Source organism: Shewanella frigidimarina NCIMB 400 (genome assembly GCF_000014705.1).
Lineage (GTDB): Bacteria > Pseudomonadota > Gammaproteobacteria > Enterobacterales > Shewanellaceae > Shewanella > Shewanella frigidimarina.
Genome location: NC_008345.1, coordinates 2,883,283 through 2,940,953 on the forward strand (window position 1 = coordinate 2,883,283; position 57,671 = coordinate 2,940,953).

The 57,671-nt window shown below is 41.8% G+C and carries 54 protein-coding genes (2 of these 54 only partly in view); 19 read left to right on the forward strand and 35 right to left on the reverse strand.

Annotation, left to right across the window (positions count from 1 at the left end; genetic code table 11):
* The 11 genes from ndk to trmJ form a co-directional block, all read right to left on the reverse strand.
* Positions 1-426: the 5' portion of a nucleoside-diphosphate kinase gene (gene ndk / locus SFRI_RS12410; protein ID WP_041413046.1), read on the reverse strand. The gene continues 6 nt to the left of window position 1, outside the view; the window shows 426 of its 432 coding nt (coding positions 1-426); the start codon lies at positions 424-426; its stop codon lies off the left edge, out of view.
* A 165-nt stretch (positions 427-591) separates the two neighbouring features.
* Complete coding sequence (rimK, locus tag SFRI_RS12415) at positions 592-1,488, reverse strand: 30S ribosomal protein S6--L-glutamate ligase (RefSeq protein ID WP_011637872.1); 897 nt, start codon at positions 1,486-1,488, stop codon at positions 592-594.
* A gap of 172 nt (positions 1,489-1,660) precedes the next feature.
* Positions 1,661-1,996 carry an ISC system 2Fe-2S type ferredoxin gene (fdx, locus tag SFRI_RS12420; protein ID WP_011637873.1) on the reverse strand — a complete coding sequence of 112 codons (336 nt, stop codon included), beginning with the start codon at positions 1,994-1,996 and terminating at the stop codon, positions 1,661-1,663.
* An 8-nt stretch (positions 1,997-2,004) separates the two neighbouring features.
* A complete protein-coding gene (gene hscA / locus SFRI_RS12425) occupies positions 2,005-3,864 on the reverse strand; it encodes a Fe-S protein assembly chaperone HscA (protein ID WP_011637874.1) in 1,860 nt (619 codons plus the stop codon).
* A 72-nt stretch (positions 3,865-3,936) separates the two neighbouring features.
* The gene (hscB, locus tag SFRI_RS12430; RefSeq protein WP_011637875.1) at positions 3,937-4,461 is read right to left on the reverse strand and encodes a co-chaperone HscB; all 525 of its coding nucleotides are present in this window, start codon (positions 4,459-4,461) and stop codon (positions 3,937-3,939) included.
* Between the two features lie 56 nt (positions 4,462-4,517).
* Positions 4,518-4,841: an iron-sulfur cluster assembly protein IscA gene (iscA, locus tag SFRI_RS12435; protein ID WP_011637876.1), complete on the reverse strand. Its 324-nt coding sequence runs from the start codon at positions 4,839-4,841 to the stop codon at positions 4,518-4,520.
* Positions 4,842-4,855: 14 nt separating this feature from the next.
* Positions 4,856-5,239, reverse strand: coding sequence for a Fe-S cluster assembly scaffold IscU (gene iscU, locus SFRI_RS12440; RefSeq protein WP_011637877.1), 384 nt, complete (start codon positions 5,237-5,239; stop codon positions 4,856-4,858).
* 72 nt (positions 5,240-5,311) lie between these two features.
* Complete coding sequence (locus SFRI_RS12445) at positions 5,312-6,526, reverse strand: IscS subfamily cysteine desulfurase (protein WP_011637878.1); 1,215 nt, start codon at positions 6,524-6,526, stop codon at positions 5,312-5,314.
* Between the two features lie 81 nt (positions 6,527-6,607).
* Positions 6,608-7,069 (reverse strand): Fe-S cluster assembly transcriptional regulator IscR, encoded by a 462-nt coding sequence (iscR, locus tag SFRI_RS12450; RefSeq protein ID WP_011637879.1) that lies wholly within the window; start codon positions 7,067-7,069, stop codon positions 6,608-6,610.
* A 232-nt stretch (positions 7,070-7,301) separates the two neighbouring features.
* Complete coding sequence (cysE, locus tag SFRI_RS12455; protein WP_011637880.1) at positions 7,302-8,123, reverse strand: serine O-acetyltransferase; 822 nt, start codon at positions 8,121-8,123, stop codon at positions 7,302-7,304.
* 18 nt (positions 8,124-8,141) lie between these two features.
* The gene (gene trmJ / locus SFRI_RS12460; protein ID WP_011637881.1) at positions 8,142-8,864 is read right to left on the reverse strand and encodes a tRNA (cytosine(32)/uridine(32)-2'-O)-methyltransferase TrmJ; all 723 of its coding nucleotides are present in this window, start codon (positions 8,862-8,864) and stop codon (positions 8,142-8,144) included.
* A gap of 150 nt (positions 8,865-9,014) precedes the next feature.
* Here trmJ and suhB point away from each other — a divergent pair, with 150 nt between their 5' ends.
* The 9 genes from suhB to SFRI_RS12505 all read left to right on the forward strand — a co-directional run bounded on the left by suhB (position 9,015) and on the right by SFRI_RS12505 (position 17,084).
* A complete protein-coding gene (gene suhB / locus SFRI_RS12465) occupies positions 9,015-9,818 on the forward strand; it encodes an inositol-1-monophosphatase (RefSeq protein WP_011637882.1) in 804 nt (267 codons plus the stop codon).
* 270 nt (positions 9,819-10,088) lie between these two features.
* Positions 10,089-10,493, forward strand: a complete 405-nt coding sequence (locus tag SFRI_RS12470; protein WP_041413049.1) for a phosphate-starvation-inducible protein PsiE — start codon at positions 10,089-10,091, stop codon at positions 10,491-10,493.
* Between the two features lie 259 nt (positions 10,494-10,752).
* A complete protein-coding gene (locus SFRI_RS12475; protein ID WP_011637884.1) occupies positions 10,753-11,055 on the forward strand; it encodes a PilZ domain-containing protein in 303 nt (100 codons plus the stop codon).
* 102 nt (positions 11,056-11,157) lie between these two features.
* On the forward strand, positions 11,158-11,826 hold the full coding sequence (locus SFRI_RS12480) for an AAA family ATPase (RefSeq protein ID WP_011637885.1): 669 nt from the start codon (positions 11,158-11,160) through the stop codon (positions 11,824-11,826).
* Positions 11,813-12,163 (forward strand): hypothetical protein, encoded by a 351-nt coding sequence (locus SFRI_RS12485; protein WP_011637886.1) that lies wholly within the window; start codon positions 11,813-11,815, stop codon positions 12,161-12,163. The genes SFRI_RS12480 and SFRI_RS12485 overlap by 14 nt, the downstream gene beginning before the upstream one ends.
* A gap of 400 nt (positions 12,164-12,563) precedes the next feature.
* On the forward strand, positions 12,564-14,240 hold the full coding sequence (locus tag SFRI_RS12490; RefSeq protein WP_011637887.1) for a sensor histidine kinase: 1,677 nt from the start codon (positions 12,564-12,566) through the stop codon (positions 14,238-14,240).
* On the forward strand, positions 14,237-14,947 hold the full coding sequence (gene btsR, locus SFRI_RS12495; protein ID WP_011637888.1) for a two-component system response regulator BtsR: 711 nt from the start codon (positions 14,237-14,239) through the stop codon (positions 14,945-14,947). The genes SFRI_RS12490 and btsR overlap by 4 nt, the downstream gene beginning before the upstream one ends.
* A gap of 174 nt (positions 14,948-15,121) precedes the next feature.
* Positions 15,122-16,582, forward strand: a complete 1,461-nt coding sequence (locus SFRI_RS12500) for a carbon starvation CstA family protein (RefSeq protein WP_011637889.1) — start codon at positions 15,122-15,124, stop codon at positions 16,580-16,582.
* A 109-nt stretch (positions 16,583-16,691) separates the two neighbouring features.
* Positions 16,692-17,084: a VF530 family protein gene (locus SFRI_RS12505; protein ID WP_011637890.1), complete on the forward strand. Its 393-nt coding sequence runs from the start codon at positions 16,692-16,694 to the stop codon at positions 17,082-17,084.
* A gap of 27 nt (positions 17,085-17,111) precedes the next feature.
* Here the strand turns inward: SFRI_RS12505 and SFRI_RS12510 are convergent, their stop codons facing one another.
* The 3 genes from SFRI_RS12510 to SFRI_RS12520 all read right to left on the reverse strand — a co-directional run bounded on the left by SFRI_RS12510 (position 17,112) and on the right by SFRI_RS12520 (position 19,065).
* Positions 17,112-17,996 carry a hypothetical protein gene (locus SFRI_RS12510; protein ID WP_244262825.1) on the reverse strand — a complete coding sequence of 295 codons (885 nt, stop codon included), beginning with the start codon at positions 17,994-17,996 and terminating at the stop codon, positions 17,112-17,114.
* A gap of 66 nt (positions 17,997-18,062) precedes the next feature.
* Positions 18,063-18,671, reverse strand: a complete 609-nt coding sequence (gene ribA / locus SFRI_RS12515; RefSeq protein WP_011637892.1) for a GTP cyclohydrolase II — start codon at positions 18,669-18,671, stop codon at positions 18,063-18,065.
* 37 nt (positions 18,672-18,708) lie between these two features.
* Positions 18,709-19,065, reverse strand: a complete 357-nt coding sequence (locus SFRI_RS12520; protein ID WP_011637893.1) for a YibL family ribosome-associated protein — start codon at positions 19,063-19,065, stop codon at positions 18,709-18,711.
* A gap of 449 nt (positions 19,066-19,514) precedes the next feature.
* On the opposite strand from SFRI_RS12520, the gene SFRI_RS12525 reads away from it, so the two are divergent.
* Both SFRI_RS12525 and SFRI_RS12530 read left to right on the forward strand, forming a co-directional pair.
* Positions 19,515-21,992, forward strand: coding sequence for a TonB-dependent receptor (locus SFRI_RS12525; protein WP_011637894.1), 2,478 nt, complete (start codon positions 19,515-19,517; stop codon positions 21,990-21,992).
* A 206-nt stretch (positions 21,993-22,198) separates the two neighbouring features.
* On the forward strand, positions 22,199-23,437 hold the full coding sequence (locus SFRI_RS12530; protein ID WP_011637895.1) for an NADH:flavin oxidoreductase/NADH oxidase family protein: 1,239 nt from the start codon (positions 22,199-22,201) through the stop codon (positions 23,435-23,437).
* A 104-nt stretch (positions 23,438-23,541) separates the two neighbouring features.
* On the opposite strand, the gene nrdG is transcribed toward SFRI_RS12530, so the two are convergent.
* The 3 genes from nrdG to rssA all read right to left on the reverse strand — a co-directional run bounded on the left by nrdG (position 23,542) and on the right by rssA (position 27,717).
* Entirely contained in the window at positions 23,542-24,009 is a 468-nt protein-coding gene (nrdG, locus tag SFRI_RS12535; protein ID WP_011637896.1) for an anaerobic ribonucleoside-triphosphate reductase-activating protein, read from the reverse strand.
* The gene (gene nrdD / locus SFRI_RS12540; protein WP_011637897.1) at positions 24,009-26,126 is read right to left on the reverse strand and encodes an anaerobic ribonucleoside-triphosphate reductase; all 2,118 of its coding nucleotides are present in this window, start codon (positions 26,124-26,126) and stop codon (positions 24,009-24,011) included. Before nrdD ends, nrdG begins: the two co-directional genes overlap by 1 nt.
* Before the next feature lie 652 nt (positions 26,127-26,778).
* On the reverse strand, positions 26,779-27,717 hold the full coding sequence (rssA, locus tag SFRI_RS12545; RefSeq protein WP_011637898.1) for a patatin-like phospholipase RssA: 939 nt from the start codon (positions 27,715-27,717) through the stop codon (positions 26,779-26,781).
* A 180-nt stretch (positions 27,718-27,897) separates the two neighbouring features.
* On the opposite strand from rssA, the gene SFRI_RS12550 reads away from it, so the two are divergent.
* The 3 genes from SFRI_RS12550 to SFRI_RS12560 all read left to right on the forward strand — a co-directional run bounded on the left by SFRI_RS12550 (position 27,898) and on the right by SFRI_RS12560 (position 30,576).
* Complete coding sequence (locus tag SFRI_RS12550) at positions 27,898-29,253, forward strand: DEAD/DEAH box helicase (protein WP_011637899.1); 1,356 nt, start codon at positions 27,898-27,900, stop codon at positions 29,251-29,253.
* A 159-nt stretch (positions 29,254-29,412) separates the two neighbouring features.
* Positions 29,413-29,850, forward strand: a complete 438-nt coding sequence (locus SFRI_RS12555) for a DUF3010 family protein (RefSeq protein ID WP_011637900.1) — start codon at positions 29,413-29,415, stop codon at positions 29,848-29,850.
* Positions 29,851-29,976: 126 nt separating this feature from the next.
* A complete protein-coding gene (locus tag SFRI_RS12560) occupies positions 29,977-30,576 on the forward strand; it encodes a M48 metallopeptidase family protein (protein WP_011637901.1) in 600 nt (199 codons plus the stop codon).
* A 78-nt stretch (positions 30,577-30,654) separates the two neighbouring features.
* Here the strand turns inward: SFRI_RS12560 and SFRI_RS12565 are convergent, their stop codons facing one another.
* The 7 genes from SFRI_RS12565 to SFRI_RS12590 form a co-directional block, all read right to left on the reverse strand.
* Complete coding sequence (locus SFRI_RS12565; RefSeq protein WP_011637902.1) at positions 30,655-31,029, reverse strand: VOC family protein; 375 nt, start codon at positions 31,027-31,029, stop codon at positions 30,655-30,657.
* A gap of 32 nt (positions 31,030-31,061) precedes the next feature.
* Positions 31,062-31,235 carry an N-acetyltransferase gene (locus SFRI_RS12570; protein ID WP_011637903.1) on the reverse strand — a complete coding sequence of 58 codons (174 nt, stop codon included), beginning with the start codon at positions 31,233-31,235 and terminating at the stop codon, positions 31,062-31,064.
* 57 nt (positions 31,236-31,292) lie between these two features.
* The gene (locus SFRI_RS21680) at positions 31,293-31,436 is read right to left on the reverse strand and encodes an IS3 family transposase (RefSeq protein ID WP_167526096.1); all 144 of its coding nucleotides are present in this window, start codon (positions 31,434-31,436) and stop codon (positions 31,293-31,295) included.
* A 100-nt stretch (positions 31,437-31,536) separates the two neighbouring features.
* Positions 31,537-32,823 (reverse strand): peptidoglycan DD-metalloendopeptidase family protein, encoded by a 1,287-nt coding sequence (locus SFRI_RS12575; RefSeq protein ID WP_011637904.1) that lies wholly within the window; start codon positions 32,821-32,823, stop codon positions 31,537-31,539.
* A 312-nt stretch (positions 32,824-33,135) separates the two neighbouring features.
* Positions 33,136-36,834 (reverse strand): AAA family ATPase, encoded by a 3,699-nt coding sequence (locus SFRI_RS12580; protein WP_011637905.1) that lies wholly within the window; start codon positions 36,832-36,834, stop codon positions 33,136-33,138.
* Positions 36,834-38,162, reverse strand: coding sequence for an exonuclease subunit SbcD (gene sbcD / locus SFRI_RS12585; RefSeq protein ID WP_011637906.1), 1,329 nt, complete (start codon positions 38,160-38,162; stop codon positions 36,834-36,836). Before sbcD ends, SFRI_RS12580 begins: the two co-directional genes overlap by 1 nt.
* A gap of 106 nt (positions 38,163-38,268) precedes the next feature.
* Complete coding sequence (locus SFRI_RS12590) at positions 38,269-39,030, reverse strand: TSUP family transporter (RefSeq protein WP_041413055.1); 762 nt, start codon at positions 39,028-39,030, stop codon at positions 38,269-38,271.
* Positions 39,031-39,327: 297 nt separating this feature from the next.
* Between SFRI_RS12590 and SFRI_RS12595 the strand changes: the two genes are divergently transcribed.
* A complete protein-coding gene (locus SFRI_RS12595) occupies positions 39,328-40,005 on the forward strand; it encodes an SDR family NAD(P)-dependent oxidoreductase (RefSeq protein WP_011637908.1) in 678 nt (225 codons plus the stop codon).
* Between the two features lie 34 nt (positions 40,006-40,039).
* Here the strand turns inward: SFRI_RS12595 and SFRI_RS12600 are convergent, their stop codons facing one another.
* Complete coding sequence (locus SFRI_RS12600; RefSeq protein ID WP_041413057.1) at positions 40,040-40,243, reverse strand: hypothetical protein; 204 nt, start codon at positions 40,241-40,243, stop codon at positions 40,040-40,042.
* Between the two features lie 173 nt (positions 40,244-40,416).
* On the opposite strand from SFRI_RS12600, the gene SFRI_RS12605 reads away from it, so the two are divergent.
* The gene (locus SFRI_RS12605; protein ID WP_041413059.1) at positions 40,417-40,620 is read left to right on the forward strand and encodes a hypothetical protein; all 204 of its coding nucleotides are present in this window, start codon (positions 40,417-40,419) and stop codon (positions 40,618-40,620) included.
* Between the two features lie 93 nt (positions 40,621-40,713).
* Here SFRI_RS12605 and SFRI_RS12610 read toward each other — a convergent pair whose 3' ends face one another.
* The 8 genes from SFRI_RS12610 to SFRI_RS12645 all read right to left on the reverse strand — a co-directional run bounded on the left by SFRI_RS12610 (position 40,714) and on the right by SFRI_RS12645 (position 50,790).
* Entirely contained in the window at positions 40,714-41,100 is a 387-nt protein-coding gene (locus SFRI_RS12610) for a ribonuclease E inhibitor RraB (RefSeq protein WP_011637910.1), read from the reverse strand.
* A 10-nt stretch (positions 41,101-41,110) separates the two neighbouring features.
* Positions 41,111-41,344 (reverse strand): RNA-binding S4 domain-containing protein, encoded by a 234-nt coding sequence (locus SFRI_RS12615; RefSeq protein WP_011637911.1) that lies wholly within the window; start codon positions 41,342-41,344, stop codon positions 41,111-41,113.
* Between the two features lie 50 nt (positions 41,345-41,394).
* Positions 41,395-42,201 carry an SDR family oxidoreductase gene (locus SFRI_RS12620; RefSeq protein ID WP_011637912.1) on the reverse strand — a complete coding sequence of 269 codons (807 nt, stop codon included), beginning with the start codon at positions 42,199-42,201 and terminating at the stop codon, positions 41,395-41,397.
* A 27-nt stretch (positions 42,202-42,228) separates the two neighbouring features.
* Positions 42,229-43,431 (reverse strand): cyclic di-GMP phosphodiesterase, encoded by a 1,203-nt coding sequence (locus SFRI_RS12625; RefSeq protein ID WP_011637913.1) that lies wholly within the window; start codon positions 43,429-43,431, stop codon positions 42,229-42,231.
* A gap of 154 nt (positions 43,432-43,585) precedes the next feature.
* Positions 43,586-44,107, reverse strand: a complete 522-nt coding sequence (locus SFRI_RS12630; protein ID WP_011637914.1) for a DUF2919 domain-containing protein — start codon at positions 44,105-44,107, stop codon at positions 43,586-43,588.
* A gap of 54 nt (positions 44,108-44,161) precedes the next feature.
* Positions 44,162-46,174, reverse strand: a complete 2,013-nt coding sequence (gene ligA, locus SFRI_RS12635; RefSeq protein ID WP_011637915.1) for an NAD-dependent DNA ligase LigA — start codon at positions 46,172-46,174, stop codon at positions 44,162-44,164.
* Positions 46,175-46,275: 101 nt separating this feature from the next.
* Positions 46,276-47,334 carry a cell division protein ZipA gene (gene zipA / locus SFRI_RS12640; protein WP_011637916.1) on the reverse strand — a complete coding sequence of 353 codons (1,059 nt, stop codon included), beginning with the start codon at positions 47,332-47,334 and terminating at the stop codon, positions 46,276-46,278.
* 21 nt (positions 47,335-47,355) lie between these two features.
* Complete coding sequence (locus SFRI_RS12645; protein WP_011637917.1) at positions 47,356-50,790, reverse strand: chromosome segregation protein SMC; 3,435 nt, start codon at positions 50,788-50,790, stop codon at positions 47,356-47,358.
* Between the two features lie 160 nt (positions 50,791-50,950).
* Here SFRI_RS12645 and cysZ point away from each other — a divergent pair, with 160 nt between their 5' ends.
* Both cysZ and SFRI_RS12655 read left to right on the forward strand, forming a co-directional pair.
* Positions 50,951-51,724: a sulfate transporter CysZ gene (gene cysZ / locus SFRI_RS12650; RefSeq protein ID WP_011637918.1), complete on the forward strand. Its 774-nt coding sequence runs from the start codon at positions 50,951-50,953 to the stop codon at positions 51,722-51,724.
* 257 nt (positions 51,725-51,981) lie between these two features.
* Entirely contained in the window at positions 51,982-54,393 is a 2,412-nt protein-coding gene (locus SFRI_RS12655; RefSeq protein ID WP_011637919.1) for a carbohydrate binding family 9 domain-containing protein, read from the forward strand.
* A gap of 113 nt (positions 54,394-54,506) precedes the next feature.
* Here SFRI_RS12655 and SFRI_RS12660 read toward each other — a convergent pair whose 3' ends face one another.
* Together SFRI_RS12660 and SFRI_RS12665 are read right to left on the reverse strand one after the other, a co-directional pair.
* Complete coding sequence (locus tag SFRI_RS12660) at positions 54,507-55,733, reverse strand: diguanylate cyclase (RefSeq protein WP_041413062.1); 1,227 nt, start codon at positions 55,731-55,733, stop codon at positions 54,507-54,509.
* Between the two features lie 36 nt (positions 55,734-55,769).
* Positions 55,770-56,891, reverse strand: a complete 1,122-nt coding sequence (locus tag SFRI_RS12665; protein WP_011637921.1) for a beta-ketoacyl-ACP synthase III — start codon at positions 56,889-56,891, stop codon at positions 55,770-55,772.
* A gap of 386 nt (positions 56,892-57,277) precedes the next feature.
* On the opposite strand from SFRI_RS12665, the gene cysK reads away from it, so the two are divergent.
* Positions 57,278-57,671 carry the 5' portion of a cysteine synthase A gene (gene cysK / locus SFRI_RS12670; RefSeq protein WP_011637922.1) on the forward strand. 572 nt of this gene lie beyond the right edge of the window, so the window shows 394 of its 966 coding nt (coding positions 1-394); the start codon lies at positions 57,278-57,280; the stop codon falls past the right edge of the window.

The window sequence follows — 57,671 nt, forward strand, 5'->3', positions numbered from 1 at the left end:
AGTGCGTGGGCACACTTCGTCAGCGCTGAAGAAGTAAGCAATTTCACGTGCTGCTGATTCAACTGCATCAGAACCGTGAACTGCATTTTCGTCGATGCTTGCAGCATAGTCAGCACGTAATGTGCCACGAGCAGCTTCAGCTGGGTTAGTTGCACCCATGATTTCACGGTTAGCTAGAACAGCGTTTTCGCCTTCTAACACTTGAACCATTACTGGACCAGAAGTCATGAAAGAAACTAAAGCACCAAAGAAAGGACGTGCGCTATGTTCAGCGTAGAAACCTTCAGCTTGTTCTTTAGATAGTTGTACCATTTTAGAAGCAATGATCTTAAGACCAGCTGATTCAAAACGGTTGTAAATAGCGCCAATGTGGTTTTTAGCAACTGCATCTGGCTTGATAATAGAAAATGTGCGTTCGATCGCCATAACTAGCTTCCTTAATGTGAGCAAGTTTAAAAAATTCGCGCGGATTATACGTAATTTAGCCATATATTCCTAGCCTTATCCGCTTGTACGGTGATATTTCATCACTAAATTGAGTCATTTTTATTAACATGACCCAATTTATGCTCTATTGCTAATCGCTAAATCTTATTGTGCTGACTTGATGGACTTGTTGGCATTTTTTTCCATAAAACAAATAATGGCATCAGCAACGTCTTTTTGGGTCGCTTTTTCAATACCTTCTAAACCAGGAGAGGAATTAACTTCCATCACAACCGGACCATGGTTAGAACGTAATAAATCAACCCCAGCAATATTTAACCCCATTGTTTTTGCAGCGCGAAGCGCGACTGATCGCTCCTCAGGAGTTAATTTAACCAAAGTAGCACTGCCGCCACGATGTAAGTTAGAGCGAAACTCACCTGGCTTTGCTTGGCGCTTCATTGCAGCAATCACTTTATCGCCCAGCACAAAACAGCGAATATCAGCGCCTTGTGCTTCAGCAATATATTCTTGCACCATAATATTGGCTTTGAGTCCCATAAAGGCCTCAAGCACGCTCTCTGCAGCTTTGCGGGTTTCAGCTAATACCACGCCAATGCCCTGAGTACCTTCTAACAATTTAACCACTAAAGGTGCACCACCAACCATATCAATCAAATCAGGTATATCACTGGGTTTATTGGCAAAACCAGTGATAGGTAGCCCAATTCCTTGACGAGATAACAGCTGCATTGAACGCAATTTGTCTCGTGAACGCGCAATTCCAATTGAACCATTAACCGCATATACGCCCATCATTTCAAATTGACGTAATACTGCAGAACCATAAAAGGTCACTGAAGCACCAATACGAGGGATAACAGCATCAAAATGACCCAGATCCTTACCCGCCATATGAATGCTAGGTTTAGTCATATTGATATTCATATAGCACTTTAATGGATTAATAACTTTGACTTCATGTCCTCTAGCTAATGCAGCTTCAACTAAGCGTTTAGTAGAATATAATTGCGGGCCTTGAGACAGTATTGCGATGCGCACAGAGTGCTCCAAAATTGGAATTTTCGCGCATCATACGCTGAGTTTATTTAAAATCAATGACTGGAATGACCACAGATGAAAAAAGAGCCAATCTTGATAGATTGGCTCTTTTTTTTGTGATCAATTACCCGCTATAAATGGGATGATTGATGCGCTATTCGCTCAGCAAAAACTAACCTTCGCTGACCATATTAACGGTGTATTTAGGGATATCGATAATCATATCGCAATCTACAACTTTAGCTTGGCAAGATAAACGACTTTCAGGCTCTAAGCCCCATGCTTTATCTAGCATGTCGTCTTCTAACTCATCGCTTTCTTCAAGCTGTTCAAAACCTTCACGCACAATGACATGGCATGTAGTACAAGCACATGACTTTTCGCACGCATGTTCAATATGAATACCGTTACGCAGTGCAACGTTTAAAATGGTCTCACCCACTTCTGCTTCAAGTACTGCGCCGTCTGGACAAAGTTCTTGATGGGGTAAAAATACTAACTGTGGCATCATTTCACCTATATGTTGTCGACCGACTGCCCTTTTAGCGCCGCTCTAATAGAATTATCCATACGTCTTGATGCAAAATCTTGGGTTTTATCATCAAGATTTGCAATTGCTTTTTCAATGGCATCAATATTATCTTGTTGTGCTACGGCATCAAGTTGGGCAATAGCCACAACTAACTCTTCGCGTTCTTGCTCATCCAGAAGCGCAGCATCTTTAGCCAAAGCTGCATTAAGTGATTCTATCACCCGCGCCGCTTCAACTTTTTGTTCAGCCAGCATACGACGAGTAATGTCATCTTTCGCATACTTCATCGAATCTTTTAACATGGTGGCAATTTCAGTATCCGATAAACCAAATGACGGTTTAACCTGAATTGATGTATTAACCCCAGTGGATTTTTCCATCGCAGTAACACTAAGCAAACCATCAGCATCCACTTGGAATGTCACTCGAATATGCGCTGCACCTGCCGCTAGAGGTGGAATACCGTGTAAGGTAAAACGAGCCAACGAGCGACAATCTTCAACAAGCTCTCGTTCGCCCTGCACCACATGGAATGCCATGGCCGTTTGACCATCTTTAAACGTGGTAAACTCTTGTGCGCGTGCAACAGGAATAGTGGTATTACGCGTAACCACTTTTTCAACCAAGCCACCCATGGTTTCAACGCCAAGCGATAATGGAATCACATCTAACAGTAACAAATCGGATTCAGGTTTATTACCAACAAGAATGTCAGCTTGAATCGCTGCACCAATGGCGACAACACGATCAGGATCGATTGATGTCAATGGTGTCTTTTTGAAAAAAGTTTCAACTTGTTCACGCACCAATGGTACGCGGGTTGAACCACCGACCATCACAGTTTCAATAACGTCATCCACACTCACGCCGGCATCACGTAAAGTACGACGACAACAGCCGATGGTTTTTTTCACCAATGCGCCAATTAACTCGTTAAATAAGCTTTTATCAACAGTGCAAGTTAATGTTTTATCAGCCATGACGACAGAAGCTTCAACGCTGTCATTGTCAGTCAACGCTTCTTTAACTCGGCGAGCTTCAATGAGTAATTGACGTGCTAATTGACTGCCTGGTTCTGTTATCTGCCATGCCTGTTGTAAATGGCTCACGAGTAAGTGATCAAAATCATCACCACCCAATGCAGAATCACCACCAGTGGCTAACACTTCAAATACGCCACGGTTTAATCGTAAAACCGAGATATCGAAAGTACCGCCGCCTAAGTCGTAAATGGCAATGACACCTTCTTGCTTTGAATCTAATCCATAAGCAATGGCTGCTGCAGTGGGTTCATTCAATAAACGTAATACTTTAACACCCAATAACTCAGCAGCATCTTTGGTACCTTGACGTTGTGCATCATCAAAATACGCAGGCACAGTAATCACCACGCCCGCTAATTCGCCACCTAGTGTGGTTTCAGCTCGCGCAATTAAAGGTTTTAAAATTTCGGCTGACACTTGAATAGGATTCACTTGTCCCATAGGCGTAGTGAACACCGGTAAGCCGTTTTCACTTGCGTGTAATTCATAGGGTAAACGATGAACACCAGACTGGATATCAGTGAGGCTACGTCCCATAAAACGCTTGACTGAAACGATGGTATTTTGTGGATCTAAAGCAGATTTGTCTTGAGCTTCATAGCCCACTAACACATTGGTTTCACCATAATGCACTACAGACGGCAACGAATGACGACCTTGTTCATCAGGTAAAGTTAATGCTTGAGCACTTCTTACCGCAGCAACAAGTGAGTTGGTGGTACCAAGATCAATCCCAACCGCAAGACGATGCTGGTGCGGTGCGGCGCTTTGGCCAGGTTCTGCAATTTGCAACAGTGCCATAGTGTTCCAACTTGTTGTGTTATCGATTAGCCAAGCTAATCATAAATAATAAGGTTTAGAATTTAGGGCTATTTAATCGAGCAAGCCATCTTCAATACGGGCTAACTCATCATGTAATTTTGCCATAAACTTTAACTTACGAATTTGATCTGCCGCTAATAAAGCATCTGCACTTTCATCACTAATCAATAGCGTCGCCAGTTTAGTCAGTAATGTTGACTCAAACTCACCAAACGACTCATACAGTTCATCAATTGATGACTGTGGATCACTATTGTGTTGGATATCTTCAAGTGCTTCACGCCACTCCATTTGCTGCATCAAAAATGCACCATCTTTCAATGTTGTGGTTTCGTGACTTAATTCAATTCCACGCAAGCTCAACATGTGTTCAGCACGGCGTAGGGGATTTTTTAATGTTTGATAACCATCATTAACTTGTGCAGTTCGCTGAACTGATAGCAGCTTTTGTTGCTCGGTATCATTAGCGAATTTATCGGGATGAACCGCCCGTTGCAGTTCGCGGTAGCGCTCTGCAAGTAAGGCGGTGTCGATATCAAAGGCAGGTACTACATTAAACAGATCGAAATAATTCATGGGCAGATATCATGCTTACTGTTTGATATAAAACGGCTTAATTAGGTGAACAATGATTAAACGGTGAAACTTTCACCACAACCACATTCACCCTTTGCGTTAGGATTATTGAACTGAAAACCTTCGTTTAGGCCTTCTTTGACAAAATCAAGTTCAATACCTTGCAAATAAATGAAGCTTTTGGCATCGATGATGATATTTACACCTTCGATATTATAAAGTTCATCATCGTCATTGAGATCGTCAACGAACTCAATGACGTATGCCATTCCTGAACAACCTGATGTTCTCAACCCAAGGCGCAAGCCGAGGCCTTTCCCGCGATTAGCAAGAAACGATCTCACTCGATCAGCCGCAGCGGGGGTCATTGAAATTGCCATCTTAACTCCAGGTATTACTTAGCTTGTCTGCTTTTATACTCTTCAATTGCTGCTTTAATGGCATCTTCAGCCAAAATTGAGCAATGAATTTTAACCGGCGGCAATGCTAACTCTTCGGCGATGTCTGCATTTTTAATCGTTGCAGCTTCATCGACACTTTTGCCTTTTACCCATTCTGTTACTAATGAGCTAGATGCAATTGCGCTACCACAACCATAGGTTTTGAATTTTGCATCTTCAATAATACCGTCGGCATTAATTTTAAGTTGCAACTTCATTACATCACCACAAGCTGGTGCACCAACCATACCAGTGACTACTGATGGGTCGTTCTTATCAAATGAACCTACGTTACGTGGGTTTTCATAATGATCGATTACTTTTTCGCTATAAGCCATGATACTGCTCCAAAATCTGTGTCGTTATCAGTTTACGATTTAATGGTATTACACTCATTTAACAAGATTAAATTAGTGATGTGCCCATTGAACTTGCTCTAAATCGATACCATCTTTGAACATCTCCCATAATGGAGACATTTCACGTAACTTATCGATAGATTCAGTTATCGTTTTGATAGCGTGGTCAATTTCTTCATCGGTCGTAAAGCGACCAATAGAGAAACGAATCGAGCTATGTGCCATTTCATCATTTAAACCCAAGGCACGTAATACGTAGCTTGGCTCTAAACTTGCTGAAGTACAGGCTGAACCTGAAGAAACCGCTAAGTCTTTCAAGGCCATCATTAACGACTCGCCTTCAACAAAGTTGAAGCTAACGTTAAAAATACCACTGTAGCGTTGTTCCATATCACCGTTGATATAAGTTTCTTCGATGTGTTTAATACCGTTCCACAACTTATCGCGTAGATGAGTAATGCGCGCGCTATCAGCAGCCATGTCTTGTTTAGCAACAGCAGCTGCCTCACCTAAACCGACGATTTGATGTGTTGCTAACGTGCCACTGCGCATACCGCGTTCGTGTCCACCACCGTGCATTTGCGATTCAAGACGAATACGTGGCTTACGGCGAACATATAATGCACCGATACCTTTTGGTCCATACATTTTATGGCCAGAAATCGAAATCAAATCAACTTTGGTGGTTTGAACGTCAATTGGTATTTTGCCAGCACTTTGTGCCGCATCCATGTGGAAAAAGATGCCTTTTGAACGACATAATTCACCAATTGCGTTGATATCATGGATGACACCAATTTCATTGTTTACGTGCATAATGCTGACTAAAATAGTGTCATCGCGCATCGCCGCTTCTAAACGTTCCATTGGGATAATGCCATTAGCATCAGGAACAAGGTAAGTAACTTCATAACCTTCACGCTCTAACTGGCGGCAAGTGTCTAACGTTGCCTTATGCTCAGTTTTACTGGTGATAATATGCTTACCCTTTTTATGATAAAAATGGGCAATACCTTTAATCGCAAGGTTACTTGATTCTGTTGCACCTGAAGTGAAGACTATTTCACGGTGATCAGCATTAATTAAATCGGCAACTTGATTACGGGCGACATCAACCGCCTCTTCTGCTTGCCAACCATAACGATGTGAACGCGATGCTGGGTTACCAAACACGCCGTCCATTGTCATGTGTTGCATCATTTTTTCTGCGACACGCGGATCTACAGGGGTTGTTGCGGCATAATCTAAATAGATAGGAAGCTTCATAACACACTCCGTACTTAGCAGTCTCAGATGAGGCTACATACAACGTACAAATAATAATTATATTCAATCAACATAGCCGAGTTACAAACTCACTCTATGTTCCTTTTGTATTTCATCTTGTTTTAACGAGATAAATCTTACGTCTCGCTTTTGCATCAAACCTGCAAGAGAAATACCATCTAAAAAATCTGAAATTTGTTTACTTAAGTCACCCCATAAAGAATGGGTTAGGCAACGAGTACCGCTTTGGCAGTTACCTTTTCCTTGACAACGAGTGGCGTCTACAGATTCATCAACAGCATGCACGACCATGCCAACTGAGATATCGACGGCTTCTAAACCTAAACGATAACCACCACCGGGTCCGCGGACACTCGACACTAAACCATGTTTACGTAACTTAGCGAAGAGCTGTTCAAGATAAGACAAAGAGATACCTTGTCTTTCAGAAATATCGGCTAAAGGTACAGGACCAGTAGCAGAGTGAATCGCAACATCCAGCATAGCTGTCACTGCATAGCGACCTTTTGATGTAAGTTTCATAACTTGTACTGCTCCCAAAAAGTATGCAGTAATTTCAACATACCCTAGTAATTTAGTCAAGTATTAATCCTACCAAAACACTCGGGTATTATGGCATTGCTTATAACAAAAAGGTCCATGTTTTCGCAGGGCGTATTTAACCTTTTTATCTTGTAAGATTCAATGCCGACAAGGAAATTAATCGCATTATCGGTCATTTCTTTGACTTGAATCTACAATGACTTACAGATTGTTAAATACTCGGGTCGAACTTATCAATGTCATGTTTACGATTAGTGGCTGCTTCTCGAGAAGCCTCATCGAATGCATCAACGGTTAACTCTGGTAATTTTTTAGTACAGACTTCTCCACCCATTTGTTGGATGGCATTACACAATTCTTGTACTTTAGAATCCATCAAATGCATGTGGTCAAGCATTTGCCCAATCGCATTAGCAACAGGGTCTGGATTGTCTGGTGACACCGCGTACGCATCAAAGCCGTACTTTTTGGCCATTTCGGTGCGACGTTCAGTTTTTTCTTTTGATTGGTTGGTCGGCGAAGCCACTACACGTCCAGGAATCCCCACGACAGTATGATCGCTTGCGACATCTTTAACGACCACAGAATTAGAACCAACACGAGCACCATCATGCATAGTGATCGGCCCAAGTACTTTGGCCCCGGCGCCAATAACCACATTATTACCTAAGGTAGGATGACGTTTGCCTGGCTGCCAGGTGGTCCCGCCCAAAGTAACGCTATGATAAAGAGTGCAATCATCACCGATTTCGGCGGTTTCACCAATAACGACACCCATACCATGGTCAATAAAGAAACGTCGACCAATCGTCGCGCCAGGATGAATTTCAACACCGGTTAACCAACGTGAAAATGTTGATAAACAACGCGCTGTAAATCGCCAGTTAGCGAGCCACAGTTTATGACTAATACGGTGGATCCAAATCGCGTGCATACCGGGATAATTAAATATTATCTCTAAGGTACTGTTTGCGGCAGGATCTCGATGATAAATCGATTCAATGTCTTCTTTTAGCCTATCGATGACGCCCATGGTATGTTCCTTTACTGCTTAATCTTGTTTATCCATTTTCTTATCAATGGAAGTCAAAATACCACGAAGAATATTCATCTCTGGTGCTTCAATACGTGCACGAGTGTATAAACGACGAAGTTTAGTCATCACTTGTCCAGGATGATTCTTAATCACAAACCCTGTTTTAGACAACGTCGACTCTAAATGGACGAAGAAACGTTCTAGCTCAGAGGTTAATGGATATTCATCCGTTACAGCGGGTGTTTCTGTTTGCGCTAGATGCGCGACTCGCGTTTCATAACAAATAATTTGTACTGCTTGAGCCAAGTTTAGCGAGCTATATTCTGGGTTTGCCGGAATAGCCACATGGTAAGTACACTTTTGTAACTCTTCATTACTTAAACCATGATTTTCACGACCAAAAACAATAGCAACAGGGCCATTTAAGCTTTCTTGAGTAAGTTTTAAACCCGCTTCGCGAGGATCAAGCATCGGCCAATCAAGAGTACGACTGCGTGCACTAGTGGCAATGACCAGACTACAATCGGCTATGGCTTCTTCTAACGAATCAACTCGCGTCAGGTTTTTCAGAATATCTGACGCACCTGCAGCAAGTGCTATCGATTGCCCATCAGGCTCAGCTCTTGGCTCTGCGAGATATAAATTTGATAAGCCCATGGTTTTCATTGCTCTAGCAGTAGAGCCAATATTACCAGGGTGTGAGGTACCAACTAAAACAACACGAATATTACTGAGCATGTAGCACTTTCTTTTAGCTAAAAATATTATCCATATATTAACACAATCGTTAAAAATTACGTTATATGAAAATCTGCATTTGATATAACTGTCAAATTAAGTATAATGCGGGCGCTATTTTACTCGTTCTTTAACATCCAGGGGATTGCAATGCATCCGATGCTGACTATTGCCACGCGCGCTGCACGCGCCGCGGGCCAAACTATTATGCGCGCCTATACTGAACTTGACCGTGTTGAGGTAAGCAGTAAAGGTATTAATGATTTTGTGACTAGTGTAGACAAGGAAGTAGAAGCAACTATTACATATCAAATTCGTAAATCTTATCCAGACCACACCATTATTGGTGAAGAAAACGGTGAAAACCGTGGTACTGATAAAGACTACATTTGGATTGTTGATCCTTTGGATGGCACTAACAACTTCGTTCGTGGTATTCCTCACTTTGCCGTATCTATCGCATTACAATATAAAGGCAAAATTGAAGTTGCCGTTATTTACGATCCTGTCCGTGAAGAATTATTTTCAGCGATTCGCGGCAAAGGCGCTAAGCTCAATGATTTCCGTTTACGTGTAACCAACGTAAATGATTTGAGCAGCACAATGATTGGTACCGGTTTCCCATTCAAAGCACGTCAACACACTGAAAGCTATATGGCTATTTTGGGTGAAGTATTCCCATTATGTGCTGATATCCGTCGTGGTGGTTCTGCTGCATTAGATTTAGCTTACGTCGCTGCAGGCCGTTTAGATGGTTTCTTTGAAATTGGTCTTAAGCCATGGGACATTGCTGCGGGCGACTTAATTTGTCGTGAAGCTGGCGGTACTGTTACTGACTTTATGGGCGGACACAACTATATGGTTTCAGGAAACATTGTGGCTGGTAGTCCAAAAGTGACCACGCAATTAGTTAAAACTATGCGTCCCCTACTAAATGAAGGTTTAAAACGTTAATCGTTTACCTTTATTTAGACAAACCGCTAGAGCATCGCTTTAGCGGTTTTTTTATGTCTATTCAATAGCATTACTCTCAGCCTAGTAAAGATAAAACGCTAGCCAACGACTCATAACGGCGTAAATCTTACTATATCGACATTGAGTGGAGAGTATATTAACCACTTATTCTGCAAACCACAGTTTATCTCAAAAAATCGACCCAGATCACTGGGAAATTCACTTGAAGTCGTCAATAATAGTGTTTTGATTTTATTAATGAAGATGACTATGCCATTACTGCGAAAAGTAGGACTAAAATCCTTAAAAAATATCGAACATTTAGTGTTATTAATTATCGCACTGGCAACGGTATTTGCTATTGGTGAAGAAATTCTCCACATGATTGCCATTCGAACCGTCGAACTGGCAGATTTACTGTTGCTGTTCATTTATCTTGAAGTTTTAGCGATGGTCGTTAATTATATTGAATCAGGTAAACTGCCTATTCGTATGCCACTCTATATTGCGATTGTGGCTTTGGCTCGATACTTGATTTTAGACATGAAAGGCATGGAAGATTGGCGTATTTTAGCCATTTCACTGTCGACGATTTTACTGGCTGGCACGGTAATTGTGATCCGTTGGGGTCAGTTGAAAATGCCTTACCCTAAAAATCAAGACTACGATAATTAATCATCTTAACTGCCACTCAACATACCGAGTGTCGAAGACTCAGCATTATAATCGTAATTTTGTCTTGCTTAACAAAGCAGTTATGCTAAAAATTACTAGAGAGCAGAACGTTAAATAATAGTAAATACGGCAATAATGAGCTAAACAATAGAATTGTTGTAAGGCTAACGGTCATTCGGCATCTGTAGTCATTATGATGAACGATCGCCAAACAACAGATCAAGATGCCGTTAGATGGATCATTTCAAGGAGAAACAGGATGGGCCAAGAGCCAACAGGATTCGAAGAAAAACGCGGTTCGTTGCGTGTAGATATGGAAGCAGAGCGGATCCGCCTAGATTGGATTAATACTCATGGTGAATCATGTGTCGACTATGGTATTTGCATCGACCTTGCTCGCAAAGGGGTGCTATTTGACTTTAAAACCTCTTTTAAAGTGGGTGATTTGATAGCCTTAACCTTCAATGAAAACACCGACAAACAAAATACCATAAAAGGCCAAGTTTGCCGTTGCACCGAATGCTCACCTTATAGTTTCCATATTGCTTTACAGTTAATTTAATTGATTATTTTCATGCAGCCCCCTATGACTGCTCTATACTCAAGATAAAATACTAAACAATATTTTTGGTGCTACAAAGCGCCTAGCATCAAGGATCACAACATGATATTGCTGGTTGGTGGAGAAAAAGGTGGCAGTGGCAAAAGCTGTTTAGCACAAAATATTGCCGTACATATTAGCCAGAAACATGATGCGAATGTACTTATGGTTGACTGCGATCCGCAACGAACCACATCCGACTGGATCCAAGCTCGTAATAATGACCCCAGCCTAAAAGCCATCAATTGTATTCAGCTTTATGGAAAAATCCGTAATGATCTACTGAGTCTTAATGATCGGTTTGACTATGTTATTGTTGATTGTGGTGGCCAGGATAACCTAGCAATGCGAGCCGCCATGTCTGTTGCTACCTATGTTGTCATCCCACTTCGTCCTAAGCGACGTGACCTTAAAACTTTACCTCATATGGAAGACATGCTCAGTACTTGTAAAATGGTCAATCCTAAAATGATTGCCGCCATTGTGATAACACAATGTCCTGCACTGCCGTCTCAAGGTAAACGGATTTTAGAAGCCAAGGAAGTGGTTGAGTCATTTGGTTTGCGTGCACTCAATTCAGTGACGTTTAGTCGCAACATCTATGATGACAGCGAAGAAAGCGGCTCTTCAGTGCTTGAAATCGATCCTAGCGGTAAAGCGGCAGATGAAATTAGAGCCATTGCCGATGAGCTATTTGCCATCCCACCAGAAAATAGTTATGAGTTTAACTGATCTTAAGCGCAAGAAACCCAAAGATACCCGAGTAAAGGTATCTGTAGACGACTTTATCGAAGATGCTAATAATTATGCGTTAGGTCTTGGGGCATCACATGGTCAACCCGATATCACTTCAACAACTCAAGAGTTTTTAAAAGGGCTCGATAAAAAAAGCACTAAAATTTATCGCCATGCCACTTTCACACTGACTGAAAAAAGCATTTCACAATTAGATGAGATAGCCAAAATCAGCAAAGTTGCTAAATCTAAAATCCTCAGAATACTCATTGATGAGTTTTATCAGCAAAGCAGCGCGAAACAATCTGATTTATTGCGTAAAACATCACGTTAGCAATAACTCTTTTCGGTTAATATCCTCAGAATATGTCGGCATAGATGTCTATCTGTGATTAGCCGAATAACCAAGTGATAACGTATTACCGATTATGAGCAATGATATGCTTAAATAGCTTAGGTAAGCATTATGGTCGACTCATTAGACGTGATAATCCAGCTGTGCAGCACAAATACTTATATCCCTGTTTCCTATTAACCTTTAGTTGATAATCTATTGCTACTATTAATGGCTTTTTAATAACATACTGAAATTGAAATAGTATGGTTTTATATTACACAGACGCTCTGAAACCCAGATGCTGATAACTAGACTAACTAACCAGTCAATACGTTCCTATAAGAGTCAGTCATATCCACCACAATTTGACTGCGCTTAATCAATCCAAAGAGAATATATGTCGTTAATATTACTGCTAACACAACAAATGTGTGTTTACTTAGTTATCGTTTACTTAGTCAGTAAAACGCCATTATTTAAACTATTTGCAGAGACTTCAAAACGATTACCTCATAAGATTTTTATTTACTTAGTGTTCTCCAGCTTTTGCATAATGGCAACTTACTTTGGTGAACAAACCTCAGGAGCCATTGCTAATACTCGTGCTATGGGCGCTGTATTAGGCGGATTACTAGGTGGACCTGTAACTGGTTTACTGGTTGGGTTAACGGGTGGATTACACCGTTATTCTATGGGTGGATTCACCGATATTGCTTGCGCCATATCCACCAGCTTAGAAGGCTTATCCGCAGGTATGATCAGTTATTACTTCAAAAAAGCCGGTAAATCAGAAATGGTTTATCAGCCAATTGTGGTATTGGGGGTCACGTTTATGGCTGAAATAATGCAGATGTCGATAATTGTATTAGTCGCAAAACCCTTTGATCAGGCTTGGGAATTGGTCAAACTGATCGCCCCGCCCATGTTACTGATTAATTCACTCGGCGCTGCGATGTTTATGAGTATTGTTCGCGACCAAAAAGCCATGTTTGATAAACTTTCTTCCAGTTTTTCGACTAAAGCACTTAAAATAGCTGAGCGCAGTGTCGGCTTACTGTCTAAAGGATTTGATTTGGAGTCGAGTAAAAAAGTCGCCCAAATCATAATAGAAGAAACTCAAGTTGGCGCAGTCGCCATTACCGACACCACTAAATTACTGGCATTTATTGGCCTTGGGGCAGATCACCATATTCCTAATACGCCTATTTCCTCAAAAATCACCCTCGATGCCATCGCACAAAATAGTGTGATGTTTGCTGATGGGGTCGATACCACTTATTCCTGCTCTATATCGCCCAATTGCAGTTTAGGCTCAAGCCTAGTCATTCCGCTGCGCAGCAACGACGAAGTCATTGGCACAATTAAATTATACGAACCTAAAAACAAATTGTTTTTAAACATAAATCGCACATTAGGCGAAGGTATTGCGAGGTTAATGTCTAACCAAATTCTTTATGGCCGCTTTGAGCAACAGCAAAGCTTATTGATGCAAGCAGAGATAAAGTTGTTACAGGCTCAGGTTAATCCGCACTTTTTATTTAATGCACTCAATACCATCAGTGCAATTATTAAGCGTGACCCACAAATGTCTAAGCAATTATTACAGCAGTTATCGCAATTTTTGCGCATCAACTTGACCAGAACTACAGGGCTGGTGACAATGGCTGATGAACTTGAGCACATCGACGCTTATCTCGCTATCGAACGCGCTCGGTTTATCGACAAACTGCAAGTCAACATAGATATTGCTATGATTTATCATCACCAAAAAATGCCCGCATTTACCTTACAGCCGTTAATTGAAAATGCAGTAAAACACGGTACATCGCGGATGCTTGATGCCGGTGTGATTGATGTTAAAGCCACATTGGATGGCGATGATTTATTACTCAACGTGACCGATAATGCAGGTTTATATCAACCCTCTAACAACACTGATGGTTTAGGAATGAACTTAGTCCATAAACGAATTCAGAATTTATTTGGCAGCCAATACGGCATTGAAGTTGAGTGTGAACCAGATGTATTCACTCGTGTTAGTGTGCGTTTACCGTTAAAGGAAATGGACCAATGATCTCGTGCTTAATCATTGATGATGAACCCTTCGCCCGCCAAGAAGTGGCAGATTTGCTCGACAAACATCCTGACATCAAAGTGTTAGGTCAATGTAGTAATGCCATAGAAGCCTTACAACAAATTAACCTGTTAAAGCCTGATTTGATTTTTGTTGATATTCAAATGCCGAGGATAAATGGCATGGAATTAATTGCCATGCTTAATCCTGAGCAAATGCCACGAGCAGTATTTATTACCGCATTTGACGAATATGCGATCAAAGCATTTGATAACAATGCATTTGATTACTTACTTAAACCCATCGATGAAAAGCGCTTTAACCAAACCTTAGACAAAGTACGCACCAACATGACACCGCAACCAATGACGCAGATATTGCCAACTCAATTAGCGCACTTACCCTGCTACAGTGGCAATAAACTTAAAGTTGTCGCTACCGCTGATGTAGAGTTTATTGTCAGTGATGTTGGCGGTATTCATGTGTGTTCAAATAAAGGTTTCAGTCACACTCAATTAACGCTAAAAGTATTAGAGCAAAAAACCGCGTTATTTCGTTGCCATAAACAATACCTACTGGCCCCGAGTGCTATTTCAGAAATTGAAATCACCGACACGGGCGCAGAAGTTACCACCCATAGCGGATCAAAAGTGCCGGTGTCACGTCGTTATCTTAGAGAGTTAAAGCAGTTGCTTGGATTTCAGTAACATTGTTTACGCCACATTAAGCGTGATATGCACCACACTTACCTAACAACGAAAACCGCTCAGGATGACAATTTACCGCTTACTCTGCCTTTTTAACCTGTTACTCAGTTAGCCTCCAACCGCCTATTTTGATGTTTTAAAATAGTGTCACTATAAAAATGGGGAGATAACAAAATGACGTGGTTTTTACTCTGTGTAGGCCTGCTAATTGGTGGCTATTTTATTTATGGCGCTTTTGTCGAAAAAGTGTTCGGCATTAACACTCAAAGACAAACGCCCGCTTTCACTCAAACAGACGGTGTCGACTTCGTACCGATGTCTAAAGGGAAAGTCTATTTAATTCAATTGTTAAACATTGCTGGTGTCGGTCCAATTTTTGGCCCAATTCTAGGTGCCCTTTATGGCCCAGCGGCGATGCTATGGATTGTATTTGGTTGTATTTTTGCCGGTGCAGTGCACGATTACTTTTCGGGGATGTTATCGGTACGCAATAATGGTCAATCAGTTCCTAACTTGGCCGGTAAATACTTAGGTAACAACGCCAAGCACTTTATGAACTTGTTTGCCATTATCTTATTGTTACTAGTTGGCGTAGTGTTTATCTCTGCTCCTGCAGGATTACTAAGCAAACTTACCGGACTGGATGTCACTCTCTTTGTTGGTATCATTTTTGTTTATTATTTAATTGCTACCATCGTACCTATCGACAAGATTATTGGTCGCTTATACCCATTCTTTGGCGCATTACTGGTCTTTATGTCACTCGGACTGATTATAGCGTTAGCATTATCAACCGAACATACCATGTTACCTGGTTTTGAAATGGGTGACTTCTTTACCAACTTAAACCCTAATGACATGCCATTATGGCCAGCCTTATTCATCACGATTGCATGTGGTGCAGTATCGGGTTTCCATGCAACTCAATCACCTTTAATGGCGCGTTGTGTTGAAAATGAATCAAACGGTCGCTTTGTGTTTTTTGGTGCCATGATTGGTGAAGGTGTTATTGCATTAATTTGGTGTGCAATTGCATTATCATTCTTTGGTGGTGTAGAAGGATTGAATGCCGGAATGGCAGGCAACCCAGCAAACGTTGTGTACGAAGCATCTAATGGGCTATTAGGAACATTTGGTGGCTTCTTGGCTATCTTAGGTGTCATTGTATTGCCTATCACCTCTGGCGATACAGCATTTCGCTCAGCGCGATTAATATTGGCAGAGTTCTTTAACATCAAGCAAATCGAGTTACCGAAGCGTTTAATGCTCGCGTTACCATTATTTGTCGTCGGTGCCGTGTTAACCCAAGTAGACTTTGGCATTATCTGGCGCTACTTTGGTGTTGCAAACCAAACCACAGCGGTATTGATGTTATGGACCGCTTCAGCTTACTTACTACGACACAATAAATTCCATTGGATTTGTACTGTACCGGCTATGTTCATGACCTGTGTTGTGATTAGCTTTATGTTGAACTCATCAACATTGGGTGCTGGTTTACCAATGACAGTGTCAACTATTGCAGGTTTAGTCACTACCGCAATCATTGCGACAATGATTATTATTAAGACCAAAGGCAAAGGCGATATTGATACTGACGAAGAAGACAAAGTTGAACTAGCCAACGAGTTATAGAGGTTACTATCATCAATAAACGGCAGCTTAGGCTGCCTTTTTTGTGTTGATATCACTTTGACGACAATGTGGGTATAATATTGTCAAACTTAATTAGCTCGCACGGCCCATGACACAAGCAAACAATCCGCTTCACGGCATTAAACTAGAAACTATCGTTACTCAACTTGTAGAAAAATACGGCTGGGAAGAATTAGGATCTAGGATAAACATTCAGTGTTTTAAAGATAATCCGAGTGTAAAATCAACCTTGAAGTTTTTACGTAAAACGCCCTGGGCTCGCGACAAAGTTGAATACTTGTATCTTAAAGCAAACAAGTTACCATTGCCGCCGCCAAAAGAAGACAGCCGTGGCTCTTTTTCAGCTAAATCTCGGCCAGCCAAAGCCAAAGTGACCGCAGCTAAGCCTGCTGCAAATAAAGTCGTTTCAGCTAAAGCTAGCTCAGAGATTGCATCGACAGAACCTGTGAATGCCAATATTTGGGGATCGAGCTCAAATTAGTTTATCAATGCCAAAAATTAGCAGGGTTTATAAGGGAAATTCGAAAATTAAGCGCCACACTTTAAGCCCACCACCGACTTGATAACTTAATCCAAAATGTTCAATTTCGACACTGTCTAAGCCTATCGCACTGAAGTTGATGGGCTTTGAGAATGCCAGCGTTGTGCCAACTTCATAGGTGTATGAGGTTAAAACATCGTTCCCAACTGGGGTAACAAATTTCAGTTTGTCGAAATACCAGTGGCCAGCAATAAAAAATCTCGGCTCAACCCGGACATCTTTCCACTGCCAATCGTAATTGACGCCAAAATCTACACCGGTTTTAAATACCGAATAGCCTTCTGTGCTGTCGTTTTGATTGCTTTGATAACCCGCATAATAAATCCTATTTACCCAAACCGGGGTAAATAATGGCGCATCAAGTTTATAGAGTGCAGAAACGCCAGTGGAAAAAACACCCACATGACTATAGGTTGAAAAATTGTGTCCATAGCCTAAATCAACATAACTTTCTAGCGTTAGCTTATCGTCCACCAGCCAGTGATATTCAAGCCCTGGGGTGAGAGTTATTGTGCCCACACTGTTAGGAATGCTGCCTTGAGGTAGGTCATTAAAGGAATAATCAAAAAAGCCGAATGATGCAGTAAAGCGTAACTTCAACAAATAATCATCTGTTGAGTCAAGCACAAAACCCATAGGAATATTGGCGACAGCAGCGCTTTGGCCAGAAGTTCGATACACACCGCTGCCTAGGTAATTGGCAAATGCATAATGAGACGCATCAGGTTCAGTGATAAGCTCAGGTGGTGTAGTCGGTGTTAACTCAGCATAAGTAATACTGCTATAAACAATCAGCAATATCATCAAGGTAAAACGGCAGGTTACAGACATAAAACGCAGATAATCAAACAATGATGATCCAATAAGCGGTATGTTCTGCCCTTGTTTCATCATCATTTAGACTATTATTGTGCCAGACTATTCATCGTGGAAATGGTATTCCGACATCATATGACCCAACTCTGTTGATTTGGTCTTTAAATATGATTCGTTATAGCGATTTTTACCCACTTGTAACGGAATACGTTCTGCGACTTCGATACCCATATTTTGCATCGCCATCACTTTACGCGGGTTATTGGTCATCAACTTTACTTTGGTCACGCCAATTTGCGTTAACATCGGCAAAATCATGTCGTATTTACGCATATCAGCTTCAAAGCCTAAACGCTCATTAGCTTCAACCGTATTGGCACCAGCATCTTGCAGCTCGTAAGCTCTTATTTTATTAAGTAACCCAATACCACGGCCTTCCTGGCGCAAGTACAGAAGAAACCCCTGCCCTTGTTCAGCAATACTCTGCATGGCCGCTTGTAATTGAAAACCACAATCACAACGTAAACTAAATAATGCATCACCGGTCAAACATTCTGAATGAATACGACCTAACATGGGCTCCGTGGGATCCAGTTGACCAAATGTCAATGCAACGTGTTCTTTACCTGTGGCGGTTTCTTCAAAACCGTGCATAGCAAAAACACCCCAAGGAGTGGGTAACTTAGATGTTGCGATATACTTTACCGACATGAATTAACCTTACGACAACTAACTGTAAAAGAAAATATTAGAACTTAGCAGGCGCAAAACCCGTCACATCTTTTATGCCCATTTCACGGCCTAATGCCGTTAAAGGATGCACAACGACTAAACCTTTTACCGACTTATTTAACTTACCCATATCGGCTTGTTCGGCTTTAGTCAGCACACGCTTAAAACCTAACGCTTTCAACGCCACGCCTTCTTGGCTGAACTGGCGAGTTTGCTGGCCTTTAATGCTGGCGATTCGCTTAGTCACAGTCGCCACTTCTTTCTTAAACTGCAGGACAATCGTGGCATCGCCACGTGCTTCAGCCGCAGCTAACTTGCGACGAAACTTGTCTAATTTATCATTCAATGTCTGCAGTTCTAGCTTTAAATTCATTTGATTACCTTAAGTGCTTTGGTGTGTTAGTGAATCGTTTACGCTTATACGTTTGTCACAACACCGTTTCGGAGGCAGATTATATACCCAAAAGCACCCAAGATGCGAATAGCAAACGTTTCATATATGGATGTACAGGCAAAGTTTTTTACCTAGAACAAACAATCTGGATATTATCACATTATCAACCTCCATTAGCGCGACCACATAGCACACTCATCGGGTAACTCACGCTAATGTACGTTTATAGCGCTGAAGCGCTAAGTTTATGGATGACGGATCCCTTTAATGGTCAATTAATCATGCTAATCGTTTATTGGAATTGTTTGATTTATCAGCAACCAAATCTCCAAAACCCGTTTTTTGCCACATATAACAAAACCCGCTATTGCAATACTTATGATAATCATTATCATTCGCGCCATTGTTAATAAAGAGCCTAACCTGTTATGACGCCATTACGTTTATCTCTACTTGCCCTTGCTTGTCAAAGTGTATTGTTTCCCGTTTATGCTCACGCACAAACACCAGTTGCCCAATCTGAGGTTGCTGCACAATCTTCAAATGATACGGCCAATGAATCACCCTCAGCCAGCTATGAACGAATAACGGTTTATGGCCGACAAAACCAAGTAGTGATGAACTCAGGTTTAGCAACCAAATCTGATATGTCGCTGATGGAAACGCCTGCGGCGGTAGTGATTGTTGATGAAGCATTAATTGATGCGCAAGGCATCACCAACATGCAAGATTTAGTTCGTAATATCAGCGGCGTAACCCAAGCGGGTAATAATTATGGTATTGGCGACAATTTAGTTGTTCGCGGATTAGGCGCCAACTACACCTACGATGGTATGTATGGCGGTGCAGGATTAGGTAACACCTTTAATCCAACTCGTTCGCTAACCAACGTGAGTTCTGTTGAAGTACTCAAAGGCCCTGCCACTGGTCTATATGGTATGGGCAGCGCGGGTGGCGTGATTAACCTTATTGAGAAAAAACCTCAATTTGACAGTAAACAGTTGTTTGAAGCTGAAGTGGGTCAATGGGATAGTTATTCTCTCATGGCTGATTCTACGGGCGGAATAACTGACGATTTAGCCTATCGCCTCGTGGCAAAAACGGCTCGTAGTACAGGTTATCGAGATCTTGGTACCGACCGCGATGAAATATACGGCTCGCTTAAATATGTATTGAATGAAAACCAAAATATTATGCTATCAACAGCATATATTAGCGATGCGATCCCCGTTGATTCAATCGGCCATCCTATCCGCATTTATAACGCAGCTTCAGTCGATGGGAAAACCGCTGGTGAAGTCAGCTGGCAAGACTTAGTCAACGACCCTACCAGTAAGGGTTTACAACTAACAGACGATCAGCGCCAACAATTAACCGACTCGTTAAGCGCAAATGATGGCCTAACACCGTATGAGTTTGGTCATAACGGTCTTATTTCTCCAATGGCGAAAGACAATGAAGGCGAAGAGTTGCGCTTTAAACTAAGCCATAATGTGTACTTAACCGATGACTTATTTTTAAACCAACAACTGCAATACCGTAATTACGAAACCAGTTTTGCTCGTCAAACAGGGGCTTACAACTATGTTTACTGGCAACGTAGTGGCGTAATTAACGCCGACCCACGCGCACCTTTGGTTGAAGATGGCACCCTATATCCATATGCAGCTCGTCGTCAGGAATACCGCAAAGTCTCGGCAGAAGAAAAGTCATGGCAGTATTTTGCCGACTTACGTTATGACTTCGACATTGGCAATATCAGTAACGAATTATTAGTTAATGCTAACTTTGAAGATCGCGATATTCGCTTTAAACAGTATTCAATTTACGACGCAGATTACACCTTGAAAGATTCCGATGGTAATTTGTCATATCAAGGTTCGCTACCGTATATTTATGATATCCGTAACCCAAATTGGGGCGAAGGTGAATTTGAAGACTACGATCCATTATTAACCAGTAACTACAATAAATCTGTCACAGCTTGGGGCTTGGGCTTACAACATGTGGGTTATTTAGGTGGCGGATTTACTAGCCGTATTGGTGTCGCATTCAATGAAATTAAACAAAGTTATGAACACTTGGGTGTCGATGCTCGTTACAGTAGTAGCTTAGCAGACCCTCAACCAGAAGCGGATACCACAGATAACGGTGTAACCTACAATTTAGGCCTAACTTATATGCCTACTGACGATATCTCTATTTTCGTGAATCATTCTAAAGGCCGTACAGCATACAGTGTGTTAGGCGATGTAACAGGCAATGAAGCAGACCGTGAAGATTCTCAGTCGATCAGTAATGATTTAGGTATTCGTGCCAAAGCATTTGATGATCAATTGCTCGCATCTTTGGTCTTTTTCAAAACATCACGTACTAATGTGGCTTATACCAATCCAGAATACGAAAGCAGCGAAGCAACACCTGATATCTTCCCGTATTTTTACGACGGCAGCGAAGATACTAAAGGGGTGGAGCTAGATCTGAATGCATATTTAAGTGACCAATGGAAAGTCAACGTTAACGCGGTTTACCAAGATGCTAGAGACAATCAAAATCCAAATAGCAGTGATTATGGCCAACGCCAAAAAGGTGTACCTTACGTCACAGCGGGCGCTTGGGTAACTTATGCCGCAGAATTTGGCTTACCAGCACCGGTATCAATCAGTCTTGGGGCTAAATATGTCGATGAACGCAGCACACACTCTAGCTCATTTGGTATTCCAGATGGTTATGTGCCAAGTTATACGGTAATCGATTCAGCGATTAGTTATGACGTTGAAAGTTATAAAATCCAATTGAACATTAATAACTTATTTAATGAAACATATTACGATAAGGCGATGTTCTTAGGCGGATTACCCGGCGAAGAGCGTAATGCGAAGTTAACCCTAACTTATCGTATTTAAAAACATATCAATCTGGATTTTGCTTGCTCGAAATCTAGATCTCAATTTAGCGCTAAATCTAACGCTAAATAGAGTAACGAGATGATGAAAGCACTGCCTGTGGCAGTGCTTTTTTTATCACTATCCAATGAGGATAATTGACTATCTAGGCTACTTGTAGGATAAACAACACATTAATTCAGCAGGTTACCTTAGGACATTATTTCATGGCTAATACCATTTTCACACCATACACCTTGAGCAATGGTGCAGTCATTTCCAATCTATTGGTCAAAGCCGCAATGGAAGAAAACCTCGCCAATACCTTGCAACAACCAGACGATGCATTGTTCAACTTGTATGAAGCATGGGCAAAAGGCGGTGTCGGATTAATGATCACCGGTAATGTGATGATTGATCCCTTAGCCATGACAGGTCCTGGCGGAGTAGTATTAGATCCCAACAGCGCACTTGAGCCGTTCACCCAATGGGCCAAAAAAGCTAAGCAAAATAACGCCAGAATATGGATGCAAATCAATCATCCAGGCCGTCAGGTGTTTAAAGCGATGGGCGGTAAAAATCTAGCCCCTTCTGCCATCGCACTCGATTTAGGCAAACACTCATCCATGTTCTCTCAACCAAAAGCGATGACAACAGCAGACATTGAAGAGGTTATCCAACGGTTTGCTACCACAGCACAATTGGCTCAACAAGCTGGGTTTGATGGAGTACAAATTCATGCCGCACACGGATACTTGCTGGCTCAATTTTTATCGCCGCTAACCAATATACGTAATGACCAATGGGGCGGAAAGCTTGAAAATCGTGCCAAGTTATTACTCGAAGTGGTTAAGCAAGTAAGACTTAAATGTGGTGCCGATTTCGACATAGCAGTAAAACTCAACTCTGCCGATTTCCAACGCGGTGGCTTTGATGTCGACGACGCCGAAAAGGTCATTAATATGTTGGCACAATTTCAAGTTGAAATGGTCGAATTATCTGGTGGCAGCTACGAGGCACCAGCCATGCAAGGTCGCAGTGCTGATGAACGAACGTTAGCTCGAGAGGCTTATTTTTTAAGTTTAACAGCGCAGTTGGTCCAGCGTAGCCCTATTCCATTAATGCTAACGGGAGGTATTCATCGCCTACCTGTGGCTCAACAAGTTATTGATGCTGGTTTTGCATTGTGTGGTATCGCTAGCGCCCTCGCCTTCTATCCCGACTTAGCCAATAGATGGCAAATTCAGCCAGAGTTTGTCCCGTCAATTCCAACAGTCAATTGGCAGAGTAAACCTTTGGCTGGACTGGCGACGATGGCCGTTATTAAACGTCAGCTTCGCCGCATAAGCCAAGGTAAGCAGCCACACACTAATGATTCACCATTGTGGAGTTTATTAATCGATCAATATAAAACTAAACAGCGCACTAAACGTTATCGCCATATTGTAGGTCTTTTTAATCATTAACGAGTTAACGATTGGCAGGTTAAACATTTATTTGCTAACGATTAGCGCTGACAGTTAACGTGCTGAACATTAAACAACGAGTCCTAACGCCTTCATATAAAACGCTAGCGCGTAAAACGATGGATTTGTTGGTTGCTGCTACCGCGCCATAAAAGCTCGGGATCGGCTTTCTCTTGCTCATATTTGCCGTCAATCACCACATCCACAAAGTTCACCACAGCTTGTTGCTGCGGTGTGAGATCGGCCAGTTGATAACCGGTCCACAACCAAATATCTTTATCAGGGCATTCCTGCTTTACCCGCGTAACCAATTTTAATACGCCTTCAAGATTGGCTGAATGCAGCGGATCGCCACCACTTAACGACAATCCTCGACGGTAAATACGAGTATCGGTTAAATCATCAATAATCTGATCTTCTAGTGCTTGGCTAAAAACATGGCCAGCATCTACACGCCAAGTACTTTGGTTATAGCAACCTTTACACCCATGCTCGCAACCGCTGACAAATAACGTACAGCGGGTGCCTTCACCGTTGATCACATCAACACTATGGTATGCACTGTAATGCATTATAAATGCTTCACTCTGCGCTTAACTTCTTCTTGCTTACCGAAGTTAAATGGTCGCGCATCTGGGCTACCTAAATAACCGCAAACGCGACGAGTAACAGACACTCGGCTTGGCTCATGATTACCACATTTAGGGCACACAAACCCCTTACTGGTACAATTAAACTCACCAATAAAACCGCAATCGTAACACTCATCAATGGGGGTATTGGTGCCGTAATATGGCACTCGGCTATAACTGTAATCCCAAACGTTTTCGAGCGCTTCAATATTGTGCTGCATGTTGGGATATTCGCCGTAACAAATAAACCCGCCATTGGCGATGGCTGGATAAGGTTGTTCAAAATCAATCTTATCAAAAGGATTTACTTTCTTTTCAACATCTAAGTGAAAACTATTGGTGTAATACCCTTTGTCGGTCACACCTGCCACAATGCCAAACTGGGTGGTATCAAGCTGGCAAAAACGGCTGCATAAGTTTTCACTTGGGGTACTGTATAAACTAAAGCCATAACCTGTTTCTTGTTTCCAAGACTCAGTGGCTTGCTTTAAATGACTAATAATGGCGACAGCTTTATCGCGCAATTGAGCATTATCAAACACGTGTTCAGCATTGCTATATAAAGCATTAATGGTTTCGTGAAGACCAATAAACCCTAACGAAATTGATGCTCGGCCATTTTTAAAGATTTCGCTCACATCATCATCAGCATTTAGGCGTACACCACAGGCGCCTTCCATATAAAGGATTGGTGCTACTCGTGCTTTAACGCCAGCTAAACGAGCAATACGCGTTTCTAATGCTTTGCGGGCAATCAATAACCGCTCATCGAGTAATTGATAAAAGCGCTGTTCATCTTTGCCTGCTTCCAACGCTATGCGCGGTAAATTAAGGCTGACGACACCTATATTGTTGCGCCCTTCATGGACCAGTTGGCCATTTTCTTCATATGCCCCCAAAAATGAGCGACACCCCATTGGGGTTTTAAACGAACCGGTGACTTTCACTACCTGATCATAATTAAGAATATCAGGGTACATGCGCATGCTTGAACACGTTAAGGCCATCTTTTTAATATCATAATTAGCATCAGTCGCTTTATGATTCACACCATCTTTAATGGCAAACACCAATTTTGGAAAGACTGCTGTTTTGCGATTTTTACCTAAACCCGCCATACGTACTGTTAACATCGATTGCTGAATTAAACGCGACTCCCACGACACGCCTAAACCAAAACCAAAGGTAACAAACGGTGTTTGGCCATTAGCGGTATGCAAAGTATTCACTTCATATTCAAGTGACTGGAATGCGTCATGACACTCTTTTTCGGTTTGCGTCATCGCATAACCTTCTACGTCTGCCACTTGCCACTTTTTAGCGACACTAAGGTGCTTTTGGTAACTGATTTGCACAAACTCAGCTAACACTTCGTCGATACGGTTAATCGTGGTACCACCATAAATATGGCTCGCTACCTGAGCAATAATTTGCGCCGTAACAGCAGTGGCAGTTGATATAGACTTAGGCGGTTCTATTTCAGCATTACCCATTTTAAAACCATGAGTTAGCATGCCGGCCAAATCAATTAGCATGCAATTAAACATCGGGAAAAAAGGTGCATAATCTAAGTCGTGATAGTGAATTTCGCCTTTTTCATGGGCGGCTACCACATCTTTTGGCAGTAAATGGGTTTTAGCATAATGCTTGGCCACAATGCCCGCTAATAAATCACGCTGGGTCGGAATGACTTTGGCATCTTTATTGGCATTTTCATTTAAAATCGCACTATCCGATTGCTCAACTAAACCGCGAATAGCACAATTTAATTTACTCTGGGTTTCACGGTGTTTATCTCTATCGTGACGGTACTCAATGTAATGACGCGCCACCGACTTAAACGGGCCCGACATCAATAAGTTTTCAACTGCATCTTGTAGTTCGTGAATATCAACTTCGGTCTTCACAGTCATTTGCTGCTCTACCGTCTGCGCTAACTGCTGTGCATATTGATGGTCGGCTATACCTGCAGACTCCATTGCTGCTACAACAGCCTCTTTGATTCGACATCCATCAAACGCAGTTCGGCATCCATCCCTTTTCACTACTACAAGCATACAACCATCCTTTACAAGCACTATATATAGCGCTTTAATACACACACAACACAAGATAGAGTGTATTAGACACATTAACGCTGAGCATTACCTTGATCCAGATCATAATTGTCGGCAGTACTTAATATTGAAAAAACACTTGCTATAAGCGATAGATATTGTAGGAATAACAACTGATTTTGACAGGCTAATACAATGGCAGAAAATCGACATAATTTAACGATTTGGGTGCTTTGCTGAATGGATAACCAGATGTGCAAACACCATAAGTGATGTATTTTGCTGGCTTGAAATGGTGCAAAATGACGATATTAAGTCATTGTTCGAACCTTAAATGGCTAGATCAACAACATAACTAACGTGCTCATTGTATCTAATGACTCGGTCGTTATCGTTAGATAGTTGCGGGTAGATCATTGCGGATAGATAATGACTGAATCACCATGAGATAACTATGAAAGAACCATGAAATAAAATAAGAGAGTGAATAATCTTATCAACCACATCAGACTGCGCAGGTTAGACAATACCCTTGCGGGGTAACAACCCAGAATTAATGGAAAACATCTATTAACTAGCAAATATTCACCTAGCGGCGGTTAACGGGCGTATTTATGATAAACACACCACAATATTCGATACCGCTTCAAGGTTACTTTAAGGTTGCTTCGATTAAATGCTTAATATCATTTACGGCTTGCTCACCGGCTTTAATCGCTTCTTTAGCGCGATGAAACTCCATGGTACCAATGTCACCCACATCAGGCACGATACAAATATCAGGTGGCTCGCCCATTAAACGTGAACGTTTATGGCGTTGTTCTAAAATATCCATCGATTGCGACATCACCGCCAGCATACCCGGATGCGACTTTGAACTCCCCAAAGAAAATTTATCGGTTAAGCCATTCATGTAATCTTTGCCTTTACCCCATAAATCCATAAAGCCAGATTCAAGTTCGCGCTTTTCATCAATAGGTTCAGACTTAGAGGCTTTGCGGCTTTTTACTTGCTCTGGGATTAAGTGCATTTGGCCACGACGATGACCATTTAAATCCACCGCAATAACCACATCAACGCCCATAGATCGAGCCAGTGATACAGGTACAGGGTTCACTACCGCACCGTCAACAACCCAGCGATGCCCTTGCTGTACTGGGGGTAAAAAACCTGGCATTGAACATGAAGCCCTAACAGCATGGCGTAAATCACCTTCTTTAAACCAAATCTCTTGCCCAGAATATAAATCGGTAGCCACTGCAGCAAAGGGACGGTTTAACTGTTCAATATCAATATCGCCAATGCGATTGGCTAACACATCAAATACTTTCTCGCCGCTAATTAAGCCACCTTTACGCCAACCTAAATCCATTAACCCAAGTACATCCCAACTCGAAAATCCACTCACCCAGGTTTCAAGTTCACCCAAATGATTATTGGCATAGGCAGCACCCACTAATGCCCCTACCGAACAACCTGCCACTTTGTCAGGATAAATATCTAACTTGGCTAAACCATTCAATACCCCAATATGTGCCCAACCTTTAGCGGCTCCACTGCCTAGCGCTAATCCCACGGTGAGCTTTGTCATCTTTCGTTCCTTCCATGCTCGGTATTCATTTTTAATACGCCTGCCTGAATCTTCCATAGTGACGTCTAACTCAGGCAATAATATAAAGCTAAAAAATAGCATAACTAAAGCGACTCTTGTTGGCTATAGCAAGGTGAAACAGCTATAATCGTCGGCTATCATTTTTTAGGGGATTTACCTTTGCAATTTACCGATTTTTCGTTGGACAAGCGCCTGCTTGACAGTCTAAAGCACCTTGGCATTTCTACGCCTACCGATGTTCAAGCGCAAGCACTTCCCATTGCCTTATCAGGTAAAGATTTAATGGCATCGTCTAAAACCGGCTCAGGTAAAACCTTAGCGTTTTTATTGCCAGCAATGCAACGCGTGATATCCACCAGAGCATTGTCGAAAAAAGATCCTCGGGTACTTATCTTGTTACCGACTCGTGAATTAGCCCAGCAAGTTTATGGCCAATTACGTTTATTAGTCGCCAATACCCAATATAAAGCCATTAGCGTGCTCGGCGGTGAGAACTTTAACGACCAAGCCAAAGCATTGGCCAGAGATCCACACTTCATTGTTGCCACACCGGGACGTATTGCGGATCACTTACAGCAACGCCACTTATATTTAAATGGTTTAGAATTACTGGTTCTTGACGAAGCTGACCGTATGCTCGATTTAGGTTTTGCTCCACAGCTCAAAGCCATTAACGATGCAGCTGATCATAAACGTCGTCAAACCTTAATGTTTTCAGCAACATTAGATCACAACAGTATTGGTGATATTGCGACAACATTACTAAAATCACCGAGCCATGTGTCTATTGGTGAATCTTACACTGAGCATAAAGATATTGAGCAACGTATTATTTTGGTTGATCACTTAGACCATAAACAAGCGGTGTTGCAACATATCTTAAGCCAAGAAACACATAAGCAAGTGATTGTATTTACTGCAACTCGATCAGATACAGACCGTTTAGCCACGTTATTGGCTGCTCAAGGCTTTGCCACCTCCGCACTCAGTGGTGATTTAAAGCAATCTGCTCGTAACCAGATAATGGATCAATTTGCTCGCGGCCAATCGCAGATATTAGTCACTACCGATGTTGCATCGCGCGGGCTTGATTTAATCAACGTATCATTAGTGATTAACTTTGATATGCCAAAGTTTGCTGAAGAGTACGTCCATCGAATCGGCCGTACAGGCCGTGCAGGCGCTAAAGGTGATGCAGTTTCATTTGTAGGCCCTAAAGATTGGGACAGCTTTAAAAAGGTACAACTGTTTTTACGTAAAAACTTTGAGCCGACTGTAATTGAAGGCCTAAAAGCCAAATTTAGCGGCCTCAGAGATAAACCTCAAGCAGGTAAAGCTGGCACGAGTGCAAAAGCAGATGTCGTCAGTAAACGAGTTAGCGCGCCTAAAAAAGCTAAAGCGGCACCAAAGAGTGATAAACGCTTTATTACTGGCGTCGATGTCGGTGATGCACCAGTGCGCCGTAAAGTTAAGCCTATTGTCATAATCGAAGACGACGGCACAACAGAAGACTAAATGGCCCATAAATCGCAGATAATCTCCAGCTAGATTATCAGTATACTGCGATAACAGATTAATGAATGTAGGGTACTGGTAAAATACTGCCCTGCAACAAATGAACGATAACGAGCATGCCAACGGCATTCTCGTATGAATAAACCAGTAAGGATTAACATGAAAATTTGTGGTGTGGAATTAAAAGGCGGCGAAGCCATTATCTGTTTACTGACCTATGAAGGCGAAACCTATAACGTGCCAGCATGTCGTAAAGTTTCATTCAGTATTTCACAATCAGCTAGCACGGACTCAATTCGTGAGTTCGATTTTGCGTTTAAAAAACTAATGAGCGACTATAAAGTCGATGAAATAGCCATTATTGAACGTGAACAAAAAGGTAAGTTTGCCGGCAGTGCCACCAGCTTCAAACTTGAAGCGGTACTCCAAGTAATGGACATGCCTGTTTCGCTTATTTCTCCATTGACTATTAAAGAGCAATTAAAGCGTAACCCGCCACAAGTTGACTTTGAATCATTGGATCTAAAACGCGTCCAGCTTAATGCATTTGACGTTGCTTATGTTCAGCATAACCGCCTCATCTTCGGTAAAGTGTAACCCACAGCTTTCACCGTTCTATATTGGCGTTATCGATACCGACTCAGATAGCGGTAACGCCAAAAAATCAGTTGAACTACAGCCATGTCAGATACCAAAACTAAAACACCTAAAGCCCCACCTAAAATGCCGGTCAAGTCGGCAAGCCAATCATTAAAGCCAAAAACAGATCTCAGCCTGTTAGTCACCAGTGCCGACATTAAAAAGCAGCAAAGTGAACAAAGTGCATTACGTTATTTAAATGGTTATCGTCCTGACGTGGTCGAGAAAATCCGCCAACTCGTTGATGCTAACGCCTTAGCTGCCCACTTTTTAACACGCTACCCCAAAATACACGACGTTCGTACAGACAAAGCCTTATACGATATGGCGATAACGTTAAAAAATACCTATATGCGTCAATCGGACCCATTAGCAAAAGTTATTTTTGACGAAAAAATCAGCGTAAGCCACCATGCCCTAGGTTTGCATTCTTATGTCAATCGCCGCCAAGGTAATAAAGTTAAAGCCAAAAATGAAATTCGAATTGCAGCACACTTAAAACACGTTCCGTTTGAGCTATTACAAATGGTAGTAGTGCACGAACTGGCCCACCTGCGTGAAAAAGAACACAACAAAGCTTTTTATCAGTTATGCAGCTTTATGCTAGCAGATTACCACCAGCTAGAATTTGATATGCGAGTATGGTTAGTAGCTGAAGAAGTCGGACAATCGCCCTACGCTTAAACTTCAGTTGGAGCACGACAACTTAATTCTCCATGTAAACTGAACCATAAAACGAAACTGAGTTGTTGAAAAATTAACTCAAGACTTTACTCGCCAAGGTGGATTCAAGCGATTATCTCCCGCCCAGTAGAGTTTGAGCTTATTGCCACTGGGGTCAAATAATACTGCCTCGCGCCATAAATACGCTTCATCTGTCGGTAACTGAACAAACTCAATACCTTTTGCCTGCAACTCACTTACCCAGCTATCTAACTCTGCATGCTCAAAATAAATCACCGCACCATTGGCTGTAGAGTCAGGCTCTAATGACAGCGAAAAAGAGCTCTCACCCATTGGGCATTCAAAACGGGCGTAATGCGGTGTATCCACAATTAAGGTAAAGCCAAGAATTTGATAAAAGCTAACGGCCTGATTCATATTCGACACAGGTAATGTCACTTGATTGAGATTCATATAACCCTCTGGTATTAGACCAATATTTTCGGTCAAATATACTGTTTCATCATAAAATATCTTGCTGGGCTACCGGTAAACTTTGGAACCGTACCAATGATATTAAACCCTAGATCTTGGTAAAAACGTGGTGCTTGAAAATCTAACGTATCAAGTTGCGCAATCATACAACCACGTTTAATCGCCTCGGCTTCAGCAATGTTCATTAATTCTTGACCTAAACTGACCTGGTTAACTGAATTCAGTCACCCTAGTTAAGTTCGTTAAGCCACTTCTTTTAACGGCTTACCCATACGCTCAAATTCATTAGGACTTTGATAATTGAGGTATGAATGCATCCGTTGGCTGTTGTACCACATCGTGATGTCATTCAAACTAAAATCACAGCATTGATAAACACCGGCCATAAAAAATGCAGCCTATTGGCTGCATTTAATCGTTCTATCACATCTAAATTCTACGTAATAAGCCTCAGTTCATTAACCTAAGTCCATTAGAATAAGTCTATTAGCCTAAGTCCATCATCATGCTGCGGCTACGTACCAAAGCTTGAAACGCTTGTAATTGCTTTTTAGGTAAGACTTTAGCTTCTGCAATATTGGCTTTCATTGCGTCAATTGGGCGACCATTAACAATGAACTCATAATGCAAATGTGGGCCTGTGGAAGCACCAGTATTGCCCGATAAGCCAATCACTTGACCACGAGTGACACGCTGACCTCTTTTAACTAAAAACCTCGATAAATGCAGGTAACGAGTACGCACTTTATTATCGTGATCAATCACAATGTAATTACCCGCAAAAGCATGTTTAGTCACTAACGTCACCACGCCATCACCAGGAGCCACGACTTGAGTCCCAATAGGCGTAGCAAAGTCGGTACCATTGTGAGGACGAACGCGACCTGTAATGGGGTGTTTGCGATAAGGGTTAAATCGAGAACTCAAGCGGACTTTTCTATTTAGCGGAATACGTTGGAAGGCTGGAGTTAAACTTTGACCTTGAATGTCGTAATAGTTGCCATCAATATTTTGGAAAGCTGTAACGTCGCGACGGCCGGTGTTAATGCGAATACCTTCTATCGATGTGATACCTGTTGGTTCGCCTTCAACAAATTGATCGTTAACTAACACCGAAAAAGTATCACCAGCATGTAGCTCACGAGAAAAGTTTAATTTGGATTTTAACAGTGATTCGACTTTTTGAATTTCGGCTGCACTTAAACCAGCATTTTTAGCCGACACATAGAAAGAGCCATTAATTTCACCGCCAACGATGCGATTTTGCCAAATGCCATCGATGTTAATGTCATTAACACCGTAAGTTCCGTCTTTAAAACGGGTGAATACCACTTGGTGAGCAGGGTTAAAGTACAGCTCTAGCTTATCAAGTTCACCATTGGCATTGTCCCAAAATTGGATGCGGTTACCCGGCAGCAGTGTATCTAATGCTAATACTTCTAAATCAGCTTCAAGTACTTTATACATGGTTCGTTGGTCGATACCAGCTAACTCAAATAAATGACTTAAGGTATCACCACTTTCGATCACGCGATCTAAAATCGGTGAGATAGGCTTTACAAGCTTCAACGTAGTTTCTTGTTGAGCTATGTGTGGCAATAACGAATCGATATCGATTGCCACTGGAATACGTTGTGATGAAAACTCTTGTTGTGTTGGCCATAATAAAGCAGCACCAACAACAAACACACTTGCTAGCAAGATTTTCTTGTGCAAGTTTGGCAAGTTCACTTGACTTACCGCTGGCCTTTGGAAGCCCATAATTTTACTCATTAGCAATGTCTAATCCACCCTAAAAGATGACGCTTTATATTTTTTATTTTTCTTTTACTGCAAATCGTTATTGCGATATTGAGCATAAAGTCGGTTAACTCTATGCCTTCATGTCGTTTTTTATGGTGAATATGACCCAATATTTGATACTACGGCATCCTGTATAAACAGCTAAAAATACGGACTTTTGCACTCAAACTGCATATCAACGCTCTTTTATATCAAAAAATAATCATTTTACAAATATAAAATGATATTTAATTAATATTTAATTTGAACTCGATTACAGTAATCATGGGAGTTTGAAGCAGATCAAGACCCACTTACAGCAAACTCACCCTGCAATTTACTAATACCAAGGCCATTCATTTTAGTCACTTTTATCTGTACGTCGATCCGCTCTTTCATGGCTTCAATATGGCTAATTACACCAATCATTTTGCCCGACGCATTTAAATTATCTAATGCGTCTAAAGCGGTATCTAACGTTTGACTGTCCAACGTACCAAAGCCTTCATCTAAAAACAGTGAGTCAATGCTCGTTTTATGACTAACAAGGTCAGATAATGCGAGCGCAAGGGCTAAACTCACTAAAAAGCTTTCACCGCCCGACAAGGTTCGGGTGTCTCGCACAGCATCACCTTGCCAGGTATCGAGCACTTGTAGCTCTAACGCATCGGACTCTTTGCGTTCAAGTAAGTACCGGCCTTGCAAACGTTCCAGCTGCCTGTTCGCTAATGCCACTAAATGGTCTAAAGTAAGCCCTTGAGCAAACTTACGGAACTTATCGCCTTTTTGTGAGCCAATTAACGAATGCAGGTACGCAAGATCGTCGTAATCTTGTTGTATTTGGGCTTGTTCCGCTAACAGTTGCTGTTGCCCTGCCCGCTTATTGGTATCTTGCTCTAACTCATGACTTAAGCGCCACAGTGTTTGCTTGTCTTGTTGGTGCTTAGCTTCCATCGTTTGATGTTGCAGCATTATATTGCCGTGTTGAGCAATATCGTATCCGTGTTGCTCTGCCTGCTGCGCTAACTCCGTTTGTTTTATTTTGGCTTGTTCAACTAACGTATTGGCTTTAACAATATCGTTATCCAGCTGCTGTTTTAGTTGCTGTAAGGTGTGACGCTCTTTTGGCGTCAATAAGGCTTGCTCAAATGACTGTTGATCTGTAAATGGACTTGATTGTAATGCCATTTGCCATTTGGCCTGCAACTGCTGTAACTCTTGATTAGCCTTAGTTACTTGTTGTGTTGTCGATTGCAGCTGCGCTTGTAAGCCAGCAAAATGTTTATCCGCCGTTTGCAATTGTTGTTGAATTGAGACAAATACCTGTTGAGCTTGATCTACTGCGTGTTGGCTAAACAGCTTTTCATCTTCAACTATTTTGTCTCCAAACACGGCTTTACGCTGTGCGAGTACCGCATCGAGTTGTTCGTTAAGCGTAACCACTTGCTCGGTCACTTCTGCTAGCTTGGTTGCCATTTCAGTGGAGTGCAGATTGTTTGCGGTGAGTTTTTCAGCGGTGACACTGAGCTGCTGCTGGTTATCAATAGCCTGCTGCTGCGCTGCAACCCAACGTTCAAGTTGTTGTTGTAAATGATGAAGCCAAGTGTCGGCATTCTCTAGCGTCGGCGGTGTTAACCCTGTAGCAATAATGTGTGCATCCAGTGCGCTGTTAAGTTGCTGCAGTTGCTTGTTAATAGATTCAATTTGCTGCTGCTGACTCACTAAACCTTGGGATAAATTATCAAGTTGCTGTTGCAATAACCCTTGCTGATTAACCAACACTGCCAACGCTTGTTCTGCTTGGGTAGCATTGTGCTGATGTTGATGTAAGGTTTTTTGGCATTGGTTAAGCTGACTTATCGTTTGGGCAAGTTGCTGCTGTTTGGCTTCTGACTGGGCAATATAATCAGTTAACTTATGTTGTTGCTGCTCATGTAATTCAAACGTTACCGCAAGCGCCTGAGTGTGTTGTTGCCACTGTTGCTCAGTTGTTTGTAATTCAGTTTGCGCTTGGCTCAATTGCATGAGCGAGTTGTCGTAGTTAACTTGCAACGCCGTTTGTTGATTTTTAAGCTGCTCACCTTGCTGTTTAATCGCATCAAGTTCAATTTGTAGTTGCTGCATTCTTTGTTCGGTAACAGACACATTCAATGCTTCATAACGCTCAACTAACGGGTGATCTGTCGAACCGCACAATGCACAAGGTTCACCGGCTTTAAGCTTGGCGCGCTCTAAGGTTAAATTGGCAATTTGCTGTTCTTGCTGCAGTATGGTTTGCAGATCTTTTACTTGCTGATTTTTTTCACTCCACTGGGTTCTTACCAGCGAAAGTGACTGCGCTAGGGCCTGTAAATCAGTGTTAAATTGCACCGATTGACTGCTTAATTGTTGGCATTGTTGCTGCTGACGCACAAAGTGACTAAATAGCTGAGTTAACTGATAACGCCCAGCTTGTTGCTCGACCAGTTGTTGGTAATCATGATTAATCTGATTTTCGTCTTGGCCAGCCAATAATGTCGTTATTGCTTGCTGGCTGTCGGCTTGTTGAGCTAACGCTTGGGTGACCGTCGTTTTGGCAAGCTTAATTTGTGGCGAAAGTTCAGTTAACGTTGTTTGAGTTTGCTCGATATTGTGTTGTTGCTGAACTCGTTGAGTGTCAAGTTGGCTCAACTGCTGGTTTAATTGCAATACTTGGCTGTATTGTGTCTGCCAAGCCGCAAACTTTTTCGCCACTTCTTGGCCTTGCGGCAAATTATCAAGTTGTTGCTGTATATCCTGCTTTGCAGACGAGAGTTGTTGTTGCAATGCCATCAACTGTTGCTGTTGCTCAATCGTTTTGTGTTGTTGCTCAGCCGTTTGCTGATGGCTTAATATGACCTGAGACAATTGATAGTTCAATTGGCTAATGTGTTGGTCTAACGGCAACACCTGTTTGTCGATAAGATTAAGTAAATCTTTGTGTGCTTGGTTGGTTTTATCAACGCTTTGCTTAGCTTGCGTTTGCTTGTGGGTGTGCTGTCGCAGTGTTTGTTCAGCTACACTAACTTGTTCCGTTAACTGTTCAATCTGTTCCGATAATACTCGGGTGCTTAACTGGGCTTTTTGTTGCTGTTCAAATAGAGGCTGGATTTGCTGTGCTGGCTCACTATGTTCAAGTCGAGTTAGTTCATCGCTATGTTGCTGTACGCTAGACAGTGCTTGTTGCTGTTGAGCCTGAATGTTAACTAATGTCTGCTGCGATTGCTCAGTATTGTCTGCCCAGGTTATAAATTGGCTTAATTGAGCTAATTGCTGTTGATCGATCACGAGCGCCTGATTGAGTTGTTCAATCTGTAGTTGCTGCGCCACAACTTGTTGTTCATCAAATAACTCAACACTGCCAAGCTTAGCTTCAAGTACCTTCAAGTTCGTTTTGGCATCAGAAAAATGCTGATGTACTCGCGCTGAAATTAAGCTGTAAATTTCAGTACCGGTTAGCTCTTCCAATAGCTCTGCACGCTCATTGGCTTCGGCATTTAAAAAAGCGGCAAACTGGCCTTGTGACAACATCATTGATTTAGTGAAACGAGCAAAGTCGAGCCCGGTGATTTCTTCAATTAACTCGGTTTTGCGTTTTATCTGGCTGGCAAGAATTTTACCGTCACTCAATTTTGCCAACTCGACTTGAGCATCTTGTAAATTGCCATCGGCTTTATCGCGCGAACGGCGCTGGCTCCAAAAAGCGCGATAAGCGACACCTTTAACTTCAAATTCAACTTCAGCCAAACATTCTGCGGTGCCACGAGTCATTAACTCGTTGGTGGTTTTAGAAATATTACTTAACCGCGGAGTACGATGGTAAAGCGCTAAACAAATCGCATCGAGAATGGTTGTTTTACCTGAGCCAGTAGGACCTGTGATAGCAAATAAACCGTTTTCAGCAAATGGCGATTGGGTGAAGTCGATTTTCCACTCATTTTTAAGTGAGTTAATATTTTTAAAGCGAAGGCTTAGAATTTTCATTATTGCTCACCCTCTGTTGCACTTTTTGTAGCAACGGCTTCTATCGAGGTTTCTTGTAACACATGGCTCGCGGCCGTTTCTTGACTGTTTCGCTCAGACTCCACCTCGGCATACACTTGGCTAAAGCGTTGCTTTATTCGCCCTAACTGTGCCTGTTGCGATTCACTCTCAAACTCTTCTTGCGACAAACGTCGCCCAAATACTTCGTCGACACTGAGCTCAGATAAAGTTTCATTATCTAGCTGCTTAATGTGTTGCTGTCGTTGACTGCGGGCACGCTTTAACTGCAATACTTCAACCGCTTTGTCTTGAGTCATGTCGGCAATGCGCGATTGCAAATCAGACAAATAATCTTGTTGTGACACTTCAATGCTCAACCAAGTCGTTTTTGCGGATTCTGCTTGCAATGCAAATGTGCTTATCTGCTGCTCAATGCTATCTAAGTCGCCTTTTAACACCTGCATCGGCTGGAAAACAGGCACCATTAATGGTGTGATTTGAGATAATTTGGCATCACTAAATTCGACCAAGAATACCGATTTATTAGTGGTATTATCTGCCGCGAGTTCATCAAAACTTAACGCTATTGGTGAACCGCTGTAACGAATATGTTCAGATTTTGCCACCACTTGAGGCCGATGAATATGACCTAATGCAATGTAGTCTGCGGCAGGAAACAGCGCCGCATTAAAAGCATCTAAACTGCCTATATAAATATCACGCACGGATTCTGAGGTGCTTGCACCCACTGTGGTTAAATGACCTGTCGCAATAATGGGTACTGGCGTGGTAAAGGTATTATTGAGTTGTTCAGCTTGCTCAAAACAGCGCTGATATAACTCACTAATGGCATCACCTAATTTGCGTTGTTTATCAATTGATGACTCACCTGATTCACTTAGCACCACATCACGCGGGCGTAAAAAGGGTAAACCACATAAAATAGCACCCGCTTCACCTTGGCGATTTTTGAGGGTAAATACATGCTCTTCAAAATGCTCTAGCGCACCAGGGATAACCACAGTATTTAGGCAGGCAAGGAGATGTTTAGATTCATTCAACGTCGACACAGAATCGTGATTACCACCCAATAAAATTAGCTGGCAACCTGTTTGCTGAATTTGGACAATAAATTGATTATATAGCGTACGGGCATAACTTGGCGGTGTGCCAGTATCGAAAATATCGCCAGCGACAATAAGCGCATCAACCTGGTGAATGTTTATTTGTTCAAGTAACCACTGCATAAAAGCCTGATGCTCAGCTGCGCGACTTTTACCATAAAAATATTGGCCAAGGTGCCAATCTGATGTGTGAATAATGCGCATAACATCCCTTCAATAAAAACAAACACGTACACCACATAATGATGGCGTTAATAAACCCAAATTATCGATACTATGATCACATGTACCGCGATCACATGCGCAGCTATCACATATATTGCGACCACAATAATTTGCCGCTCATGCCCAATGACATCACTACCACCAAAGGTTTAATGATTTTAACGCCTTTGGTCACCACTAAACGTGAACCTAACGTAGCACCAATGGCTTGGCCTACCAGCATAATCAATCCCAATACCACTGCGACTTGACCACCGATTAAAAAGAAAATTAACGACGCAATGTTAGTGGCAAAATTGAGTAGCTTTGCATGTGCGGTTGCCTTAGCCAAGCCAAAGCCGGCCAATGACACAAATGCTAAAGCAAAGAAGCTGCCGGTACCGGGGCCAAAGAAACCATCATATAAGCCAACGCCCAATGCGGCAGTAAAAGCAAACACACTTGGAGTGAGGACTTGTTGGCGATCTTGTTCACTTATTTTTTTAGAGAATAAAAAATAACAACCAATGGCCAAAATCAAAAATGGCAGCACCACTTCTAATAATTTAGCGTCGATCATTTGTACTAATATTGTGCCAATTGATGCACCAATAAAAGCGCATATCAACGACAGTTTGATACTGCGTAAATCAACCATCCCTTTACGTACAAAATATAAACTCGCAAAAAAACTCCCACCGCATGCTTGCAGTTTATTGGTACCCAATGCCGCTGCTGGAGGTAATCCTGCCCACATTAATGCGGGAATGGTCAGTAAGCCACCGCCACCAGCAATCGAGTCGATAAACCCCGCAACCAGAGCAACAAAAAATAAAATAACCGCGAGTTGGAGCGTGAGTTCAAGCATGGAGAGTCTCGTTATTAGGAATAGCGTGAAGTCGGCAGACATAATATAAGGCGTTATTAGACAATCTTTATCGTCAAAATACAAAGCGTTCTGTGTAATTTATTCAGCTTTACCCAACTAATTTCAGCTTGGGCTAATAAACACTGACCAAATAACGTATTACCTATTAATAAGCTTATATTGACTCAAACAACAGATTTGAAAATCGATTTGAGAAATGGACGACAACTACTTTGCGCTTCACTTAGGCATTGTTATAGTAGCCAACCTAGTAAATATTGAGCTGAAGGTTTTATTATGATTGTTATTACCGGCGCGAGTAGTGGCTTAGGTGCTGCACTAACACAACTGTATGCGGCAGAAAATCAGCCGTTATTGGTGACAGGTCGCAGTGAGCAAAAATTAGCAGATGTAATAGCTGGCCTAACTCAGCCAGAGCAAAAAAACGTGAAAACTTACGCTGCTGACTTATGTGTGGCCGAAGATGTCAGTGCATTATTTTCGCGATTACCAGCGCCGCCAAGCAAGGTTATTCATTGTGCTGGCAGTGGTTATTTTGGCCCTATCGAACAACAAGCACCAGAAGCGATTAATCAGTTAATTCATAACAATCTCACTTCAAGCATTCTAGTGTTGCGTGAGCTTGTTAGTCGCTATCGTGATCACAACGTTACTGTCGTTGTGGTAATGTCGACCGCAGCGCAAGCAGGCAAAGCAAATGAGTCGACTTACTGTGCCGTAAAATGGGCCGTAAAGGGATTAGTTGAATCGTTACGATTAGAATTGAAAGGCAGCCCAATGAAATTGATTGCGGTGTATCCTGGAGGGATGGCAACGGACTTTTGGCAAACAAGTGGCAAAGACATTAATACATCAAGCTTTATGACGGCAACAGAAGCCGCCACAATGCTCAAGCAAGCCTTAATACCGACAAAACATGGTTATGTCTCTGACATCACCATTAACCGCGGTTAGCGATTATCGCCAGTGAGTGTTAACTGGCGACATATCAACGTGTTAATGGCGCTTTGGTTGACCAATACCAACAATATATCCACCCTGCAGGGGCAAACACCAGATTTAATAACAGTGCCAACATTCCCACCTGCAGTAAGTGAGTCGTTTTACCTTTAGCAAACTTGACTGTTAAGCCAACAATCACGATGGTTAACAACAATATCGTTAGGCTAATCAGAGTCGCGTTTATATTCAATTGTGCTCCCCTTACCAAGATTAAATATCTGTCACATCATAATACCTGAATGCTCATAGATTAACCAAGCACACTCATTTAATCACCAGTAAAATATAAACCGTTTGTTTTCTTTATTCGTATTACAATGAATCAACAATATGACGTTAACGCGGCAAACAAAGAGTAAAATAATGAACAAACACTTTATGACTATCTTCATCAGTATTGCTCTAATGAGCCAGCTTTCCGCCTGTGCTGAATTAAAACAGACTGGCAAAGAAATCGGTCACACCACAAAAAAAGTGACCACCGCTATCGGTCACGGGACGCGCGATACCGTTAAAGCTATTGGACATGAGACCAAAGAAGTCATTAACGAGATAAAAGAAGACTAAACTACGTCGCTTTATATAATCAAAAAACCGTTAATGCAGGGCATTAACGGTTTTTTGATTACTTGAATCATTCAATCTTTAGTGATGACTATATTAGTGCTTACAATGCTCAGTGTGAACATGGTCATCATCTGCAAACTCATTATCGCTGGCTTGGTTTTGCATCACGCCCCAACCATCAGAAATACCGTCAAACTCTTTGGCAAAGTTATTCAACTCAGTTTCTTTAGCCACAAGCGTTGCGTATTCAGGTACCATTTGCAGGCAAACAATCACTTCCCACTTGGTGCTTTCTTCATCAAAGTTAAGCTCAAGCTCACCTTGCATGTCTTTTTGGCTTAATGCTTCTAAGGCTGACTCGGCATCACGTTGATCGTCAAACACCAAGAAGAAATCGACTTCTATTGATTGAGTAAGGTCAATACCGGCATCTGCCATTGCTGCCAACATTTGGCCATTATCATCTTCTGGGAATTGCATTTATCAATCCTTACTGTGCAGGAACAATTTCAATTGTCGCGCCATTGAACGAAACGATATCGCCAACAACACACTTTTTACGTTTACGAGTATCAACTTCACCGTTGACGGTCACTTGACCTTCGGTAATGACATGCTTTGCTTCGCCACCACCGTTCACTAGACCGAGTACTTTGAGTACTTTGTACAGTTCTACGAATTCATCACCTTGAAGTAATGCAAACGCTTGAGTTTGAGTCGTCACAATAATCGCCTTTTAATCAAAATATTCCGGCTATTATAGCCTATGCTAGTTTAGCAAGCATCAAGCATTTTGAATGGATTATTAAACGCATATGTAAACCCTAAATGATGACAAATTAACTGACCGTCGATAGTTTTATTGGGTTGTTGTTGCTGATTAAACTCTGGCGCAGTTAATCCAAGATGCTCTGCAGCAGCAACATAAAACTCCCCACGAGTAGGGTGAGCGTTTGCAGCAAGATTATAAATCGGTAAAGTATCGTTGCGAGAAAGAATTAAGCTAACAGCAGCAATACAGTCATCTAAATGCACCAGATTAACCGCAACATTGGCGCCACTGACATCGGTTTTTCCGGCAAAAAAACGTCCGGGATGCCGTTTAGGCCCTACCAAGCCTGAGAATCTTACAATGCAGCTATTTTTCATAGCGGAAAACATTGCCTCTGCTTGTAATAATGTGCGACTGGTATCATTAAAAGCTGCAGCATCTTGTTCGGTTACTGTTTGATCTAGCGAAGGATAAACCCCAGTCGTACTGATAAAAATAATTTTTTGATATTGGTGTTCACCCATCAAGGTTATTAACTGAGTTAAATAGCCTAGATAATCAGTTTCGCCTCGCCTAAGTCCCGGTGGTAAGTTAATCACGATGGCGTCTGCATCGAATAAAGACGAGTTTTTTGCCTGGCTATTCACATTGGCTAAATTTAATTGATAAGCATCAACACCGGCTTGCTGTAATTGGACTAAGTCTTCAGGGTGACGTTTTGAAGCCTTTACCTTAATACCTTGCTTAACTAATTGTGTGGCGAGCGGCAAACCGAACCAACCACATCCGATAATAGTAACTGTGTTCATGTATTCTCGATATTACGCTGTTAAATTTTAATGATCGAAGTTATTGAAGTAAAAACTAATTGGGTTGTTCGCTTGTAGTGTTTTGACCGCACCATCAGTTAACTCATCTAATTTCATCACTTCTTGAACTTGCACATCTTCGTTAATTAAAAAACGAAAACTGGGTTCTCCACCACTGAGATTACAAGACCACACATGCGGCTGCTTGACGTCAGCGGTGGTCATCATCACCTTGGCAATACTATCGTCAGTCAAGCGCACAATGGTTCCTGGAGGATAAATGCCTAAAATTTTAACTAATACAGCAATTAGATTATCAGCATGTTTGCCACTATGGGTTTTAAATAAAATCCCCAAAGCTATTTGTGGAGTGCGATGTAAGTTTAACAAGGTTTCATAATCGTTAGCTAAAGATACCACTTGTGTAGTGAGTAATATTTTAGCTTCGGTTAACTGATTGGGGAATCCGCTGCCATCAATAAACTCGTGATGATGGAGTACGATATCCAACATAGCTTCAGGGAATAATCCGGTGCGGTTAAGCATGTCGTAACCAAAATTGGGGTGCATTTTTAAAAAATTAATTTCATGATCGCTTAAATCACCACGTTTTTTACGACGTATAGCATCTGGCACTTTGAGTTTGCCAATATCGTGAAATAAGCTACCTAATGCAATGTCACGAACATCTTTTTTCGACAGTACTAACGAGTGGGCAATCATCATAGAAAGTACTGCAACTGAAATACCATGTTGAGTCACACTGACATCAATTTCACCACTGCCTACGATCGTGAGTTGAGGGGTTTCACTTTCATACAAATGATCGACTAAATCTTCGACTAAGGTGGCAGCTTCTCGGTACGCCCCCTCAGGGTCGCTAACAATTTTGCCAAAAACAGTCCTACTATCGTTAACCGATTTTACAAAGCGTTGCTGGCTAATTCGCATGCTTTTTTTAGCCAATGGTCGATAATCAATTTCTTGTTCAACAACCTCTTCTGGTTGTTCAATTTCAACAGGTTCAGAAACGTGGGGCAATAAATCATGGCCTTCAATCACATAGACAAATGACACATCGAGGCCTTTGATCATCTCGATTTGCACTTGTTGCTCAAGCTTAACTTTACTGCGAAAAAAAGGATGGTTTGTCCAAGACAAAGGCAGCTTAACGGTTAACCCGATAACCATTTGCGAAACAGGTATTTGTGTTAATTCTGCTTTAGCCAAAGTATTGATCCTTTTCACATTCGCCACGTTATGGCTGAGATGACAATGTCATTTTATGCTAACATTTTAAGAATAGAGTTATCTGTTTCAAGGTCTTACATTTTAAATTTTTTGGAAACCAATAAATAATAGTGTATTTATACCAAGTCGTACATTATTTCGTATCTGGCTTAATCTCATCATCAGCTAAGGTTTCAGCTTGCATAGTGCTGTCATCCGGTGTCCAGTCGGCAAAGTAGTAATATAGTCGCTTTGATTTGAAGACATAAATAACCGACCAAAAGAGAAAAAGTGCATCAATCGAATAGCCAATTTTAAACAAATAGTCATCGTGCATCATTCGCTGGAACAAAAATAGTCCATCAATAATGAGTAATCCCCACAAAAACCAACCACTATGTCTAAACAAAGGTATTAATATCGGCCAGCTGCGTTTACGTTCAGCAATAATAAGTCCATAAATCAGTACCGCCCCTACACCAGCAATTAGCGCCGATACAAAATCGCTTTTTTCAGGATAAAATAACCGCACTAAACCCGCGCGGTCATTAAACTGGGTTAAGGATGCTATAAAAATACACCAGCCACGCGCTAAAAAAACCAAAATCAAATACAAAAATAATGGCGGTTTTATATGACCACGATCATCTAACCAAGTAATATTACTAAAATTCACAATAAACTCTTATCGGCATGCACCAGCATAAATAAAGCGCTACCAGCTTTCATGTTAGTTAGCCGCATTCAATAGATCCATCAGAGCTTGTTCATCTATCACTTTAACGCCCAACTCTTCCGCTTTTGCTAACTTAGAGCCTGCAGCCTCGCCAGCGACAAGGCAATCAGTATTTTTCGAGACACTGCCAGCCACTTTGGCGCCTAAAGCCTGTAATTGGGCTTTGGCATCGTTACGATTAAGCTGGGTTAACGTACCGGTTAACACCCACGTTTGCCCTTTAAGACTAAGCTGCGACTCGTCAGCTTGTTCAATAACAGGCCAAGTAATACCGGCTTCAAGCAATTGATCTATTACTTCAATGTTATGTGGCTGAGAAAAAAATTGTCGAATGTGCTTGGCAACGATGTCACCAACATCAGCAACTTCTAACAGTTGTTCAACGCTAGCGGTTCGAATACGCTCAAATTCAGTAAAGTGTTGTGCTAAATTAGCAGCGGTAGCTTCCCCTACTTCACGGATCCCAAGACTATATAAAAAACGCGCCAACGTGGTGGTTTTAGCTTGTTTAATCGCCGCGACAATATTTGTTGCTGACTTCATCGCCATGCGATCTAGCATCGTGACGCTTGAAGCGGTAAGTGAAAACAAGTCTGCTGGCGTTTTGACTAATTCTTTGTCAATTAACTGTTCAACGATTTTATCGCCCATGCCATCAATATTTAATGCTTTACGGGATGCAAAATGCTTAATAGCCTCTTTACGTTGCGCTTCACAAAAGAGTCCACCACTACAACGCGCTACAGCTTCGCCTTCTAAACGCTCAACAATGCTTTGGCACACAGGGCAATGCTGTGGAAAGATAATATCTTGTGCATCATCGGGGCGCTTTTCTGGCACGATAGCAACAATTTGCGGGATAACGTCACCTGCGCGGCGAATAATCACTGTATCGCCTATTTTCACCCCAAGACGGGCAATTTCATCAGCATTGTGCAAGGTCGCGTTCGACACCGTCACGCCACCGACAAATATTGGTTTGAGGCGAGCGACAGGGGTAACAGCACCCGTTCGGCCAACCTGAAAGTCAACAGACTCTAACAAGGTCATTTCTTCCTGGGCTGGAAATTTATAGGCTATGGCCCATCGAGGAGCTTTAGCCACAAAACCAAGTGTTTGTTGCTTGGCAATGTCATTAACCTTTATGACGACACCGTCGATTTCATATTCAAGCGCACTTCGTCTGGCCATAATATCGGCGTAATATGCATAGACTTTTTCTAATGAATCAGTCACTTTCACTTCGCTACTGACGGGGACACCCCATTGTTGCAGCTGCGTTAGTTGGCCATAGTGGCTTGTTTGCATCGGTTGTGACTCGCCTTCGACTACACCTAATGCATAAGCATAAAACCCAAGAGCCCTTGAAGCGGTAATTTTACTGTCTAATTGGCGCAAACTGCCGGCGGCTGCGTTGCGAGGATTAACAAAGACTTTGTCACCTTTGCTTATTTGACGCTGGTTTAATACCTCAAATGCCGCTTTAGGCATAAACACTTCGCCTCGTACTTCAACTAAATCTGGAAATCCTTCACCGCGTAACTTGAGCGGAATAGAACGAATAGTACGCACATTAGCGGTAATATCTTCGCCGACACTGCCATCACCTCGCGTTGCGGCGCGTTCAAGAACGCCAAAACGATAAGTAATACTCACGGCCAATCCGTCTAGTTTTGGTTCGCAAACATAATCAACGTTATCGACTTTATCAGTTATACGCTTATTAAATGCTGCAAAATCGGCTTGTTCAAACGCATTGTCGAGACTTAACATCGGTTTAAGGTGGGTAATTTGAGCAAATTTTTGTAATGCTATACCACCGACGCGCTGTGTCGGTGAATCTACCGATTTAAATTGCGGATAGTCACCTTCTAATTCAGTTAAGCGCTTAATTAATCTATCGTATTCAGCATCGGGTATTGACGGAGCATCATCAACGTAATAACGAATATTATGTTGATTAATGGTGTGAGTAAGTTGATCCATTTCAGTTTGAATAGCGTGCATTGTGGCATCCGTCATACAAGTTGTAACCGTGGTTTGCTTGATAAAGTGTAAAGGTATAAAACAATTAAGGCCGCTGCTGCGGCCTTAATTAACACATCAACCTACGCGGCATTGAGTCGTCGTAAATAATCTTTTTTGGTGGCATCGGACCATGGTTGACGTTGTCCATCCAATAATTCAGCACCGAGATCCTCGGCAATTTGATAAGCTGAGTTCAGCATAATGGTGAAGTTCATTAATGGATCGCCATAACCCGGTAAGGTCATAAACAGCACCACACCTTGGGTGACAAATTGCTCCATATTATCTGGATCAAATATCCCTGGTTTTAGCATGTTAGCGAGTGAAAACAGCACTTTCCCAGTACCTGCATTGTCAATGTGGCGATGAAAAATATCCATATCCCCAAATTTAAAATTGAGCGACAACAAGCTTGGCAATAATTCTGCACCTTGAATTTGCTCGCCCGCTTTAGCAAAAATATGCAGTACTAACACATCGGTCGGCTCTACAGGTTCATTTACAGGAGCATCCGCTTTCAGGGTTGATTTAACCTCTACTTCAGCTTTAACCTCTTCAACTTCAGCTTTAACGTCGACTTTTGGCGCTGCTGGTTGTATTGGTGGCTTAATCGGCTCTGGTCTGGCGGCAACAGGCTTACCTGTGTAGCTTTCTAACTTGGCGGTACTGGTTGAAGGATTGAATATCTTTTTAGGAGTATTCATTGACGTACTTGCCGTTGGAGCAGGTTTTACGTCATCTCCAACAAATAAGCTTTGTTGTGCAGGCTGTACCACTTTAGGTTCAACATGTTCTGGCTCAGTTTTGTGCGGACCAGGCTGACGCAATGAATCTTGTAAAGGAGTATCGGTTAGCTTAGTTGTACCCGAGTGCGGCTTTTGACTTAAATTAGTCTTTAATACAGGCTTAATGACAGTTTCTTCAACCTCACCAGGTTTACGTACACGCACTTGGCCAATACCATCTGCGTCAAAACCTTCAGAGTCTCGACGTTTAGCTTGGTCTTTATAAAATCCAGCCATCGGACTTTGCTTCATTGATTTAGGTTGTTGTTTGCGAATCGACCAAAAACCGTGCACTAACACCGCAATTATTGCGATAGCGCCTAATACGAATAACACCAGTTGTAGATCTTTCATTAGATTCCCTGTCTTGCTAATTTATACCGCGTCTGCCATGGCGACGGCGGCTTCAATGTCCACTGCGACTATTCTTGAAACGCCTGGTTCATGCATAGTAACGCCAATAAGTTGATCGGCCATTTCCATTGTTATTTTATTATGACTGATATAAATAAATTGCACACTCTGTGACATTTCTTTCAGTAACCGACAAAAACGTTCGACGTTGGCGTCATCCAAAGGTGCATCTACTTCATCTAGCATACAAAAAGGTGCTGGATTCAGTCTAAAAATGGCAAAGACTAATGATAAAGCGGTTAACGCTTTTTCTCCACCACTAAGTAAATGTATGGTGCTATTCTTCTTACCTGGCGGTTGCGCCATAATAGTAACACCCGTTTCAAGCAGGTCATCACCGGTTAATGCCAAATAAGCCCTTCCTCCACCAAAAACTTTAGGAAATAGCAGCCCTAAATCATGGTTTACCGTTTCGAATGTGGCTTTAAAACGGCTTCGGGTTTCTTTATCTATCTTACGGATAGCGTCTTCTAAAATCGCTAAGCCTTTATTTAGGTCGTCATCTTGACTGTCTAAATAAGCTTTTCGCTCTCGTTGCGATTCAAATTCTTCAATGGCTGCAAGGTTGATAGCACCTAAACGTATAATGTTCTGTTTTACTTTTTCAAGCTGTTGCGACCAAACATCAACAGATGCATGTTCCGGTATGTCGGCAATGACCTGTTGTAGCTGAATTTGCTGTTCTTGCAGCAATTGCAGCTGCCCATTAGCCTGCCCTTTTAAGCCCTCACGACGTAACTTTAACGTGCTTATCTTTTGAGTCAAGTCTTGTAACACTACAAGCTGTTGTTTTTGCATCAATACTAAACGGTCTAAACTGGTTTGAAGCTCTGCTTGTTGAGACCGATTTTGCTGTAATTGCTGCTGTAATGCTTGTTGCTGCTCGAGTGCTTGCGCCAGCTGTGTTGATAATTGACTTAAATCATGTTGACCTTGTTGTTGCTGATTGTCGAGCAACATTTGTTGTAACTGAGTCAATTGACTGACTAATTCTGTCTGTTTTTCATGTTGTTGCTTTAATTTTTGTTCACTCAATGCTTGCTGGGTAGCATGTTGCTGCACTTGTGCTTGCAGCTGCTTAACGCTATTTGCAGCATCGGTGCGAACAACTTTGGTTTCACGCAGCTTGGCTTGGCTTGTTTGCCAAGCTTGTTGAGCAACATCGTGTTGGTTCATCGCTTGCAATAATGCATCTTCTTGCGTCAACACTTGTTCTTCAAGGGCATCGACATGCATTTTTTTATCACCAATTTGCTGTTCAAGCTTGGCGATTGATTGGCTGCATTGCTGTTGTTTATCGCGTTTCTCAACGGCTTGTTGAGTTAAACTTGTCACCAAAGAGTGCAGTTTTGTCTGCTCTATTTGCAACTGATGACAAGCCTGTTGGCATTGATTCAGCTCTACCTGAGTGGTCGCAGCCCGTTGAGTTAACGAAGTCAGAGATTGCTGAGACAATAGCAGTTGTTGCTCAAGTTCTATTAATTGCTGACTTAAGCTTGTTCGTTCTTGGCTCAGTACAATAGCGGATTGCCCTGCCTGAGTATGATTGAGCACAAAACCATTGCCTATCAAGTAACCTTCTTGAGTGGCAATATATTGCTCAGGAAGCAATGTTGGTAATAACTCCTTTGCTTCACTGAGACTGGACGCCCACACAACATGTTGTAACCATGGCGTTAAATTAACTGGGGTTGTTAAAGCAGGATACGTCACTTGATGCTGTGGCTCAAAACCCACTGTAGGCGGAGAAACGCTCAATGAAGATGTTTGACCCAACCCTAGAACAGGTAATTGACTTAAGCCTTGTAACACTTTATCGACCGCTTTCTCCCAACCAGGCACAACCTCAATAACTTGCCACAATTGTTGGCCATCATCTTGAGTGTGATCAGCCAGCAACTCATCAATAAATTGCAATCGAGAGTGATGGCGAGTGACAGTTTGCTTTAGGGTTTGATAAGCATCACTCGCTTCAGTGACGGCTTGTTGCTGCTCAAGTAAGGAAAGCTCAAGTTGACTATGCTGCAGCTGTTTATCATTTAGTTGTTGTTCAACATTAGCTAATTCTGCCGTGCTGTTGTGCAACTGCTGTTGGTTGTCTTGCTGAGCTAAAGCAGCTAACTCTGTTTGTAATTGAGCTAAGTACTGTTCGTTTTGAACCAAACTTTGCTGTTGATGGCTGAGCGTCGATTGGCTCAGTGCCAACTGCATTTTATGAGTCGCTAAGATTTCAGCATATTGGGTTACTTGTTGCTGCTGATCATCACACGCTTCTTCGATAGCAAAAACTTGCTCATCGATTTGCTCAAGCACAATATTCGCCTGTTCATAAGCGGGTTGATGAGTATCTGATTGCGCAACCAATCGTTGATGAACATCGGTCATGCTGACAATATTATCGTCAGCTTGTTTGATTTGCTGTTGTAATACTTGAATTTGTTGCTGCAGCTGAGAGTCTTGCTGTTGCTGATGAGCAAGCTGTTGCTCAAGCTTGGTCATGGTATTACCGGCTTGGTAATATTGCTCTACCAGTTTATGTTCAGCATCACTGAGCTCAGCCAATTGCTGTTTAAGTTGAATAACACTGGTGTCGCCCTGCTGTGCGGTTTTGGCTAACGCTTCAGATTTAAGCTCACCTTCGGCCGTTTCAGCATCAAGTCTGTCTGTTTGCTGCAACAATTGCTGATAGCGCATCACTAATAGCTGGCTATGCAACTCTCGTTCACTATTTTTTAATTCTCGGTACTGCAGAGCGGCTTTAGCTTGTTGCGATAGCTTGTCTAATTGGGCACCGAGTTCAACTCGAATATCATTTAAACGTTCGAGGTTTTCACGGGTATGACGAATACGATTTTCGGTTTCTCGGCGGCGTTCTTTATAACGCGAAATACCTGCTGCTTCCTCAATAAACACTCTTAACTCTTGAGGTTTAGATTCGATTAAGCGTGAAATAGTACCTTGCTCGATAATGGCATAACTACGCGGCCCAAGACCCGTCCCCATAAATAAGTCGGTAATGTCTTTTCGACGACATTTTTGACCATTGAGGAAATAGCTTGATTCACTGTCGCGGTTAACTTGTCGCTTAACCGAGATCTCTTGATAACTGGCATATTGACCAGTGAGCCTTCCCTGAATGTTCTCGAATACCAGTTCGACACCCGCAACAGAAATGGGTTTGCGTGCCGATGAACCGTTAAAAATAACGTCGGTCATCGAATCGCCACGTAAATGCTTTGCCGAACTTTCACCCAGCACCCAGCGTACGGCATCAATCACATTGGATTTTCCGCAGCCGTTAGGGCCAATAATCGCTGATAAGGCGTTATCAAATGGGATTTTAGTTGGGTCTACAAACGACTTAAATCCAGCAAGTTTTATTTGTTTTAATCTCATGTTGCCAGTTCAGGTACGCATTAAAAGGAAAAAGCAGCTCACTTTAGCAATTGAGCAGCTTTTTGTAACGATTTTTATCCTTTTGACACAGTTTATCACTTGTTTTATTGTGCTTGGCTCGTCAAAATCAACAATATAAGTCACAAAATAGGCAGTCTCAATGGTTACCAATTCAATAATCGCCAAAAAAAGTGGTGTGAATTATTTTATCCAAGGGTTTCAATTAATTAAACAGCCGGGTTTACGTTCATTTGTATTTATCCCGCTGATGATCAATTTAGTCTTATTCGCCTCAGCGATGTATTTTGCACTAGGACAATTAACTGAGCTATTTACCTGGATGGACGGGCAACTTCCAGAATATTTAAGCTGGTTGAATTTTTTATTGTGGCCATTAGCCGTCTTGACAATGTTAGTGGTAATGTCATTTTTATTCAGCTCAGTCATGAACTGGATTGCGGCACCGTTTAATGGTTTATTGGCCGAAAAAGTCGAGCAGCATCTCACTGGAAAAAACTTAAATACTGGCAGTTCGGTCGATATGATCAAAGATTTGCCGCGTATTTTTGGTCGTGAATGGATTAAGCTCAAATACTATTTACCACGAGCATTACTGTTTTTAGTGTTATTTTGGTTGCCGATTATCGGCCAAACTGCAGCGCCCATTTTATGGTTTTTATTCACTGCGTGGATGATGGCAATTCAATATTGCGACTATCCATTTGATAATCATAAAGTGCCTTTTGACGATATGAAGTTCGCTCTCAAAAATACCAAGGGTTCGAGTTTTAGCTTCGGTGCTACCGTGACAGTGTTTTCAATGATCCCGATTGTAAACTTTATCGTTATGCCGGTAGCCATTTGTGGTGCAACGGCTATGTGGGTCGATAAATATCGTGATGCCTATAAAAATAGCATTGTCGCCCCCGATTAATCGTTAGAAAATTAAGCTGTAGAGAGTTAGTTCGAAGGTAATGGCTCAATAGAAGCATGGTCTCTTCTCGCAGTAGAACAACCGAAACTGTACAGCTTAAAGACAAGCCCGATAGCGACTATCGGGCTTTTTTATTACATTTACGCAAGATAATTTAACATTCAGTAACAATTTAGTAATTATTTTGGTACAAGTCGGACCTACGTTTTAAGGAGTTTTTTGCGACAATAAGAGAAATAACAAAAAATAAAAACAGAGTGAAAGTGATCAACAACTTAATTCCAACTAACAGCTTTGCACCAATCAACCGATTAACTCAAACTTGTGAACGTACCTGTGGCGCTATATTAATTTTGGCATTATTGAGCAGTGTATTATCTTTCGCTGCGTTTGCGGGTTCGAGCCAGCAATTCCATCTCGACATCCCGACCATCAATGAAGATATTGAGATGGATGGCGACTTTAACGAATCAGCTTGGCAACACGCTACCGAGGTAATGCTGCGTTATGAAACCTCTCCTGGTGAGAATACCGCTGCACCAGTAATAACCACAGCTAAAGTCTATGCGTCAAACACCAGCCTATATTTTGCGTTTACCGCCCACGATCCTAATCCAGACAATATTCGAGCAAATCTACGTGATCGAGATAAATCCTGGGGCGATGACATGGTGGGTATTAAACTGGATACCTTCAATAATGCTCGTTTAGCCTACCAATTTTTTATTAACCCTTATGGGGCGCAAAGTGACTCCATTGAAAATGAACTCACTGGTCAAGAAAGTGATGCCTGGGACGGGATTTGGTATAGCAAAGGTAAACTCACCAAAAATGGTTTTCAAGTTGAGGTGCAACTCCCTTTAAGACTGTTTAATTTTGATGACAGTAATCCAATTCAAACTTGGGGCATTGAGCTTATTCGCTTTTATCCCCGCAATGAAACCCATCGCTTATCCACTCATAAAATAAACCGTAACGTATCGTGTCAGTTATGCCAATTAGGTATCGCATCGGGTTTAGCTGGTGCAACTCAAGGGAAAGACCTCCAACTCACACCCTCGATTGTGGCAAATCAAAGCCAGCAACGAGACGTAGCGCAGGCCCAACCTTGGAGTGATGAAAGTAATGTTGATGTTGGATTAGATTTACGTTGGGGGATCACACCGACTACCTTACTTAACGCCACAATTAACCCAGACTTCTCTCAAGTAGAAGCTGATGCGGGTCAGCTAGATGTAAACAACACATTTGCACTCTTCTTTCCGGAAAAACGCGCCTTTTTCTTAGACAACAAAGATTACTTTGATACCCAATTAGATTTACTGCACACCCGCAATATTAGTTCGCCCGATTATGGGGTAAAGCTGACCAGCAAAACTGATAACCATACCGTTGCAATATTGGCGGCCAATGACACTCAAACCCAGTTTTTAGTCCCTGGCAATTTAAGTTCTGATGTGGCGATATTGGATCAGCAAAGTCATAACATGGCGGCTCGCTATCGATTTGACCCTAGCAGAGAGTTTTCAATTGGTGGCTTAGTGACGTTAAAGCAAGCCGATGATTATCATAACTATGTTGCCAGTGTTGATATAAAGTACCAACCGACGAAACAAGATACTTTCACTGCGCAATTTGCGCATTCACAAACAGCTTATCCGGACGATTTATTCACTAAATTTTGCAATACGGATGATTGTTTACAGCAATCTGAACAATGCGAATTTGGTGATTGTAATATCAACGAACGCGTTTTACGTACCCATAAAGACGATAACTTTAACGACAGCATGTACGCTATCAGTTATCAACACGAACGTCGTAATTGGTATGCCAGTACTCATTATGAATCTACAGGCGATGACTTTCGTGCAGATCTTGGCTTTATCGACAAAATTGATGTCGCAAAATTTGTCGCTGGCGGTGGCTACATTTGGTATCCAGACAATCATTTCTTCAGCAAAATTAACCTAGGCGGCGATTGGGACATTACCCATAATCAAAACAATGAACGACTTGAGCAAGAAGCAGAAATGTATATCGAATTTGACGGCGGACTTCAAAGTTTTATCGCCACAGGGATCGTACAACGACAACGAGTGGGCAGACGTCACAACCCAAGTATTATTGATATCGAAGGCAACACCAGTGAGTTTAATGAAACCTTAGGTTGGTTTTACACCAATTTCACCCCTATTGGATCGCTGAAATTAGAACTAGATGTGAACTATGGCGATGACATTGATTTCGCTAATGACAGGCCTGCAACTATCACTATGTTGAATCCGGGCATCGAATGGAAATTAACCGAATCATTAGTGCTTGATATATCACACCGCTACCAAACATTAGACGTCGATGATGGTCGTTTATTTACAGCTAACCTCTCCGATATGCGCCTAAATTGGCAGTTGACGCTAAACAGTTTTATCCGCTTAAGCAGTGTGTATACTCGCATAGCGCGCGACCCTGACTTATATCGTTATCAACGTCCTAATACACTGTATCAAGATATTGGCAATGAATTGCTCTATGGCTATAAACTTAATCCCCAAAGCGTGTTTTATCTCGGTTATTCAGACGCATTTATTGCTAATGATGACATCGACTCGTTAACCCAAGACGAAAAAACCTATTTCATGAAACTCAGTTACGCTTGGCTACTGTAGGCATAACCAATAGGTTTACAATTAACCTTGTCGGGACAGCCATCGAGGCAAAAAAGCCGTTGATACTCAAGTATCAACGGCCTTATATTAGCTAACTCATCAGATGAAGTAACTTACTGAGAAACAACCCTATTACGACCTGCATTTTTAGCTTTATACAGCAACTCATCGGCACGTTGCAATGCATGGTCTAATGTTTCATTATTCACGGTAGACACGCCGCAACTGAATGAAACAGACAAATCCCCTGCCGAGGTCATTATCGGGTTGCTTTCACATTGTTCCCGAAATTTATTCACTAGTAGGCTAGCTTTAATGGCATCTAAACCTTTAAAAGCAACAACAAATTCTTCTCCGCCAAAACGCGCTACAGTAAAATTCGCTGCAAAGGCGTTTTCTAAGCGTTGCACAAATTCAATTAACACTTCATCGCCGACATCATGGCCATAGGTATCATTGATTTTTTTGAAGAAATCTATATCTAATAGTGCCACTGATAGCAGTTTCTGTTCCGAATCATTTTGTTGGTATTGACCAAAAAAATAACGCCGAGTGTAGGCTTTAGTTAAATAATCACGATTGGCTTTACGCCACAAATTACGCATCATATCGAGTGAATCAAGGGTGTTAAGCACTCGACAATGAAACTCTTCATGCACGAACGGTTTTTGCAAAAAATCATTAGCGCCGTTTTTAATAAACTTTGCCGACAAACTTTCATCATTGTCATTAGACAAACCAATAATGGCGATATCTTCACGGTTAAACTGCTCACGTACCCGTAAAACAAGTTCAACACCATCAACTTTTGGCATGTTGTAATCAGTAATAAGCAACTGAATATCAGGCTGCGCTTGTAGTACGGCTAATGCTTCTTCGCCATCATTGGCTTCTATAACCTTGAACAAATGCTGTTCAAGGAGCATTTTTACAAACTTACGACTCACCAACGAATCATCGGCAACCAACACTTTAACGTCTTGATTGCGATAAAGTCTGTCAATTAACTTGACCACATATTGATAACTGTGGCGTTTATCCTTTGGAATATAATCAACGATGCTGAGTTTTAAGATTTCTCGACGTTGAGCCGCATCTAAATTACTCGTGAGAACAATGCAAGGAGTTGAATACGATGCCACTAACTTGACGATATCGCCGTCAGAAGCATCGGGTAAATTTAAATCTGCAACCACTACAAAATATTGATTTTCTTCCAAAAAAGTCAATGCACTCGACATATCAGGTGCTATATCCACATGGTATCCAAGATCCTGAACAATCATGTGTTTTAATATTTTCGATACAGTGATGCTATCTTCTACAATCAACACTCGCAATATAGTCACCTTTATTTCTGTCTAGTACTCAATCATTTAACACTTTTCAAGTACGATGCTGCCGATAGAATAGCCTGCACCAAATGAACATAACAAGCCTAAATCGCCCGTTTTAAAATCTTGGTTAAATTTATGAAAAGCAATAACCGATCCCGCAGAAGCGGTATTAGCATACTCATCTAACACGATAGGCGCTTGAGTTGGTTCTACATTATCACCAAGCAGCTTCTTCACTACAAACAAATTCATATTTATATTGGCTTGATGAAGCCATAAGCGCTTAAATTCCTCAGGTTTTATTTGTTCATCAGTAAATTGTGCGTCTAAATGTTGGTAAATCATCGGCAATAATTCTTTAAACACTTTACGGCCTTGCTGATGAAACAGCTTATCTGATGTGGTTGCATTTTCTGGATCGCAGCGATTAACAAAGCCAAAGTTACTGCGAATATTACTTGAGTACTCGGTCACACAGCGAGTCGATAACACACTAAAGGCATTCGTCGATGTTGATAGCTCTGCACGTTCAACTACCACTGCAGTTGCCACATCACCAAAAATAAAGTGGCTGTCACGATCGCGAAAGTTAATTTGCGGCGAGGTTAATTCAGGATTTATAACCAGCACTCGATTAGCTGTGCCGCCACGAATAGCATTAACGGCATTCACAATCGCAAACGTAGCCGATGAACATGCCACTAGCATGTCGTAGGCAAAACCTTTAGTGCCCATGGCTTGTTGGATTTCAATTGCAATGGCTGGATAAGCTCTTTGAGTATAAGCACACGCCACAATCACCAAATCGATGTCTTCAGCCGTTAGGTTTGCTTGCTGTAATGCTTGGTTAGCGGCTTCAATACCCATCTCAGCTTGCATAGACAACGATTCAGAAGGTCTATCAGCAATTAATGGCATCATGATGTTGGTATCGAGGATACCGTCTTTTACCATGACATAACGGCTTTTAATTCCAGAGGCTTTTTCAATAAACTCACTTGACGAATATGCCAACGCATGCGTATTTCCGGCCTCTATCTCGGCCGCATTCTGTTGATTAAATTGGTCAACATAACTATTATAACAGTTAACTAATTCGTCGTTAGAGACACTGTAAGGTGGTGTGTATAAACCACTGCCTGAAATCACAACTTTATTCATTTTACTCTACCATTTTTAGTGAATGAGTTAGCGAAAGCTCATTTGAGTGCCAGATACATCGACATGAATCACTGAAGGTTTTAACATCGCTTATCGATAACCTTACTGATCATTTGGGTGGCACGACAGAGAAACATTTTGCTGATTAACGCTATTCTAGTATTTTATGATTTAATCTCGTCATACTAAATTAAATTTGTTTGATGGTCAGACCATTGAATGATGACAATTTACTCCGAAAGCCTAATATAGCAGCATCTATAAGGTTTTTAGAATAAAAATAAACTCCTTAATAACTAAAAAGAATAAAGAAGAACAAATTTTCACTTCTAAATCCTGCTGAGCAGATTATGATTAGACAATGCAACCATAGGAGCAAATAATCCATGAGCAAAATTTTCGAAGATAATTCATATACTTTAGGCAACACACCGCTAGTTCGTTTAAACCGCGTCAGTAACGGCAAGGTACTCGCTAAAGTAGAAGCACGTAACCCAAGCTTTAGTGTTAAGTGTCGTATTGGCGCCAACATGATTTGGGATGCTGAAAAGAAAGGCCTACTCACCAAAGATATCGAGTTAATTGAACCTACATCAGGTAACACCGGTATTGCACTTGCTTATGTTGCTGCAGCACGTGGTTACAAATTAACTTTAACCATGCCAAACACCATGAGTCTTGAGCGTCGTAAATTGCTTAAAGCATTAGGTGCAAACTTAGTGCTAACTGAAGGCGCTAAAGGCATGAAAGGTGCTATTGATAAGGCTGAAGAAATTCGTC

What these genes read in the sequence shown, in the direction of transcription:
- fdx (WP_011637873.1), bottom strand. Translation starts at nt 1,996, where the DNA reads ATGCCACAGTTAGTATTTTTACCCCATCAAGAACTTTGTCCAGACGGC.
- hscA (WP_011637874.1), bottom strand. Translation starts at nt 3,864, where the DNA reads ATGGCACTGTTGCAAATTGCAGAACCTGGCCAAAGCGCCGCACCGCAC.
- hscB (WP_011637875.1), bottom strand. Translation starts at nt 4,461, where the DNA reads ATGAATTATTTCGATCTGTTTAATGTAGTACCTGCCTTTGATATCGAC.
- iscA (WP_011637876.1), bottom strand. Translation starts at nt 4,841, where the DNA reads ATGGCAATTTCAATGACCCCCGCTGCGGCTGATCGAGTGAGATCGTTT.
- iscU (WP_011637877.1), bottom strand. Translation starts at nt 5,239, where the DNA reads ATGGCTTATAGCGAAAAAGTAATCGATCATTATGAAAACCCACGTAAC.
- SFRI_RS12445 (WP_011637878.1), bottom strand. Translation starts at nt 6,526, where the DNA reads ATGAAGCTTCCTATCTATTTAGATTATGCCGCAACAACCCCTGTAGAT.
- iscR (WP_011637879.1), bottom strand. Translation starts at nt 7,069, where the DNA reads ATGAAACTTACATCAAAAGGTCGCTATGCAGTGACAGCTATGCTGGAT.
- cysE (WP_011637880.1), bottom strand. Translation starts at nt 8,123, where the DNA reads ATGGGCGTCATCGATAGGCTAAAAGAAGACATTGAATCGATTTATCAT.
- trmJ (WP_011637881.1), bottom strand. Translation starts at nt 8,864, where the DNA reads ATGCTCAGTAATATTCGTGTTGTTTTAGTTGGTACCTCACACCCTGGT.
- suhB (WP_011637882.1), top strand. Translation starts at nt 9,015, where the DNA reads ATGCATCCGATGCTGACTATTGCCACGCGCGCTGCACGCGCCGCGGGC.
- SFRI_RS12470 (WP_041413049.1), top strand. Translation starts at nt 10,089, where the DNA reads ATGCCATTACTGCGAAAAGTAGGACTAAAATCCTTAAAAAATATCGAA.
- SFRI_RS12475 (WP_011637884.1), top strand. Translation starts at nt 10,753, where the DNA reads ATGGGCCAAGAGCCAACAGGATTCGAAGAAAAACGCGGTTCGTTGCGT.
- SFRI_RS12480 (WP_011637885.1), top strand. Translation starts at nt 11,158, where the DNA reads ATGATATTGCTGGTTGGTGGAGAAAAAGGTGGCAGTGGCAAAAGCTGT.
- SFRI_RS12485 (WP_011637886.1), top strand. Translation starts at nt 11,813, where the DNA reads ATGAGTTTAACTGATCTTAAGCGCAAGAAACCCAAAGATACCCGAGTA.
- SFRI_RS12490 (WP_011637887.1), top strand. Translation starts at nt 12,564, where the DNA reads ATGTCGTTAATATTACTGCTAACACAACAAATGTGTGTTTACTTAGTT.
- btsR (WP_011637888.1), top strand. Translation starts at nt 14,237, where the DNA reads ATGATCTCGTGCTTAATCATTGATGATGAACCCTTCGCCCGCCAAGAA.
- SFRI_RS12500 (WP_011637889.1), top strand. Translation starts at nt 15,122, where the DNA reads ATGACGTGGTTTTTACTCTGTGTAGGCCTGCTAATTGGTGGCTATTTT.
- SFRI_RS12505 (WP_011637890.1), top strand. Translation starts at nt 16,692, where the DNA reads ATGACACAAGCAAACAATCCGCTTCACGGCATTAAACTAGAAACTATC.
- ribA (WP_011637892.1), bottom strand. Translation starts at nt 18,671, where the DNA reads ATGTCGGTAAAGTATATCGCAACATCTAAGTTACCCACTCCTTGGGGT.
- SFRI_RS12520 (WP_011637893.1), bottom strand. Translation starts at nt 19,065, where the DNA reads ATGAATTTAAAGCTAGAACTGCAGACATTGAATGATAAATTAGACAAG.
- SFRI_RS12525 (WP_011637894.1), top strand. Translation starts at nt 19,515, where the DNA reads ATGACGCCATTACGTTTATCTCTACTTGCCCTTGCTTGTCAAAGTGTA.
- SFRI_RS12530 (WP_011637895.1), top strand. Translation starts at nt 22,199, where the DNA reads ATGGCTAATACCATTTTCACACCATACACCTTGAGCAATGGTGCAGTC.
- nrdG (WP_011637896.1), bottom strand. Translation starts at nt 24,009, where the DNA reads ATGCATTACAGTGCATACCATAGTGTTGATGTGATCAACGGTGAAGGC.
- nrdD (WP_011637897.1), bottom strand. Translation starts at nt 26,126, where the DNA reads ATGCTTGTAGTAGTGAAAAGGGATGGATGCCGAACTGCGTTTGATGGA.
- rssA (WP_011637898.1), bottom strand. Translation starts at nt 27,717, where the DNA reads ATGACAAAGCTCACCGTGGGATTAGCGCTAGGCAGTGGAGCCGCTAAA.
- SFRI_RS12555 (WP_011637900.1), top strand. Translation starts at nt 29,413, where the DNA reads ATGAAAATTTGTGGTGTGGAATTAAAAGGCGGCGAAGCCATTATCTGT.
- SFRI_RS12560 (WP_011637901.1), top strand. Translation starts at nt 29,977, where the DNA reads ATGCCGGTCAAGTCGGCAAGCCAATCATTAAAGCCAAAAACAGATCTC.
- SFRI_RS12565 (WP_011637902.1), bottom strand. Translation starts at nt 31,029, where the DNA reads ATGAATCTCAATCAAGTGACATTACCTGTGTCGAATATGAATCAGGCC.
- SFRI_RS12570 (WP_011637903.1), bottom strand. Translation starts at nt 31,235, where the DNA reads ATGAACATTGCTGAAGCCGAGGCGATTAAACGTGGTTGTATGATTGCG.
- SFRI_RS21680 (WP_167526096.1), bottom strand. Translation starts at nt 31,436, where the DNA reads ATGGCCGGTGTTTATCAATGCTGTGATTTTAGTTTGAATGACATCACG.
- SFRI_RS12575 (WP_011637904.1), bottom strand. Translation starts at nt 32,823, where the DNA reads ATGAGTAAAATTATGGGCTTCCAAAGGCCAGCGGTAAGTCAAGTGAAC.
- SFRI_RS12580 (WP_011637905.1), bottom strand. Translation starts at nt 36,834, where the DNA reads ATGAAAATTCTAAGCCTTCGCTTTAAAAATATTAACTCACTTAAAAAT.
- sbcD (WP_011637906.1), bottom strand. Translation starts at nt 38,162, where the DNA reads ATGCGCATTATTCACACATCAGATTGGCACCTTGGCCAATATTTTTAT.
- SFRI_RS12590 (WP_041413055.1), bottom strand. Translation starts at nt 39,030, where the DNA reads ATGCTTGAACTCACGCTCCAACTCGCGGTTATTTTATTTTTTGTTGCT.
- SFRI_RS12595 (WP_011637908.1), top strand. Translation starts at nt 39,328, where the DNA reads ATGATTGTTATTACCGGCGCGAGTAGTGGCTTAGGTGCTGCACTAACA.
- SFRI_RS12605 (WP_041413059.1), top strand. Translation starts at nt 40,417, where the DNA reads ATGAACAAACACTTTATGACTATCTTCATCAGTATTGCTCTAATGAGC.
- SFRI_RS12610 (WP_011637910.1), bottom strand. Translation starts at nt 41,100, where the DNA reads ATGCAATTCCCAGAAGATGATAATGGCCAAATGTTGGCAGCAATGGCA.
- SFRI_RS12620 (WP_011637912.1), bottom strand. Translation starts at nt 42,201, where the DNA reads ATGAACACAGTTACTATTATCGGATGTGGTTGGTTCGGTTTGCCGCTC.
- ligA (WP_011637915.1), bottom strand. Translation starts at nt 46,174, where the DNA reads ATGCACGCTATTCAAACTGAAATGGATCAACTTACTCACACCATTAAT.
- zipA (WP_011637916.1), bottom strand. Translation starts at nt 47,334, where the DNA reads ATGAAAGATCTACAACTGGTGTTATTCGTATTAGGCGCTATCGCAATA.
- SFRI_RS12645 (WP_011637917.1), bottom strand. Translation starts at nt 50,790, where the DNA reads ATGAGATTAAAACAAATAAAACTTGCTGGATTTAAGTCGTTTGTAGAC.
- cysZ (WP_011637918.1), top strand. Translation starts at nt 50,951, where the DNA reads ATGGTTACCAATTCAATAATCGCCAAAAAAAGTGGTGTGAATTATTTT.
- SFRI_RS12665 (WP_011637921.1), bottom strand. Translation starts at nt 56,891, where the DNA reads ATGAATAAAGTTGTGATTTCAGGCAGTGGTTTATACACACCACCTTAC.